Source organism: Microbacterium sp. Z12_35 (assembly GCF_058310475.1).
The window spans coordinates 112,555-168,570 of the sequence record NZ_JBZEGJ010000003.1 but is presented as its reverse complement, the minus strand read 5'-3'; the positions used below and the strand labels follow the sequence as shown (position 1 = coordinate 168,570).

At 69.4% G+C, this 56,016-nt stretch carries 52 protein-coding genes, 1 tRNA gene and 1 pseudogene (2 of these 54 cut by a window edge); 34 read left to right on the top strand and 20 right to left on the bottom strand.

The window, feature by feature from the left end; genetic code table 11:
• On the bottom strand, positions 1 to 1,265 hold the 5' portion of the coding sequence (locus AC4FS1_RS17225) for a glycoside hydrolase family 15 protein (RefSeq protein ID WP_491157030.1). Its footprint begins 547 nt before the window's first position; 1,265 of the gene's 1,812 nt are visible here — the first part of the coding sequence; it begins with the start codon at positions 1,263 to 1,265; its stop codon lies beyond the left edge, outside the window.
• A gap of 182 nt (positions 1,266 to 1,447) precedes the next feature.
• Between AC4FS1_RS17225 and AC4FS1_RS17220 the strand changes: the two genes are divergently transcribed.
• From AC4FS1_RS17220 to AC4FS1_RS17210, 3 genes are all read left to right on the top strand, one after another.
• Positions 1,448 to 2,017, top strand: coding sequence for a Dps family protein (locus tag AC4FS1_RS17220; protein ID WP_491157028.1), 570 nt, complete (start codon positions 1,448 to 1,450; stop codon positions 2,015 to 2,017).
• Between the two features lie 63 nt (positions 2,018 to 2,080).
• On the top strand, positions 2,081 to 2,971 hold the full coding sequence (locus AC4FS1_RS17215) for an SDR family oxidoreductase (protein WP_491157026.1): 891 nt from the start codon (positions 2,081 to 2,083) through the stop codon (positions 2,969 to 2,971).
• A gap of 10 nt (positions 2,972 to 2,981) precedes the next feature.
• Positions 2,982 to 5,348: a phosphoketolase family protein gene (locus AC4FS1_RS17210; RefSeq protein WP_491157024.1), complete on the top strand. Its 2,367-nt coding sequence runs from the start codon at positions 2,982 to 2,984 to the stop codon at positions 5,346 to 5,348.
• A 39-nt stretch (positions 5,349 to 5,387) separates the two neighbouring features.
• Here AC4FS1_RS17210 and AC4FS1_RS17205 read toward each other — a convergent pair whose 3' ends face one another.
• From AC4FS1_RS17205 to AC4FS1_RS17180, 6 genes are all read right to left on the bottom strand, one after another.
• Entirely contained in the window at positions 5,388 to 7,046 is a 1,659-nt protein-coding gene (locus AC4FS1_RS17205; RefSeq protein WP_491157022.1) for an MDR family MFS transporter, read from the bottom strand.
• Positions 7,043 to 7,690, bottom strand: coding sequence for a TetR/AcrR family transcriptional regulator (locus tag AC4FS1_RS17200; RefSeq protein ID WP_491157020.1), 648 nt, complete (start codon positions 7,688 to 7,690; stop codon positions 7,043 to 7,045). The genes AC4FS1_RS17205 and AC4FS1_RS17200 overlap by 4 nt, the downstream gene beginning before the upstream one ends.
• A 62-nt stretch (positions 7,691 to 7,752) precedes the next feature.
• Entirely contained in the window at positions 7,753 to 8,913 is a 1,161-nt protein-coding gene (locus AC4FS1_RS17195) for a cystathionine gamma-synthase (RefSeq protein WP_491157019.1), read from the bottom strand.
• Complete coding sequence (locus tag AC4FS1_RS17190) at positions 8,910 to 10,265, bottom strand: cystathionine beta-synthase (RefSeq protein WP_491157017.1); 1,356 nt, start codon at positions 10,263 to 10,265, stop codon at positions 8,910 to 8,912. The genes AC4FS1_RS17195 and AC4FS1_RS17190 overlap by 4 nt, the downstream gene beginning before the upstream one ends.
• 257 nt (positions 10,266 to 10,522) lie before the next feature.
• Positions 10,523 to 10,957, bottom strand: coding sequence for a Fe-S cluster assembly sulfur transfer protein SufU (gene sufU / locus AC4FS1_RS17185; RefSeq protein WP_491157015.1), 435 nt, complete (start codon positions 10,955 to 10,957; stop codon positions 10,523 to 10,525).
• Complete coding sequence (locus tag AC4FS1_RS17180; protein ID WP_491157013.1) at positions 10,954 to 12,240, bottom strand: aminotransferase class V-fold PLP-dependent enzyme; 1,287 nt, start codon at positions 12,238 to 12,240, stop codon at positions 10,954 to 10,956. The genes sufU and AC4FS1_RS17180 overlap by 4 nt, the downstream gene beginning before the upstream one ends.
• A gap of 370 nt (positions 12,241 to 12,610) precedes the next feature.
• Here AC4FS1_RS17180 and AC4FS1_RS17175 point away from each other — a divergent pair, with 370 nt between their 5' ends.
• The 5 genes from AC4FS1_RS17175 to AC4FS1_RS17155 are packed head-to-tail and all read left to right on the top strand — an operon-like array spanning position 12,611 to position 16,269.
• On the top strand, positions 12,611 to 13,459 hold the full coding sequence (locus tag AC4FS1_RS17175) for a DUF2510 domain-containing protein (protein WP_491157011.1): 849 nt from the start codon (positions 12,611 to 12,613) through the stop codon (positions 13,457 to 13,459).
• A complete protein-coding gene (locus AC4FS1_RS17170) occupies positions 13,456 to 14,250 on the top strand; it encodes a sulfite exporter TauE/SafE family protein (RefSeq protein ID WP_491157009.1) in 795 nt (264 codons plus the stop codon). The genes AC4FS1_RS17175 and AC4FS1_RS17170 overlap by 4 nt, the downstream gene beginning before the upstream one ends.
• Before the next feature lie 37 nt (positions 14,251 to 14,287).
• Positions 14,288 to 14,737, top strand: a complete 450-nt coding sequence (locus tag AC4FS1_RS17165) for an FAS1-like dehydratase domain-containing protein (RefSeq protein ID WP_491157008.1) — start codon at positions 14,288 to 14,290, stop codon at positions 14,735 to 14,737.
• On the top strand, positions 14,734 to 15,129 hold the full coding sequence (locus tag AC4FS1_RS17160; RefSeq protein WP_491157006.1) for a MaoC/PaaZ C-terminal domain-containing protein: 396 nt from the start codon (positions 14,734 to 14,736) through the stop codon (positions 15,127 to 15,129). The genes AC4FS1_RS17165 and AC4FS1_RS17160 overlap by 4 nt, the downstream gene beginning before the upstream one ends.
• A gap of 3 nt (positions 15,130 to 15,132) precedes the next feature.
• Positions 15,133 to 16,269: a UDP-N-acetylmuramate dehydrogenase gene (locus AC4FS1_RS17155; RefSeq protein WP_491157005.1), complete on the top strand. Its 1,137-nt coding sequence runs from the start codon at positions 15,133 to 15,135 to the stop codon at positions 16,267 to 16,269.
• A 9-nt stretch (positions 16,270 to 16,278) separates the two neighbouring features.
• Here the strand turns inward: AC4FS1_RS17155 and AC4FS1_RS17150 are convergent, their stop codons facing one another.
• Positions 16,279 to 17,478: a pyridoxal phosphate-dependent aminotransferase gene (locus AC4FS1_RS17150; protein WP_491157003.1), complete on the bottom strand. Its 1,200-nt coding sequence runs from the start codon at positions 17,476 to 17,478 to the stop codon at positions 16,279 to 16,281.
• Between the two features lie 90 nt (positions 17,479 to 17,568).
• On the opposite strand from AC4FS1_RS17150, the gene AC4FS1_RS17145 reads away from it, so the two are divergent.
• On the top strand, positions 17,569 to 18,609 hold the full coding sequence (locus tag AC4FS1_RS17145) for a hypothetical protein (RefSeq protein WP_491157002.1): 1,041 nt from the start codon (positions 17,569 to 17,571) through the stop codon (positions 18,607 to 18,609).
• 117 nt (positions 18,610 to 18,726) lie between these two features.
• Here the strand turns inward: AC4FS1_RS17145 and aceB are convergent, their stop codons facing one another.
• Positions 18,727 to 20,400, bottom strand: a complete 1,674-nt coding sequence (aceB, locus tag AC4FS1_RS17140) for a malate synthase A (RefSeq protein WP_491157000.1) — start codon at positions 20,398 to 20,400, stop codon at positions 18,727 to 18,729.
• 102 nt (positions 20,401 to 20,502) lie between these two features.
• Positions 20,503 to 21,819, bottom strand: coding sequence for an isocitrate lyase (gene aceA / locus AC4FS1_RS17135; RefSeq protein WP_491156999.1), 1,317 nt, complete (start codon positions 21,817 to 21,819; stop codon positions 20,503 to 20,505).
• 140 nt (positions 21,820 to 21,959) lie between these two features.
• Between aceA and AC4FS1_RS17130 the strand changes: the two genes are divergently transcribed.
• Positions 21,960 to 23,438: a helix-turn-helix domain-containing protein gene (locus AC4FS1_RS17130; protein WP_491156997.1), complete on the top strand. Its 1,479-nt coding sequence runs from the start codon at positions 21,960 to 21,962 to the stop codon at positions 23,436 to 23,438.
• 12 nt (positions 23,439 to 23,450) lie between these two features.
• Here AC4FS1_RS17130 and AC4FS1_RS17125 read toward each other — a convergent pair whose 3' ends face one another.
• Together AC4FS1_RS17125 and AC4FS1_RS17120 are read right to left on the bottom strand one after the other, a co-directional pair.
• Positions 23,451 to 24,023 carry a flavin reductase family protein gene (locus tag AC4FS1_RS17125; protein ID WP_491156995.1) on the bottom strand — a complete coding sequence of 191 codons (573 nt, stop codon included), beginning with the start codon at positions 24,021 to 24,023 and terminating at the stop codon, positions 23,451 to 23,453.
• A 135-nt stretch (positions 24,024 to 24,158) separates the two neighbouring features.
• Positions 24,159 to 25,688, bottom strand: a complete 1,530-nt coding sequence (locus AC4FS1_RS17120) for a PucR family transcriptional regulator (protein WP_491156993.1) — start codon at positions 25,686 to 25,688, stop codon at positions 24,159 to 24,161.
• 101 nt (positions 25,689 to 25,789) lie between these two features.
• Between AC4FS1_RS17120 and gabT the strand changes: the two genes are divergently transcribed.
• The 10 genes and pseudogenes from gabT (at position 25,790) to nusG (ending at position 35,616) form a co-directional block, all read left to right on the top strand.
• A complete protein-coding gene (gene gabT / locus AC4FS1_RS17115) occupies positions 25,790 to 27,142 on the top strand; it encodes a 4-aminobutyrate--2-oxoglutarate transaminase (RefSeq protein WP_491156991.1) in 1,353 nt (450 codons plus the stop codon).
• Between the two features lie 27 nt (positions 27,143 to 27,169).
• Entirely contained in the window at positions 27,170 to 28,546 is a 1,377-nt protein-coding gene (locus AC4FS1_RS17110) for a flavin monoamine oxidase family protein (protein WP_491156989.1), read from the top strand.
• On the top strand, positions 28,543 to 29,430 hold the full coding sequence (locus tag AC4FS1_RS17105; protein WP_491156987.1) for a universal stress protein: 888 nt from the start codon (positions 28,543 to 28,545) through the stop codon (positions 29,428 to 29,430). Before AC4FS1_RS17110 ends, AC4FS1_RS17105 begins: the two co-directional genes overlap by 4 nt.
• Positions 29,427 to 30,991 (top strand): annotated as a pseudogene (locus tag AC4FS1_RS17100) (APC family permease). Before AC4FS1_RS17105 ends, AC4FS1_RS17100 begins: the two are co-directional and overlap by 4 nt.
• Positions 30,992 to 31,007: 16 nt before the next feature.
• A complete protein-coding gene (locus tag AC4FS1_RS17095; RefSeq protein ID WP_491156985.1) occupies positions 31,008 to 32,369 on the top strand; it encodes an NAD-dependent succinate-semialdehyde dehydrogenase in 1,362 nt (453 codons plus the stop codon).
• Positions 32,369 to 33,286 carry a hypothetical protein gene (locus AC4FS1_RS17090; protein ID WP_491156983.1) on the top strand — a complete coding sequence of 306 codons (918 nt, stop codon included), beginning with the start codon at positions 32,369 to 32,371 and terminating at the stop codon, positions 33,284 to 33,286. The genes AC4FS1_RS17095 and AC4FS1_RS17090 overlap by 1 nt, the downstream gene beginning before the upstream one ends.
• Positions 33,283 to 33,750, top strand: a complete 468-nt coding sequence (locus tag AC4FS1_RS17085; RefSeq protein ID WP_491156982.1) for a hypothetical protein — start codon at positions 33,283 to 33,285, stop codon at positions 33,748 to 33,750. Before AC4FS1_RS17090 ends, AC4FS1_RS17085 begins: the two co-directional genes overlap by 4 nt.
• 145 nt (positions 33,751 to 33,895) lie before the next feature.
• Positions 33,896 to 33,968 (top strand) — tRNA-Trp (locus tag AC4FS1_RS17080).
• 46 nt (positions 33,969 to 34,014) lie between these two features.
• Entirely contained in the window at positions 34,015 to 34,290 is a 276-nt protein-coding gene (secE, locus tag AC4FS1_RS17075) for a preprotein translocase subunit SecE (RefSeq protein WP_491156981.1), read from the top strand.
• Between the two features lie 288 nt (positions 34,291 to 34,578).
• The gene (gene nusG / locus AC4FS1_RS17070) at positions 34,579 to 35,616 is read left to right on the top strand and encodes a transcription termination/antitermination protein NusG (RefSeq protein ID WP_491157086.1); all 1,038 of its coding nucleotides are present in this window, start codon (positions 34,579 to 34,581) and stop codon (positions 35,614 to 35,616) included.
• A 52-nt stretch (positions 35,617 to 35,668) separates the two neighbouring features.
• Here the strand turns inward: nusG and AC4FS1_RS17065 are convergent, their stop codons facing one another.
• Positions 35,669 to 36,085 (bottom strand): VOC family protein, encoded by a 417-nt coding sequence (locus AC4FS1_RS17065; RefSeq protein ID WP_491156979.1) that lies wholly within the window; start codon positions 36,083 to 36,085, stop codon positions 35,669 to 35,671.
• 61 nt (positions 36,086 to 36,146) lie between these two features.
• Between AC4FS1_RS17065 and AC4FS1_RS17060 the strand changes: the two genes are divergently transcribed.
• The 6 genes from AC4FS1_RS17060 to AC4FS1_RS17035 all read left to right on the top strand — a co-directional run bounded on the left by AC4FS1_RS17060 (position 36,147) and on the right by AC4FS1_RS17035 (position 40,887).
• Positions 36,147 to 37,106 carry a helix-turn-helix transcriptional regulator gene (locus tag AC4FS1_RS17060; RefSeq protein ID WP_491156977.1) on the top strand — a complete coding sequence of 320 codons (960 nt, stop codon included), beginning with the start codon at positions 36,147 to 36,149 and terminating at the stop codon, positions 37,104 to 37,106.
• 160 nt (positions 37,107 to 37,266) lie between these two features.
• Positions 37,267 to 37,698 (top strand): 50S ribosomal protein L11, encoded by a 432-nt coding sequence (rplK, locus tag AC4FS1_RS17055; RefSeq protein WP_491156975.1) that lies wholly within the window; start codon positions 37,267 to 37,269, stop codon positions 37,696 to 37,698.
• Between the two features lie 13 nt (positions 37,699 to 37,711).
• Positions 37,712 to 38,404, top strand: coding sequence for a 50S ribosomal protein L1 (gene rplA, locus AC4FS1_RS17050; protein WP_491156973.1), 693 nt, complete (start codon positions 37,712 to 37,714; stop codon positions 38,402 to 38,404).
• Positions 38,405 to 38,588: 184 nt separating this feature from the next.
• Positions 38,589 to 39,392, top strand: a complete 804-nt coding sequence (locus tag AC4FS1_RS17045; RefSeq protein WP_491156972.1) for an amino acid ABC transporter substrate-binding protein — start codon at positions 38,589 to 38,591, stop codon at positions 39,390 to 39,392.
• Between the two features lie 24 nt (positions 39,393 to 39,416).
• Positions 39,417 to 40,082: an amino acid ABC transporter permease gene (locus AC4FS1_RS17040; RefSeq protein ID WP_491156970.1), complete on the top strand. Its 666-nt coding sequence runs from the start codon at positions 39,417 to 39,419 to the stop codon at positions 40,080 to 40,082.
• Positions 40,069 to 40,887 carry an amino acid ABC transporter ATP-binding protein gene (locus tag AC4FS1_RS17035; protein ID WP_491156969.1) on the top strand — a complete coding sequence of 273 codons (819 nt, stop codon included), beginning with the start codon at positions 40,069 to 40,071 and terminating at the stop codon, positions 40,885 to 40,887. The genes AC4FS1_RS17040 and AC4FS1_RS17035 overlap by 14 nt, the downstream gene beginning before the upstream one ends.
• A gap of 12 nt (positions 40,888 to 40,899) precedes the next feature.
• Here AC4FS1_RS17035 and AC4FS1_RS17030 read toward each other — a convergent pair whose 3' ends face one another.
• Both AC4FS1_RS17030 and AC4FS1_RS17025 read right to left on the bottom strand, forming a co-directional pair.
• Positions 40,900 to 41,190: an acylphosphatase gene (locus AC4FS1_RS17030; protein ID WP_491156967.1), complete on the bottom strand. Its 291-nt coding sequence runs from the start codon at positions 41,188 to 41,190 to the stop codon at positions 40,900 to 40,902.
• A gap of 37 nt (positions 41,191 to 41,227) precedes the next feature.
• Positions 41,228 to 41,884, bottom strand: coding sequence for a LysE/ArgO family amino acid transporter (locus AC4FS1_RS17025; protein ID WP_491156965.1), 657 nt, complete (start codon positions 41,882 to 41,884; stop codon positions 41,228 to 41,230).
• A 69-nt stretch (positions 41,885 to 41,953) separates the two neighbouring features.
• On the opposite strand from AC4FS1_RS17025, the gene AC4FS1_RS17020 reads away from it, so the two are divergent.
• A complete protein-coding gene (locus tag AC4FS1_RS17020; protein WP_491156964.1) occupies positions 41,954 to 42,838 on the top strand; it encodes a LysR family transcriptional regulator ArgP in 885 nt (294 codons plus the stop codon).
• Here the strand turns inward: AC4FS1_RS17020 and AC4FS1_RS17015 are convergent.
• From AC4FS1_RS17015 to AC4FS1_RS17000, 4 genes are all read right to left on the bottom strand, one after another.
• Complete coding sequence (locus AC4FS1_RS17015) at positions 42,835 to 43,866, bottom strand: NADP-dependent oxidoreductase (protein ID WP_491156962.1); 1,032 nt, start codon at positions 43,864 to 43,866, stop codon at positions 42,835 to 42,837. The genes AC4FS1_RS17020 and AC4FS1_RS17015 overlap by 4 nt on opposite strands.
• 125 nt (positions 43,867 to 43,991) lie before the next feature.
• The gene (locus AC4FS1_RS17010) at positions 43,992 to 44,486 is read right to left on the bottom strand and encodes a MarR family winged helix-turn-helix transcriptional regulator (RefSeq protein WP_491156960.1); all 495 of its coding nucleotides are present in this window, start codon (positions 44,484 to 44,486) and stop codon (positions 43,992 to 43,994) included.
• A 1-nt stretch (position 44,487) separates the two neighbouring features.
• Complete coding sequence (locus AC4FS1_RS17005; RefSeq protein WP_491156958.1) at positions 44,488 to 46,188, bottom strand: MDR family MFS transporter; 1,701 nt, start codon at positions 46,186 to 46,188, stop codon at positions 44,488 to 44,490.
• 100 nt (positions 46,189 to 46,288) lie between these two features.
• The gene (locus AC4FS1_RS17000; RefSeq protein WP_491156956.1) at positions 46,289 to 46,963 is read right to left on the bottom strand and encodes a YqaJ viral recombinase family protein; all 675 of its coding nucleotides are present in this window, start codon (positions 46,961 to 46,963) and stop codon (positions 46,289 to 46,291) included.
• A 476-nt stretch (positions 46,964 to 47,439) separates the two neighbouring features.
• Between AC4FS1_RS17000 and AC4FS1_RS16995 the strand changes: the two genes are divergently transcribed.
• The 3 genes from AC4FS1_RS16995 to rplL all read left to right on the top strand — a co-directional run bounded on the left by AC4FS1_RS16995 (position 47,440) and on the right by rplL (position 49,578).
• A complete protein-coding gene (locus tag AC4FS1_RS16995; RefSeq protein ID WP_491156954.1) occupies positions 47,440 to 48,222 on the top strand; it encodes a hypothetical protein in 783 nt (260 codons plus the stop codon).
• Between the two features lie 408 nt (positions 48,223 to 48,630).
• Entirely contained in the window at positions 48,631 to 49,146 is a 516-nt protein-coding gene (rplJ, locus tag AC4FS1_RS16990) for a 50S ribosomal protein L10 (RefSeq protein ID WP_491156952.1), read from the top strand.
• Positions 49,147 to 49,191: 45 nt separating this feature from the next.
• Positions 49,192 to 49,578 carry a 50S ribosomal protein L7/L12 gene (rplL, locus tag AC4FS1_RS16985; protein ID WP_491156951.1) on the top strand — a complete coding sequence of 129 codons (387 nt, stop codon included), beginning with the start codon at positions 49,192 to 49,194 and terminating at the stop codon, positions 49,576 to 49,578.
• 58 nt (positions 49,579 to 49,636) lie between these two features.
• Here rplL and AC4FS1_RS16980 read toward each other — a convergent pair whose 3' ends face one another.
• Positions 49,637 to 50,683, bottom strand: coding sequence for a LacI family DNA-binding transcriptional regulator (locus AC4FS1_RS16980; RefSeq protein WP_491156950.1), 1,047 nt, complete (start codon positions 50,681 to 50,683; stop codon positions 49,637 to 49,639).
• 250 nt (positions 50,684 to 50,933) lie between these two features.
• Between AC4FS1_RS16980 and AC4FS1_RS16975 the strand changes: the two genes are divergently transcribed.
• The 4 genes from AC4FS1_RS16975 to AC4FS1_RS16960 form a co-directional block, all read left to right on the top strand.
• Complete coding sequence (locus tag AC4FS1_RS16975; RefSeq protein WP_491156948.1) at positions 50,934 to 52,262, top strand: ABC transporter substrate-binding protein; 1,329 nt, start codon at positions 50,934 to 50,936, stop codon at positions 52,260 to 52,262.
• 83 nt (positions 52,263 to 52,345) lie between these two features.
• Positions 52,346 to 53,479, top strand: a complete 1,134-nt coding sequence (locus AC4FS1_RS16970) for a carbohydrate ABC transporter permease (protein WP_491156946.1) — start codon at positions 52,346 to 52,348, stop codon at positions 53,477 to 53,479.
• On the top strand, positions 53,479 to 54,450 hold the full coding sequence (locus AC4FS1_RS16965) for a carbohydrate ABC transporter permease (RefSeq protein ID WP_491156944.1): 972 nt from the start codon (positions 53,479 to 53,481) through the stop codon (positions 54,448 to 54,450). The genes AC4FS1_RS16970 and AC4FS1_RS16965 overlap by 1 nt, the downstream gene beginning before the upstream one ends.
• Before the next feature lie 39 nt (positions 54,451 to 54,489).
• Positions 54,490 to 56,016: the 5' portion of an HAD-IC family P-type ATPase gene (locus AC4FS1_RS16960; RefSeq protein WP_491156942.1), read on the top strand. It continues 933 nt past the right edge of the window; the window shows 1,527 of its 2,460 coding nt (coding positions 1–1,527); its start codon is at positions 54,490 to 54,492; the stop codon falls past the right edge of the window.

The window sequence follows — 56,016 nt, the reverse complement described above, 5'->3', positions numbered from 1 at the left end:
TGCCAGCATCCCATCTTCGACGACGTGTAATGGCGGACGTCGGGCAGCTCCCACATCCCTGAATCCGGTGAACGCCACAGGTCGCACGTGCGATCGGCCATCGCGGCGAGAGAACGGCCGGTGGCGACGTCGAGGATGTTGCCGGCGTCGACGTACGTGCGGCAGATCGCGAACAGGTCGCCATAGACACCGAGCTGCAGCTGTCCGCGCGCCGGATTCCCGGTGACGACCGGGCCGATGCCCTGCCATCCGCCGACCCCGTACTCGCGGCTGCTGCCGGTGACTTCGCCGCGCAGGGAGTAGAACACGTGCAGCTCGGGGCCGTTGAGCCGGATGGTGCGCAGCAGCCAAGAGATCGCGGCGTGCGTCTCTTCGCGGAGGCCGAATCGCACGAGGGCGTGGGTCGTGTACGCCAGGTCGCGGACCCAGGCGAAGCGGTAGTCCCAGTTCTTCCCGCCCCGAGGGTTCTCCGGCAGCGAGGTCGTGGCGGCCGCGGCGATGGCGCCGGTCGGGGCGTAGACGAGGAGCTTGAGAGCCAGGGCGCTCCGCTGGACGGCGGGCCGCCAGGGTCCCTCATAGGAGAATTCCCGCGACCACGCGCGCCACGCGCGAACCGTGCGATCGATGCCGCGCTGGACGTTCCCCGGGTCGGGGAGGTGCAACGGCTCACCCTCGGTGGCGACGAGGATCAGGACCGACGCGGAACCCGGGGCCGTCGTGAATGAACCGTGCACGGCCGGACCCGCGCCGCCGTCGCGCTGCGTTTGTGCCGTGCCCGAACCCTCGCCGACGACGGCAAGCGACAGGTCACCCACGCGCAGGACCGCGACGCCATCACGCTCCTCGATCCAGGGCGCGGCGGTCTGCAGCCGCGTTCCCGGCTGGACCCGCCAGCGGAAGGGCACGCGGCCTTCGATGCCCTCGATGCGCCGGGCGAGTTCGGCCCAGGGCAGCCGCCCGGCCACACCGGTGACCATCGCATCGGTCACGCGGGCCTTTCCGCCGGCCGTGGTGAAGGTCGTCTCGAGCACATTCGTCCGCGGGATGTAACGGCGCCGGACCGTGTAGTCCTCCGTCGGCTCGAGCTCGATGCATCCACCGGTGTGCTCGTCGAGAAGTCCAGCGAACACCGGTACGGAGTCGAGGTGAGGAAGCGGGAGCCAGTCGATCTGGCCGCGGCGTCCGACCAGCGCCACCGTGCGTCCATCGCCGATCGGCGCGTACTCCCGCAGGTCGGCGTGACGGGGCTCGGTGTTCGAGGCCATACCGCCACGCTACGGAGCCCGGCGCACGGGAGGATGGGGTTGCGCGGTCGGTGCCACGTCACTAGGCGTGGCTCGCGGAAGCGCATAGCAACGGGCCGGACCACCGACAAGCCCCGGCAGGCGGAGGACGGGCGCGGATAACCTCGCACTTGTCTCGTTTCCCGAGTGCAAGGAGATCGCCCATGCCCACCACGAACGCCAAGGACGCCCCCACCCGCAATCGCCGCCGCCCCGCGCGCGGCGGGTCCGGTGCGGGCCTGACCGAGGAGGAGAACGCCGAGAAGGGCTTCGCCGCCTCCGCTGAACTCAGCGAGAACATGCAGAAGGTGCTCGTCGACCTCATCGAGCTGTCGATCCAGGGCAAGCAGGCGCACTGGAACGTCGTCGGCAAGAACTTCCGCGACACCCACCTGCAGCTCGACGAGGTGATCGAGTCGGCGCGGGAGTTCAGCGACACCGTCGCCGAGCGGATGCGCGCGCTGCACGCCCTTCCCGACGGGCGCAGCGACACGATCGCCGAGACGACGACCCTGCCGGAGTTCCCGCAGGGCGAGATCGACACGGCGGAGGTCATCGACCTCATCACCGAGCGACTCGACGCCGTCACGGCGACCTGCCGCGAGGTGCACGACGACGTGGATGAGGAAGACCCCACCAGCGCCGACATTCTGCACGCGGTCCTCGAGCGACTCGAGCAGCTGTCGTGGATGGTCAGCGCCGAAAACCGCACGCCCTCGCGCCGCAAGGCATAGCGTCCGTGGTGGCCCGCCGCAACCCCCGTGGGCGGGCCACCCCCGGCTCCTAGCGTGGCCGGCATGGCTGACATGTACACCGCCCAGGACCCCACCACGCAGTACCCCCGGCCGCCGTTCCCGCCTCAGCAGCAGGACGGCCCCGGCGACATCCACAAGATGGATCCCGCCCCCGACCACGGCGAGACGACCTACATCGGCTTCGGTCGCCTCCCCGGACGCAAGGCGCTCATCACCGGCGCGGACTCGGGCATCGGGCGCGCCGTAGCGATCGCGTACGCCCGCGAGGGAGCCGATGTCGCCCTCAGCTATCTCCCCGAGGAGCAGGCGCAGGCAGAAGAGGTGGCCGCCCTCATCGAGAAGGAGGGGCGCACCGCCGTCCTCCTCCCGGGTGACCTGCAGGTCGAGGAGACGAACATCGAGGTCGTGGAGCGCGCGGTGGAGGGGCTCGGCGGGCTCGACATCCTCGTGATCAACGCCGGGACGATGCCCACGGTCGACAGCATCGACGACTTCGAGACGAAGACGCTCGATCACGTCATGAAGGCCAACATCTATCCGCTGTTCTGGCTCACCAAGGCCGCCTCCCCGCACCTGAAGCCGGGCGCCGCCATCGTGACCACCTCGAGCGTGCAGGGCTTCCAGCCGTCGCCGTCGCTGGCCGAGTACGCGGTGTCCAAGGCGGGCATCGCCAACTGGACCCGGGCGCTGTCGCAGCAGCTCATCGAGCGTGGCATCCGCGTCAACGGGGTCGCACCGGGACCCATCTGGACTCCGCTGCAGCCGGCCTTCGTGCCCAACGAGAAGATCGAGGAGTTCGGTTCCCAGACCCCGATCGGTCGTGCCGGGCAGCCCGTCGAACTCGCGCCGGCGTTCGTGTTCCTCGCGTCGCAGGAGGCGAGCTATGTCATCGGGGAGACGATTGCCGTGACGGGAGGCATGCCGGTGCACTAGCGTTCGGGCCATGGATGACGCGACGCTGGGTCACCTGCATGCATGGTGGCGGGCGGCGAACTACCTCAGCGTCGGGCAGATCTATCTGCTCGACAATCCGCTGCTGCGCGAGCCGCTGACCCGCGACCACGTCAAACCCCGCCTGCTCGGTCACTTCGGCACGGTCCCGGGACTCACCCTCGTGTACGCCCATGCCAACCGCGCGATCCGCGATCGTGACCTCGACGCGCTGTACATCGCGGGGCCCGGCCACGGCGGCCCCGGCATGGTTGCCAGCGCGTGGCTCGACGGCACCTACAGCGAGATCTATCCCCGCATCACGCGCGACGAGGAGGGGATGCGGCGGCTGTTCCGCCAGTTCTCCTTCCCCGGCGGCATCCCCAGTCACGCGGCACCGGAGACGCCGGGATCGATCCACGAGGGCGGCGAACTCGGGTACTCGCTCAGCCACGCCTATGGAGCGGCCTTCGACAACCCCGATCTGACCGTCTTCTGCGTCGTGGGCGACGGGGAGGCCGAGACCGGGCCGCTGGCGACGGGGTGGCACGGCAACAAGTTCGTCGACCCCGCCACCGACGGGGCGGTACTGCCGATCCTGCACCTGAACGGGTGGAAGATCGCGAACCCGACGCTTCTGGCACGCATCCCCGATGACGAGTTGCTGAGCCTGATGCGCGGCTACGGGCACGAGCCCATCCTCGTGTCGTTCGAGGCCGACGACCCGCCCGAGCACGTGCACCGAGCCTTCGCCGAGGCGATGGACGCCGCGCTGGACCGCATCCGCGACATCCAGCGCGCCGCACGCGAAGAGGGATCCTCCGAACGCGCCATCTGGCCGATGCTGATCCTCCGATCCCCGAAGGGATGGACCGGGCCGAAAGAGGTCGACGGGCTTCCCGTGGAAGGAACCTGGCGCGCTCACCAGGTGCCGTTGCCCTCGGCTCGGGATACCGAGGAGCACCTGCACCAGCTCGAACAGTGGCTGCGTTCGTACCGGCCGGAGGACCTGTTCGACGACGCCGGAGCGCCGCTGCCCGACACCGTCGCGCTCGCTCCGGACGGGGAGCGGCGGATGTCGGCGACCCCGTACGCGAACGGCGGCCGCGTGCGGAAAGACCTCGACCTGCCCGACTTCCGGGACTTCGCCGTGGGCGTCACCGCTCCCGGAGCAGGGGACGCGCAGGCCACGGCGATACTCGGGCGCTACTTCGCCGAGGTCATCCGGCGGAACCCGCGTACCTTCCGGTTGTTCGGCCCCGACGAGACAGCATCCAACCGGCTCGCCCCGGCGGTGTACGAGGTGACCGACAAACAGTGGAACGCCGAGATCACGCCCCTCGACGAGCATCTGGCGCGCGCCGGCCGCGTGATGGAGGTGTTGAGCGAGCATCAGTGCCAGGGATGGCTGGAGGGGTATCTCCTCACCGGGAGGCACGGCGTCTTCAACAGTTACGAGGCGTTCGTCCACATCGTCGATTCCATGTTCAACCAGCACGCGAAGTGGCTCGAGGCGTCGCGGCCGCTCGCCTGGCGCCCCCCGGTCGCGAGCTTCAACTATCTGCTGTCCAGTCACGTGTGGCGTCAGGATCACAACGGGTTCACCCACCAGGATCCCGGGTTCCTCGACGTGGCGATGAACAAGAGCCCCGAGATCGTGCGTGTCTACCTGCCGTGCGACGCCAACACCCTGCTGAGTACGTACGACCACTGCCTGCGCTCGGTCGACTACATCAACGTGGTGGTGGCGGGGAAGCAGCCCTCACCCCAGTGGCTCGACATGGACGACGCCATCGCGCACTGCCGTCGCGGCCTCGGCACGTTCGGATGGGCGGGTACGGAAGAGGAGGGCGCCACGCCCGATGTCGTGCTCGCCGCTGCCGGAGACGTCCCCACGCAGGAGACCGTGGCCGCTGCCGCGCTCCTGGCGGAGTACGCCCCCGACCTGTCGACGCGGGTGGTGAACGTCGTCGACCTGATGCGCCTGCAGTCCGAGGACCAGCATCCCCACGGCCTGAACGACGCCGACTACGACGGATACTTCCCCCCGGACACCCCGACGATCTTCGCCTTCCACGGGTATCCCTGGCTCATTCACCGCCTGACCTACCGGCGACACGGACACGGCAACCTGCACGTGCGGGGCTACAAGGAACGCGGTACCACCACGACGCCGTTCGACATGGTCATGCTCAACGACCTGGACCGGTTCCAGCTGGCGATCGACACCCTGGACCGCGTGCCGGGCGCGGCCACGCGGTATGCCGCGCTGCGGCAGGACCTCGTCGACCGTCGAGCGGGAGCGCGCTCCTACACGCGCGAGCATGGCGAGGATGAACCCGCCGTCAGCGACTGGCGGTGGGGTCGGCCCGTGGGCTGAGTCTTCCCGGCGTCGTTCCCGCTCAGGACATTTCCGTCTTCAGCGGCGCACGCGCCGGGGCTTGCGGGGGTCGGATGCGGTGACCTCGGCCGTGGCGCGCCGCTCCGCCTCCAGGCGCTCGGCCTCCTCGCCACCGATGGCCTCGCCGCGGGCAACAAGCCCCGCGACATCGGAGAGCGGGATCTGCTTGAGGAAGATGGCGAGGATCAGGGCGATGACGATGAAGGGGATGAGGTACCAGAACACCGGCGCGAGCGCGTCCGCGTACGCGGTGACCACGCCCTCGCGGACAGAGTCGGGCAGAGCGTTCAAGGTCGCGGGGTCGATCGTGGCGGTCGCCTCGCCGGCCTGCGCGGGGGAGGCCCCCGCGTCCGTGAAGACGGTCGTCAGGTTCTCGGTGAGGCGCGTGGTGAACAGCGTGCCGAAGACGGCGGTGCCCAGGGCGGCACCCACCTCGCGGAAGTAGTTGTTCGTGCTCGTCGCGGTCCCGATGTCCGCGGCCGGAACGGCGTTCTGCACCACCAGGACGACGACCTGCATGATGAGGCCGAGGCCGGCGCCGAAGACGAACAGGTACACGCAGATGAGCCAGATGGGCGTGGAGGCGGCGAGTGTCGTCATCGCGGCCATCGCCGCGCCGGTGATGATCGTGCCGAGGATGGGGAACAGCCTGTAGCGCCCTGTGCGCGTGATGAGGAGACCGGACGCGATCGAGGTTCCCAGCAGACCGACCATCATCGGCAGCATGAGGAGACCGGATTCTGCCGCCGACGTGCGCGAGGACATCTGCAGGAAGGTCGGGATGAACCCGATGGCGGCGAACATGCTGATACCGAGCGCCAGCCCGATGGCCGTGGCGTTGACGAAGACCGGGTTGCGGAACATCGACAGCGGCATGATCGGGTCGACCGCGCGCGACTCGGTGAAGACGAACAGCGCCGCGGAGGCCAGAAGCCCCAGCCCCCACGCCCATGTCGCCATCGAGTCCCAGCCGAACTCGGAGTCGCCACCGAAGTCGGTGAAGAAGATGAGGCACGTCGTGGCGATCGACAGGAACGCCACGCCGAGCCAGTCGATCGGCTTGTCCGCCTTCTTGTCGGGAAGGCGCAGAGCGAAGACCGCGATGAGGAAAGCGATGATGCCGACGGGGATGTTGATGTAGAACGCCCACTGCCACGTCATGTGGTCGACGAAGAACCCGCCCAGCAGGGGGCCGGCGACTGCGGAGAGCCCGAAGATCCCGCCGAGGGGGCCGAGGTACTTGCCGCGCTCGGAGGCGGGGACGATGTCGGCGATGATCGCCTGCGACAGGATGATCAGACCACCTCCGCCGAGGCCCTGGATCGCACGGAAGGTGACGAACATCCAGAAGTCGGTCGCCAGCGCGCACCCGATGGAGGCGAGCGTGAAGATCGCGATCGCGATCATGAAGAGACGCCGGCGGCCGAGGATGTCACCGAACTTGCCGTATACGGGCATCACGATCGTTGTCGCGAGGATGTACGCGGTGGTGATCCACACCTGGTGCGAGACACCGCCGAGCTCGCCGACGATGGTCGGCATGGCGGTGGACACGATGGTCTGGTCGAGGCTGGCCAGCAGCATCCCGGCGATGAGCGCGGAGAAGATGATCCAGATGCGTCGCTTCGTCAGCAGCAGGGGAGCCGCGCCGGGTGGCGTGGTGGTGGAGGTGGTCATGAGCGTCCTGTCGGGGCGTGCTGGTCGATGAACAGCTGGTGGGCGGCGGTGAGCCGGCGCGAGAAGATCTGGGCGAAGGTGTCGGAGTTGCCGGCCGCGACGAATTCGTCGGCGGTCGCGCGTGAGAGCGCGGCGAAGATCTGGGCGGCGGCCACCGCCCGGAGGTCGCCCTCGGGCAGATGCTCGCGCAGGGCGATCAGCCGGGCGTCATCCTGCTCGCGCTCATGGACGAGTTCGACGAGGCGGGCGATCAGCCGCGGCTCCCGCTGCACGGCGGCGCCGAGGTCGGCGAGCGTTCCCGGGGCGGTGTCCATGGTGCGCCACCGCGCGTCGGCGAGATCGACGAGGTCGGTGAGGAGCGTGGATGACAGCGCGGCGCCGGGCGGACGCTGAGCTCCCGCATCCAGGAACCTCCTGACGGCTTCGACGTCTTCGCGCTCGAGCGGAACGCCCAAGACGGCGTCTTCTTTCGACGCGAAGTAGTTGAAGAAGGTGCGGCGCGACACTCCGACCTCGCCGCACAGCCGCTCGATCGTGAATCCCGCGAGGCCGATCTCGGCGGTGAGGCGCCGCGCGACCGTGATGAGATCGCGCGTCGTTTCTGCGCGATGACGTTCGCGCAGGCCGCTTGCACTATCAATCACAGAGTGCAGTCTTGCACTCTGAATTCTTTAGTGCAATTTCCCGCCCGTCCAGATGGCCGCGGTTAAAGGGCGGCGAGGGCCTGAGCGAGGTCGGCGCGCAGGTCGTCGAGCGACTCGATTCCCACCGAGAGGCGCACCACCTCGGGGGGCACGGCAAGTTCGGTGCCGCGCACGGAGGCGTGCGTCATCTCGTCGGGGTAGTTCACCAGCGACTCCACGCCCCCCAGTGACTCCGCGAGCTGGAACAGGCGCAGCGACTCCGCGAAACGACGGGCGGATGCGGAGTCCTGGAGTGCGACGGAGACGATCCCGCCGAAGGCAGACATCTGCCCCGCGGCGATCTCGTGGCCCGGGTGCCCGGGGAGTCCGGGATAGAAGACGCGAGCCACGCGCTCATGCCCCTCGAGGAACTCGGCCAGGGCGAGCGCGTTCTCGCTGTGCCGCTGCATCCGCAGCCCGAGCGTCTTGATGCCGCGGGAGGTCAGCCACGCATCCATCGGACCCGCGATCGCTCCGGCGGCGAACTGCAGGAAGCGCACCTTACCCGCGAGCTCGTCGTCGTCGAGGATGAGCGCCCCACCGACGACGTCCGAATGACCGCCGAGGTACTTCGTGGTGGAGTGTACGACCACGTCGGCGCCGTGTGCGAGCGGGCGCTGCAGCGCGGGGGAGGCGAACGTGTTGTCGACCACGACGAGAGCGCCGGCGTCGTGACCCACGCGCGCGAGTCCGGCGATATCGGTCACGCGCAGCAGGGGGTTGCTCGGCGTCTCGACCCAGAGGATCTGCGGCGCACGCTCCGCGACCGCGGCGGCCACGACGTCGAGGTCGCTCATGTCCACGACACGCAGCGAGACGCCCCACGGCCCGAGCACACGGGCCAGGAGCCGATACGTGCCGCCGTACACATCGTTGCCGAGCAGCACCTCGTCACCCGGCTGGAGAGCGGCGCGCAGCAGTGCATCTTCGGCGGCGAGGCCGGAGGCGAACGACAGCCCGTGCCGCCCCCCTTCGAGCGCCGCCAGCTGAAGTTCGAGAGCCGTGCGGGTGGGGTTCCCGCTGCGTCCGTACTCGTAGCCGCTGCGGAGGTTGCCGATGCCGTCCTGTACGTACGTCGTGGAGAAGTGCACGGGAGGGATGACCGCGCCGGTGCCGGGGTCGGCCGACTGCCCGGCATGGACGGCCAGGCTGTCGAAGGAGAGATTGGCGGAATCGGCGGTCACGAGGAAGCTCCTTCGGAGGGACGAGCGGGCAGGTCGGCCGAGGTGAGGATGGCCACGGGGCGGCCGGCTTCGGCCACCAGGACGGCGTCGGCTGTCTGGAGAAGCGTCCTCGCCTCGTGTTCGGGCGTTCCGACGCCCACCAGCGGCAACGGGTCGGCGAGCAGGTCGGCGACGGCTGTGCTCGGGGTCGCGGCCCGCAGCGCGCTCTCCGACACCGACCCGGACACTTCGCCCAGCACCGGCTGGGCGGCGGATGCCACGGGCGCGACGGGCGCGCCGCTCCGGTGCAGCACCTCCAGCGCCTCGGCGGCGGTGGCGGTGGGGAGAAGGACCGCGAGGGGGCGGGCGCCGCGCTCGGACAGGAGGTCGCCCACCGTGCGGCCGGGCGGGGCCTCCTCGATCGCGAACCCATGCGACAGCATCCACGCGTCGTTGAAGACCTTGCCGACGTACCCGCGACCGGAGTCGGGCAGCAGCACGACGACGACGGCATCGGCGGGGAGGTCGCGCGCGACGCGCAGGGCGGCGACGACGGCCATGCCGCTCGATCCGCCCACGAGCAGACCCTCCTCGCGGGCGAGGCGACGGGTCATGGCGAAGGCCTCGGCATCATCGACCGCCTCCACGGCGTCGACCACCGCCGGGTCGTAGGCGCCGGGCCAGAAGTCTTCGCCCACGCCCTCGACGAAGTAGGGCCGTCCGGTTCCGCCGGAGTACACCGACCCTTCCGGGTCAGCGCCGATGATGCGCACCGCCCCGGTCGAGACCTCTCGGAGGTATCGACCGGTGCCGCTGATCGTGCCCCCCGTGCCGACGCCGGCGACGAAATGCGTGATCCCGCCGTCCGTGTCGCGCCAGATCTCCGGCCCGGTGGTCTCGTAGTGGCTGCGCGGCCCGTTGGGGTTGTCGTACTGGTTCGGCATGAAGGCGCCGGGAGTCTCTTCGACGATGCGCCGGGAGACGCTGTAATACGACCGCGGGTCATCGGGGGCGACGGCGGTGGGGGCGACGACCACCTGGGCGCCGAACGCACGCAGAACCGAGCGCTTGTCCTCCGACACCTTGTCCGGCACGACGAACACGCAGCGGTACCCGCGCTGCTGGGCGAAGAGCGCGAGGCCCACGCCGGTGTTGCCGCTCGTGGGCTCGACGATGGTGCCGCCGGGCTTCAGGTCGCCGCTGCGCTCGGCCGCGTCGAGGATGTTCGCGGCGATCCGGTCTTTCGAGGAGCCGCCGGGGTTCACGAACTCGATCTTCGCGAGCACGGTGGCAGCGATGCCCTCGGTCACGCGGTTCAGCCGGACGAGGGGCGTGTTGCCGATGAGGTCGGTGACGCTCGAGGCGTAGCGCACGGGTGCATTCCTTCGGTGTGCCGCGCGTCGGCGCGGGCGCTGTCGGTGGTCGGAGAAAGCGCGAACGCGCTCAGCGACAACAACGACAGGTCTGCACGTCCCCAGCATAACGACCGGGCCCGCCCGCGCAAGCGGACGCCGGTCGTGCAACCCGCGGTCCCCGCATCCGCGCGCCGGAATCGAGGACATCCCGCGAATCGAGGAGCGGATCGGCCCGCGGGCTCCTCTGTTTCCGAGATCTCCTCGATTCCCCGGCGTCAGGGGGCGGTGCGCAGGCAGGCTTCCACAGCGACCCACGGGAGCATCGCGCATTTCACCCGGGTGACCAGGCGCGCGACGCCGGCGAAGGCCGCGGCATCCCCGAGGCTCTCGGCCGGCTCGACGTTCCCCCCGCCCCGCATGAGGGCGCGGAAATCCTCGATCAGGGCCGTCGCCTCCTCGCGCGAAGCTCCAGTCGTGAGGTCGGACATGATCGAGGCGGATGCGGTGGAGATGCTGCAGCCGTGCCCTGCCCACGCCAGGGCGTCGATGCGGCCGTCCGGGGAGAGCTCGATTCCCACGGTGATCTCGTCGCCGCAGGTGGGGTTGAGCTCGTGATGGGTGGTGGTGAACCCCGCGATGTCTCCGCGGCCGATCGGGCGCCGGCTGTGATCGAGGATGACCTCGCGGTAGAGGTCGCTGAGATCGCTCATCGGTCGGCTCCGAAGAAGTCGCGCACGTCCGCGAGCGCCTCGCCCAGCGCGGCGATCTCATCGTCCGTCGTGTACACGTATGCGCTCGCACGTGTCGTGGCGGCCACGCCCAGGCGGCGGTGCAACGGCTGGGCGCAGTGGTGGCCGGTGCGCACGGTGATCCCGCGGTCGTCGAGGAATTGACCGACGTCGTGCGGGTGTACGCCGTCCACGACGAAGCTGACGAGCGCTGCCCGTTCCAGGCCTGCCGCCGGGCCGACGAACGACACACCCGGAACGCGCGCGACGGTGTCGACGAGAAGCTGCGCCTGCTGGTGCTCCCGCTCGGCCACCGTCGCCATGCCGAGACCCTCGAGATAGTCGATGGCCGCGGCGAAACCGACGGCCTGCACCACCGGCTGCGTACCCGGCTCGAACCGGTGCGGCGCAGGGAGGAACTCCGCCGTCTCGAACGTCACCGTCGTGATCGCGGACCCGCCGGTGCGTCCGGGGGGCAGGGCGTTCAGCAGGTCGGCGCGGCCGTACAGTGCACCGATCCCGGTCGGACCCAGCATCTTGTGTGCCGAGAACGCGGCGAAATCGACGCCGAGCGCGTGCAGATCAAGGGACCGGTGCGGAGCGGACTGACAGGCGTCGAGGAACGTCAGCGCTCCGCGGCTCCGTGCCAGCGCGACGACGTCCTCGACCGGGGCGACGAACCCCGTCACGTTCGACACGTGTGCGAAAGCGATCAGCCGCGTGCGCTCGGACACCACCTCGCTCATCGCGTCGATCGTCCAGAGGCCGTCGTCGTCCACGGGGACGGGCCGCAGGACTGCGCCGGTCCGGGCGGCCAGGCGCTGCCACGGCAGCAGGTTGGCGTGGTGCTCGGCGATCGGGATCACGATCTCATCGCCGGGATGCAAGACCCATGGGGCATCGCCGCCCGGCGACGCCGCATCTGAGAGCGACGCCGCATCCGACAAGGACCATGCGACGAGATTGATGGCGTCGGTGGCGTTCTCGGTCCAGACGATCTCGTCCTCATCCGCCCCCACGAAGCGGGCCACCCGCGCGCGAGCCGACTCGAACGCCTGCGTGGCCGATCCCGTCGCAGCGCTGGAGCCGCGGTGGACGGCGGCATAGGCCGTCTCGGCGAACTCGCGCTGCGCGTCGAGTACCGCTGCGGGCTGCTGCGAGGTCGCGGCGGAGTCGAGGTAGATCGAACCGCCGCGGCGTTGCACGAACGGAAAATCTGCGCGGACGTGCGGAAAGGTCGGCGCGGGAGCGCGGAGCGTCGTCATGGTTCCTCCTGAGCCCGCCGAAGGCGGCATCTTCCAGTCTGCTCTGATCTGACGGCAACCGGGGCCATAGCAGTGCATCGAGCCGGCGTCAACGGGCAATACGTAGCCCGCGTTTCCGGTTAGTTTCAGTGTGTTCCACCCCCCGCGAAATTCCCCCAGTTCTGGTGTTCGGGTCACCGGTCCTGCGGAGGTTCCCGGGGAAGACGACCCCCGGTTGGCTCTGGCTTCTGCCGCCCGGGGGTCGTGATCTTTTTCGGGACGATCCGCCAGGACCTCGCGTGTTCGGCCCGCGTTCGCGCGCCCGGAAGGGCAGGCGCGGCGGCGATAGGGTGAAGGCGCGGCATTCCGCCCCGAGCGAAACGAGACGGTCATGAGCACGACACCCCCGGGTTGGTACGACGACGGGCACGGCGCCCTGCGCTGGTGGGACGGAGCATCCTGGACCGAGCACGTCCACGCACCGGAAGCCGAAGCGGCCGCCGTCTCCGACGCCGCTGCTGCGCCGGAGGGGAACACTGCGGAGGTGCCGGTCACGTCGGCGGCCGCCGCACCCGGACCGGCCGTGCCCGCTGCGCCGGTATACCCGGCGCACTACCCCGGTGCCCCCGCCGCCGGGGGACCCGCCGGGGCGACGCCCACACCGGGTTACCCCGCCGGCCCGCCCGCGCCGGATGCCCCGCGCCCGAAATCCAAGCTCTGGATCCTGTGGGTGGTCCTCGGCGGCGTCGTGCTGCTGATGATCGTTCTCGCCGCCATCCTCATCCCGCTCGCGGTGAACTGGTTCAGTCCGAGTTCGAGTTCGAGTTCGAGCTCGACTCCGAGCCCGGGCTCGAGCTCGGCAGGCGGAGCCGATGAAACCCGCGCGGTGGAAGCCGTCGAACTCTACGACGACGCCTGGGATGAGGCCGACTGCGACGCCTACGAGCTCTCCACCACGGAGGCGTACCGCGAGAGCATCAGCCTGACCGACTGCGCAGCCTTCGAGACGGACGCCCGGTCTTTCGGCGAGTCGACAGATGAGTACGAGCTCGAGGTGACCGGGGTCGAGGTGCTGGGAGAGGACCGCATCGAGGTCGTGACGCTCGAGACGTACCAGCTGCTCTACGACGACGCCGGTGAGCTTCTCGACGAGCCGCAGCCTGTAGAGGACACCCTGCGGTACGTGGTGGTCCTCGACGGCGACCGTTGGGCCATCGACGCCCTCGACTACGACGAATGAGCGCGGCACCTGAGGCGCGCCGAGGGGCGCGCTTCTTTCTCACGTGCGTCAGCGTCGGGCTGCTCGCCGGTCTTCTGTCCGGATTGTTCGGGGTCGGCGGCGGCACGGTCATCGTGCCGCTGCTCGTGTTGCTGCTCGGGTTCGACCAGCGCCGCGCGGCGGGCACATCGCTGGCGGCCATCGTCCCGACGGCCACGGTCGGAGTCATCTCCTACGCGGTCTCGGGATCGGTCGCCTGGATTCCCGCGCTCATCCTCGCCGCCGCGGCGGTCATCGGTGCGCAGGTCGGAACATGGCTCCTGCCGCGCGTGTCGCAGACCGCGCTGCGGTGGGGCTTCATCGGGTTCCTCCTCGCGGTCATCGTGAGCCTCTTCTTCGTCATCCCCTCGCGAGAGGCCGTCCTCGAACTGAACTGGGTGACCATCCCCGGCCTCGCCGTGCTCGGGCTCATCACCGGAGTTCTGGCAGGTCTTCTCGGGGTGGGTGGCGGGATCATCGTGGTTCCCGCCCTGCTGCTGATCTTCGGGACGAGTGACCTGATCGCCAAGGGCACGTCCTTGCTGATGATGATCCCCACCGCGATCTCGGGCACGATCGGCAACCTGCGGCGGTCCAACGTCGACCTGGTCGCGGCCGCCTCCGTGGGACTCGCCGCCTGCACCACGACGGCGGTCGGCGCATGGATCGCCACGATCGTCGACCCGTTCGTCGGCAACATCCTGTTCGCCGCGTTCCTCGTGTTCATCTCGGTGCAGATGGCGCTGAAAGCGATCCGGTCGCGCGGGCGCTGACCCGGAAGCGCGCGCGGGGGCTCGGTAGGATGGCACCGTGCCCGTCAATCCCGAGCTCGTCGGCCGGACGTTCCCCCCGACAGCCCCGTACCTCGTCGGCCGGGAGAAGGTACGCGAGTTCGCTCGTGCCGTCTTCGCCGACGCGCCGCCGCACACCGATCCCGAAGCCGCGCGCGCTCTCGGCTACCCCGATGTCGTCGCGCCGCCCACCTTCGCGATGGTGATCCAAGACCTCACCCTCCAGCGGCTGCTGGCCGAGCCCGACTCCGGAATCGAGCTGGCACGCACCATCCACGCCGAGCAGCGGTTCCGTTACACCCGGCCCATCGTCGCCGGGGATGAACTCACCGCATCCCTGACGGTCCGCGGAATCCGCACCATGGGAGGAAACGCGATGGTCACCAGCGAAGCCGAGATCCGGGATGCGGCGGGAGAGCACGTCGTCACGGCGACCTCGGTGCTGCTGGTCGGGGAGTCGGCGTCGTGACCGCGGTCGGAGACATCGTTGCCGAGCGTTCGGTGCACCTGACCCGCGAATCGCTCGTGCGGTATGCCGGGGCTTCGGGTGACTTCAATCCCATCCACTACCGCGATGACGTGGCGTCCGAAGTCGGACTTCCCGGCGTCTTGGCTCACGGGATGCTGACGATGGGCATCGCGGTGGGTGCCCTGGGGGAGTGGCTGGGCGACCCCGGCCGCATCCTGGAGTACGGGGTGCGGTTCACCCGGCCTGTCGTCGTCCACCCCGACACCGGCGCCGACCTGCAGATCGTCGCGAAGGTCGGAGCGGTCGACGAGGGCTCCCTGCGCATCGACCTCACCGTCACGCACGCCGACACCACGGTCCTGGGTAAAGCCCAGGTGCGCGTGCGCGCCTGAGTCATGCCCGCACTCGACCCTGTTCCCCTCGCAGAACTGACCACGCTGCGCACCGGCGGTGTGCCGGAGCGGCTCGTCGAGGCGAGGACGGCGACCGAACTCGTCGATACGCTGCGGGAGCTGTGGTCGGCCGGTGAGCCCTGGCTCGTCGTCGGAGGCGGCTCCAACCTCTTCGCCGGAGACGAGCCTTTCGAGGGCACCGTCGTGCTGGTGCGTACCCGTGGGGTGCAACGTCTCCCCGGCTCGCGGCCCGGCACGGCGCGGCTGCGCGTGCAGGCCGGACACGACTGGGACGAACTGGTCGCGTTCGCCGTGGGGGAAGGGCTCGCCGGTATCGAGGCGATGTCGGGCATCCCCGGAACCGTCGGCGCGGCGCCCGTGCAGAACATCGGTGCGTACGGGCAGGAGATCGTGCAGACCCTCGTCGAGGTGGAGTTGCTGGATGAGGCGACCGGCGATGTGTCGACGGTGCCGGCCGGCGACCTCGGGCTGGGTTTTCGCACCTCCGTGCTCAAGCAGCACTACGGCTCCGCACCCCTCCGGTCGGCGGTCATCCTCACCGTCACGCTCGAACTCGAGGAGGTCGGGGACGACACGCGGCCGGTGACCGGCGATCAGCTGCGTACCGCGCTCGGCCTCGCGCCCGGCTCATCCGCTTCGCTCCGGCAGGTGCGCGACGAGGTGCTCGCCACCCGCCGGCGGAAGGGCATGGTGCTCGACGCGGACGACCCCGACACGGCCAGCGCGGGGTCGTTCTTCCAGAACGCGGTCGTCTCCGCGGCGTTCGCCCGCACGCTGCCACCGGAGTGCCCGCGGTGGCCGATGGCTCCCGACCTCGATCCGGTCGTCGTCATCCCGCTGGAAGAGTTCACGGGGGTCGTGCCGGAGCCGGCGACCGGCGCGCCCGACGTGAAGGTCAGCGCGGCGTGGCTCATCGAGCACGCCGGTGTGGGAAAGGGCTTCTCTCTGCCCCGCTCACGCGCGGGGTTGTCGACGAAGCACACCCTCGCGCTCACGAACCGGGGCGGCGCCACGGCCGCCGAGCTCGCGGAACTCGCCCGGTTCGTGCAGCAGCGCGTGCAGGCCGAGTTCGGCCTCATCCTGCAGCCCGAGCCGGTGCTCGTGAACGTCGAGCTCTAACCCCTCGACCTACGAGAAGAGGCGCTGCAGGCGCTGGACGCCCTCCAGGAGCTGGTCGTCGCCGAGGGCGTACGACAGGCGCAGGTAACCGCTCGGGCCGAAGGCCTCGCCCGGGACGACGGCCACTTCGGCCTCCTCGAGGATGAGGTCGGCCAGCTCGAGCGACGTCGTCGGGGTCGTGCCGTGCCACTCGCGCCCGAGGAGCCCTGTGACGTCGGGGTACGCGTAGAACGCGCCGAGCGGGTTCGGAACCGTCACGCCGGGGATCTTCCCGAGCTCGGAAACGATGAGACGGCGGCGCCGGTCGAACGCGAGGCGGAAGTCTTCGGCCTCGTCCTGGGGGCCGGTGAGAGCGGCGAGGGCGGCGCGCTGGGCGATGTTGTTCACGTTGCTCGACAGGTGCGACTGCAGGTTCGCGGCCAACTTGATGGCGTCAGCCGGCCCCACCATCCAGCCCACGCGCCATCCCGTCATCGCGTAGGTCTTGGCGACACCGTTGACGAGGATGCTGTGCCCTGCCAGCTCGGGAACGGCCTCGACGATCGACACCGCGCGCACACCTTCGTAGACGAGGTTCTGGTAGATCTCGTCGGTGATGACCCAGAGCCCGTGGGCGAGCGCCCACTCGCCGATCGCCTTGGTCTCCTCAGGCGTGTAGACGGCGCCGGTCGGGTTGGATGGCGAGACGAACACGAGGGTCGTGGTGCGGTCGGTGCGCGCGGCCTCGAGCTGCTCGACGGTGACCTTGTAGTTCTGGTCGGCGCCGGCGAAGACCTCGACGGGCACGCCGTCGGCCAGCGCGATCGCCTCGGGATAGGTGGTCCAGTACGGCCCGGGCAGCAGCACCTCGTCGCCCGGGTTCACCACGGTCTGGAAGGCCTGGTACACGGCCTGCTTCCCGCCGTTGGTCACGACGATCTGCGAGGGCTGCACCTCGAGCCCTGAGTCGCGCAGCGTCTTGGCCGCGATGGCCTCGCGCAGCACGGGAAGACCGGCCGCGGGCGTGTAACGGAAGTTCGCCGGGTCGCGCAGAGACTCCGCCGCGGCATCCACGATGAACTGCGGAGTCGAGAAGTCCGGCTCGCCGGCGGCGTACGAGATGACGGGCCGCCCGGCGGCTTGCAGGGCCTTGGCCTTCGCATCCACTTTGAGGGTGGCCGATTCGGCGATGGCGGACAGCTTGCGGGAGAGCGGGGCGGGGGATGTCACCCTCCCCAGCGTACTCGCGCGGGTCGATCGTTACGGGGTCGTTGCGGCACGGGCTGCGAGGGTCGCTTACGGTGACGGGAGGGGGTGCGGATGCGGCGCATGCGGGTGCTCGGAGCTCTGGCCGTCGTGTTGCTCGCGCTCGCCGGATGCGCGGGCATGCCGGGCGTTCCGGCTCCCCGCCCCGACGCGACCCCCGTTGCCGCCATCACGTGCACGGGAATGTTCGAGGAGGCCGCTGAACCGGGACCGATGGCCGGCGCGGTTCCGGACGACTTCGACCCGGTGGCGCTGTACCGGTGCGACCCGAACGCGACGGACGAGGACGACGCCGGCGTGTGGGCGGGAGCCCGGGTGGAGCGGTTCGAGGGCGACCTCGCGCGCGTGCTCGACGCGCTCGCCACGCCGAACGACCCGCGGTGGGGCGGCGCCTGCTCGGCCGTCGGGTACGCCGGTCCGGAGTACTGGGTCGCTGACGCCGGGGGACAGTACGTGCGGGTGAGTCTGCCGGCGGATGGCTGCAGCCTGCCCAAGGCCGACGCGCTGGCCGCGGTGCAGGCGGGCATCTCGCGGCTGCGGCTCGTGGAGGAGACCTTCACCCCTTCGACGCTCGTGGAGTCGCGGGCCGCGACGTCGGCGGGATGCAGCACCCAGGCGGGGGTTCTCGTGCTCGCCGACCTCAGCGACTCCGCCCTCGTCGACTCCGGCCTCGTGGACTCCGGCCTCGTGGACTCCGGCCTCGTGACGGAGGACGAAGTCGTGCAGCCGGAGGAGGGGAACGTCATCCCGTGGGAGCCGCCGGAGCTTCCCGACCCCGCCGACGTCGACGGCATGCTCGTCTGCGTGTACGAGACGACGGATGCCTCGGCTGAGGCCCTCTTCGTCCGGTCGGCTCAGCTCGCCGCCGACGACGCGCGCGCCGCCGTGACCGATGCCGCAGCGGCACGGCCGAGTGGGCCGTGCCGCGACACCGCGACGCGGATCGTGGTCGCCCACCCTCTGGCGGACGGTGCCTCCGACGCGACATCGTTCACGGTCGAGCTCGACGGCTGCCGCCGCCTCATGGACCCCGCCTTGCGCGCCATGGCGGCGTCGCCCGCTCTCCTCGCGCTTCTGTCGGCCGCCGCATCCTGACCCGTCCCCGTCCCCGTCCCCGACGCCGAACCGCGAGACTGCATGCTGCCCACGAGACAGCGACCCTCGGACGCAGTCTCGTGGGCAGCATGCAGTTTCGCGGGGCTGAGGGCCTGATCAGTCGAGGTAGCGGGCGTACGCGGGGATCGTCAGGAACGCGGGGAACTCGTCGCGCAGGGCCACCTCGCGGAAGATCTCGGCCGCATCGTCGAACCGGTCGCCGTCGAAGCGGGTCGCCTCCCCGAGCACTCGCGCCACCCAGCCCTCGACGTAGTCGCGGGTGATGGCGTCGCCCTCCGCGGTGACCCGGTCCTGGTGGATCCACTGCCAGATCTGCGACCGGCTGATCTCGGCGGTCGCCGCATCCTCCATCAGATTGTCGATCGCCACCGCACCCTGCCCGCGCAACCACGCCTCGAGGTAGCGGAGAGCCACCGACACGTTGCCGTGGACGCCCGCCGCGGTCACCGGCAGGCCGATGTGCACGTCGAGGAGCTGGGACGCGGTCACCTCGACGTCGTCGCGCTGACGGTCGACCTGGTTCGGCCGGTCGCCGAGCACGGCGTCGAACTCGGCGCGAGCCACCGGGATGAGGTCGGGATGCGCCACCCAGGTGCCGTCGAACCCGTCGCCGGCTTCGCGCTTCTTGTCGGCGGCGACCTTCTCGAAGGCGCGCTCGGTCACCTCGGGATCGCGCCGGTTCGGGATGAAGGCGCTCATCCCGCCGATCGCGAAGGCCCCGCGGCGGTGGCACGTCTTCACGAGCAGCTCGGTGTAGGCCCGCATGAACGGCACCGTCATCGTCACGTCACTGCGGTCGGGGAGCACGAAGCGGGCGCCGCGGCCGCGGTAGTTCTTGATGATGGAGAAGATGTAATCCCAGCGGCCGGCGTTCAGCCCTGCGCAGTGGTCGCGCAGCTCGTAGAGGATCTCGTCCATCTCGAACGCCGCGGGGAGGGTCTCGATGAGCACCGTCGCGCGTACCGTCCCGTGGGGGAGACGCAGGTACCGCTCACTGAACGTGAACACGTCATCCCACAGCTTGGCCTCTTCGCTGGACTCGATCTTCGCGAGGTAGAAGTACGGGCCGCGCCCGTTCGCGATGAGTTGCTCGGCGTTGTGGAAGAAGTACAGCCCGAAGTCGACGAGAGAACCGGATGCCGCCATCCGGCGCCCCGCGCGGTCGGTGTAGTGGACGTGCTTTTCCGGGAGGTGCCACCCACGGGGGCGCATGACGATCGTGGGGGTCTCCCCGGCCGTCACGGAGTAGTTCTTGCCCTCCGCGCTGGTGAAGCTCAGCCGGGCGCGGATGGCATCGAACAGCGAGAGCTGACCGCCCATCACGTTCTGCCACGTCGGCGACGTCGCGTCCTCTTGATCGGCCAGCCACACCTTCGCGCCGGAGTTGAGCGCGTTGATGGTCATCTTCGGGTCGGTCGGACCGGTGATCTCCACCCGCCGGTCCTCCAGCCCGGGGCCGGCGCCGGCGACGCGCCAGGAGGCGTCCTCGCGGATGTGGGCGGTGTCGTGACGGAACCCCGGGTCGTGCCCGTTTCCGATCTCGAAGCGCCGCCGCATCCGATCGGCCAGCCGGTCGTGCCGGCGACCGGCGAAACGCGAGTGCAGCTCCGTGAGGAAGGCGAGGGCGCCAGGGGTGAGGATCTCGTCGAAGCGCTCGCCGAGGCGGCCGGTGACGTCGATCCACGGGCCCGCCGCGGTGGGCGGTGGTGGCCCGCTCGTCGGGGGTGGGGGCGTGAAGTCGCGCGCGATGGTCCTGTCGGTGATGGTCATGTCATGTCCTGTTCGACGTCAGTGGAGGGTGTGGGGCGGAGAATGTGCGGTGGGGCGAGGGATGCTGCGCCCCAAAGCACGGGACGCGCCCCGAACCCGGGCTCAGTGGAACTGGGCGCGCTCGGTGGAGCCGGCCAGGGCGAGGGTGGCGCTGTCGGGGTTGAGCGCCGTGGACACGACGTCGAAGTAGCCGGTGCCCGCCTCGCGCTGGTGCTTGGTGGCGGTGTAGCCGTCCTTCTCGGCCGCGAATTCGGCCTCCTGCAGTTCCACGTACGCGCTCATGGCGCGTTCGGCGTATCCGCGGGCGAGGTCGAACATCGAGTAGTTGAGGGCGTGGAAGCCGGCCAGGGTGATGAACTGGAACTTGTAGCCGAGATCGGCGAGTTCCTCCTGGAACGTCGCGATCTGCGCGTCGTCGAGGTGCCGTTTCCAGTTGAAGCTCGGCGAGCAGTTGTAGGCCAGCAGTTTGCCGGGGAACCGCTCGTGGATGGCCGCGGCGAAAGCCCGCGCGAGCTCGATGTCGGGCTCACCGGTCTCCACCCACAGCAGGTCGGCATACGGCGCGAACGCCAGACCGCGGCTGATCACCGCATCCAATCCCGGTCGCACGCGGTAGAAGCCCTCGGGGGTGCGCTCGCCGGTGAGGAACTCCTGGTCCCGCTCGTCGACGTCGCTGGTGAGGAGGTCCGCGGCGAGGGCGTCGGTGCGCGCGATGATCACGGTGGGCACGCCCGCGACGTCGGCAGCGAGCCGCGCGGCGTTGAGCGTGCGGATGTGCTGCTGCGTGGGAACGAGCACTTTGCCGCCGAGGTGGCCGCATTTCTTCTCGCTGGCCAGCTGGTCTTCCCAGTGGATGCCGGCGGCCCCCGACTGGACGAGGGAGGCGGCGAGTTCGAAGGCGTTGAGCGGTCCACCGAATCCCGCCTCGGCGTCCGCGACGATGGGAGCGAGCCAGTCCTGCGTCGCCTGGCCCTCGGCGTGCTCGATCTGGTTCTGCCGCAGCAGCGCGTTGTTGATCCGGCGAACGACGGAGGGAACGGAGTTGGCCGGGTACAGGCTCTGGTCGGGGTAGGTCTGTCCGGCCAGGTTTCCATCGGCGGCGACCTGCCATCCGGAGAGGTAGATGGCTTTGAGGCCCGCGCGCACCTGCTGCACGGCCTGGCCGCCGGTGTAGGCGCCCAGGGCCCGCACGTAGTCCTCGGTGTGGAGGAGGTTCCACAGGTTCTCCGCCCCGCGCTGAGCGAGCGTCGCGTCCTCGCGCACCGATCCGCGCAGGCGGACCACATCCGCTGCGGTGTAGGTGCGTTCGACGCCGTCCCACCGCGGGTCGGTCGCCCAGATTTCTTCGAGCTCGGTGGCGGTCTGCGTCTGGTCTCCGGCGCGGAGGGGTGCCGAGCCCGGGGTGGCGTGGATCGTCATGTCGGTTCTCCTGTTCGGATGCCGGGGCGGAGGCCTCGGCGGCTGGTCGTGAGTCCACCATCCGTGACCTTCCCCGCACCGAGCAGACGATGTCGGTGTGAACTTTCCAGAAACTTCTGCATACGTGACAGACTGCGCGCATGAGCACCGCTGCTGCCCTGTCGGATCCCGCCGATCTTCCCGACGATGAGGGAGTGGACCCCCTGACGATCGGACGGCGCATCCGGCAACTGCGCAGCGCGCGCGGCCTCACCCTCGAAGAACTCGCCGGCGCCGTCGGGCGAGCCCCCAGCCAGCTGTCGATGATCGAGAACGGCCGGCGCGAGGCCAAGCTCACGATGCTGCAGGCCATTTCACGCGCCCTGGGGACGACGCTCGACGCTCTTCTCGCCTCCGAGCCGCTGAATGAGCGCGCAACCATGGAGATCGCGCTGGAGAAGGCGATGCGCGGCCAGACCTTCCAGGCACTCGGGATCGCGCCCTTCCGGGTGGGCAAGTCTGTGCCCGACGACGTGCTGAAAACGATGCTCGCGCTGCAGGGGGAGATCGACCGGCTGCGGGACGAGCGGGCGGCCACCCCCGAGGAGGCCCGCCGTGCCAACGTCGCGCTCCGGCGCCTCATGCGCAAGCAAGACAACTACTTCCCCGAGCTGGAAGACAGCGCCCGCAGCATCCTCGCCGCCGTCGGTCACCCGGGCGGCCCGCTCACCCAGCGCAGCGCGAGCGACATCGCCGGCCATCTCGGCTTCACGCTGCACTACGTTCCCGATCTGCCCCAGACCACCCGCAGCGTCGCGGACATCAAGAACGGCCGCCTGTACCTCTCCAGCCGCCTGACGGCGAAAGGCGACCCGCGCACGGCGGTGCTGCAGGCGCTGTCCAGCCGCATCCTCGGCCACAGCGAACCCACGAGCTATGCGCAGTTCCTCCGTCAGCGGGTGGAGACGAACTACCTCACCGGTGCGCTGCTGGTTCCGGAGGAGTCGGCCGTGACCTTCCTCTCCGACGCCAAGGCGTCCCGGGCGATCAGCATCGAGGATCTCCGCGACGCGTACTCCGTGTCGTACGAGACGGCGGCGCACCGGTTCACCAACCTCGCGACGGTGCACCTGGGCATCCCGGTGCACTTCCTCAAGGTGCACGAGTCGGGCACGATCACGAAGGCCTACGAGAACGACGACGTGAACTTCCCGACCGACCGGCTGGGGTCGATCGAGGGACAGATGTGCTGCCGACGGTGGACGAGCCGTGTGGTCTTCGACGAAGACGATCGCTTCAACCCGTACTACCAGTACACCGACACCGGCAACGGCACGTACTGGTGCACGGCGCGGGTGGAGGCCTCCAGCGAAGGCGCGCACTCGGTGAGCGTGGGCGTCCGCTTCGACGACACGAAGTGGTTCCTCGGCCGCGACACCCCGAACCGCGGCGTGTCGAAGCATTCGGTCGAAACGTGCTGCCGCCGGGCCCCGGCCGGGCTGGAATCGTCGTGGCGCGCATTCGCGTGGCCGAACGTCCGCACGCCGCGCACCCTGCTGGCGACGCTCCCCACGGGCGCCTTTCCCGGCGTCGACACCACCGAGGTCTACGAGTTCCTCGAGGCGCACGCCCCGCGCTGACGCGGGGCGACCTCAGTCGATGCGCGAGTGATCTCCGAGCCGGTGCCATGTGCGGTTGTGGTAGACCAGCGGATGCGTGGTGCCCGCGGCATCCGGATCCTGCGTGTGCGCCTCGAGCGCCTGAACGAGGATGACCGTGGCGACTCCGGCTGACACCGTGCCGACGACACGGCCGCGGATCCAGGAGGAGGCGGCGGGGAAGTAGGGCTCGCCGGTGGGGAGCCGGGTCCACAGCGACGTGTCGGCGAACCGGTCGATGCCGCTCGTCGCGCCGAGCTTCGCGATCTGCAGCTGTTCGGCCTCGAGGAGATGCACGACCACCGTCTCGGCCTGCCGGATCGTCGGGGCGCTCGACGACAGCTCCGAGACCGAGAAGACCAGGAGAGGCGGGGTCACGCTCGCCGACGACACGGACGTGGCCGTCAGGGCGACCGGTCCGTCGGTGCCCTCGGCGGTGATGACGGCGACGCCGGCGGGGTGGTTGCGGAAGGCGGCCTTGAAATCCTCGGCGTCGAGCATCGGCTCTGCGTCGGGTCCGCCCTCGGCGTCGATGATGTCGCGACTGGTTTCGTTGGACACGGTCATCTCGTCCTCCTCAGGCGCCATGTGGCGGCTGAATATCGAATACGGCGAGCTGGGTCGCCACCATCCTGTAGTACCCGACCAGCGTCACGAGTTGGAACAACCGCTCGGCGCCGAAGAATTCCGCCGCGGCGCAGGTCAGAGCCGCGCGACCTGCAGGGCCGCCCACAGCTCGGCGCGGGCGGGGAAGGACGACAGATCGGAGCCGAGCACCGACTCGGCCTGGGCGATCCGGGTGCGCACCGTATGGCGGTGCACCCCGAGCGCGGCGGCCGTCGCATCGATGCGCGCGTCGTTCTCCAGCCACGCGCGGAGGGTCGAGACCAGTTCCGTGCCGCGCGTCCGGTCGTGATCGACCAGGGGGGCGAGGGATGCTGCCGCCAGCACCCGGGCGAGGTCGCTGTCCAACGCGCCGAGCACTCCGGAGGCGGCGGTTTCCCCGAACCGTGCGACTCGCCCACGTTGTCGGCGGAGCGCGGCCAGCGCCTCGTCGTGCGCGCGGGCGAATTCGGGCCACCCCGCCGGAGCGGACACGCCCACACGCACGGGGAAGCGCTCCACGAGCGCCTCGGGCAGGGCGGAGCCCGGCGCGACGGCGACGACAAGACCCTCGGGCCCGCGGCCGAAAAAGATCGGCTCCATGGTCGACGCGGCGAGCCACTCGGCGACGTTCTCCAGCTGCGCGGCGTTCCCCTCCGCCACGATGACCGTCATCGACCCGGCGGGCAGGCTGCCACCGAGTTCCCGGACGAAGCGCCGGGCGAGCGCGACCTCGCCGGCCAGCAGGGCCTGGACGACGCCGGCCCGCAGCATCCCCTGAGCGCGCTGCACGCCCTCGTTCTGTTCGAGCGCGAGACCGGCCATCGCGATCACCGACGTGACGACGGCGCGACTCTCGGCGTCCAGATCACCCGCGGCGATCGCCAGGACGCCCCGGAGATGCCCCCCGCGGCCGAGCGTCTGGAGGGAGAAGGGCACATCGCCGATGCGCATCGCCGAGCCCGCCCGCGCGCCGCGGCGGAGCACGGCGGCGACTTCGGCGGCGAGGTCGTCCCGGATGCTCGCATCCAGAGCCCCCACCGGATGCTCGCGCCGCAGCGCGCCGGCGGTGTCGTAGAGCCCCACCCACGCCCCGAGTTGGCGCGCGAGCTCGGCGAGGGTGGCGTGGAGTCCGTCGGGGCGGAGCGCGGCGAGCGAAACCGCTCGCTGCGCCGCCAGCGCCCAGGTCCGTCGCGCGTAGGACTCTGCGGCGACCGCCTCGCCGTTCGCGCGTGCCACCGCGATGAAGGGCGTGCGATAGGGCACCTCGAACAGCGGCATCCCGACCGCCACGCAGGCCGCTTCCAGCAACGGCGGGATCCCGGGCCGCACCACCTCGGTGCCGAATCCGAGCGCTGCGACCCCGCGGTCGCGCAGGCGCCGGACATAGGCGCGGAAGGTCTCCTCGTCGTCCGCCCCGTCCGCGAACTGCGTGCCGGTCGTCAACAGCACGAGCCCCTCGGAGAGGAAGGGCGTCGGGTCGGCGAGGTCGCTGCTGTGCACCCACCGCACCGGCCGCTCCCACGCCCCGGGTTCGAGGGCCTCCTCCGGTGTGGCCAGGCGCAGGTGCAGATCCGGACGCATGACCAGTGTGCGGACGGTCGCGGAGGAGGCGGAGGGGTCGACCACGCACTCTCCTTCCGTCCGGATGTCCGCGACGTACACGGACTCGGGTCGAATGTACATGACGGCGAGTGCGGGCCCCGTGGCGCCTGCCTAGCATCGCCGCCATGAGCCAATCCGCCGTTCTCTCGTCCGTCGGCGGGCCGTCGTTGCCTCAGGTGCGCCGGCTCGTCACCGATCTCCCCGGTCCCCGCTCGCGCGAGATCCTCGAGCGGAAGGCCGCGGCTGTGGCGTCCGGAGTCGGACACACCGCCCCGATCGCGGCGGTCGCCGCCGGCGGGGGTGTCGTCGTGGATGCCGATGGCAATTCGCTGATCGACCTCGGTTCGGGCATCGCGGTCACGACCATCGGGAACGCCCACCCGGCGGTCGTCGCAGCTGTGCAGGAGCAGGTGGCACGCTTCACCCACACGTGCTTCATGATCTCGCCGTACGAGTCGTACGTCGCCGTCGCCGAGGCGCTCAACCGGCTCACCCCGGGGGACCACACCAAGAAGAGCGCGCTGTTCAACAGCGGCGCCGAGGCGGTGGAGAACGCCATCAAGATCGCACGGAAGGCCACCGGGCGCCAAGCGGTCGTCGCCTTCGACCACGCCTACCACGGGCGGACGAACCTCACGATGGCGCTGACGGCCAAGAGCATGCCGTACAAGAGCGGCTTCGGTCCCTTCGCGTCGGAGATCTACCGCGCCCCGATGTCGTATCCGTACCGCGATGGGCTGAGCGGGCCGGATGCGGCGGCGAAAGCCATCTCGGTGATCGAGAAGCAGATCGGCGCCGACAACCTCGCGGCCCTGCTCATCGAACCGATCCAGGGCGAGGGCGGATTCATCGTCCCCGCCGAGGGGTTCCTTCCCGCCCTCGCGGATTGGTGTCGGGCGAACGGCGTGGTGTTCATCGCCGACGAGGTGCAGAGCGGCTTCGCCCGGACGGGTGCGATGTTCGCGAGCGAGCTGTTCGGGATCATCCCGGATCTGATCACCACCGCCAAGGGCATCGCCGGCGGCCTGCCGCTGGCCGCCGTCACCGGTCGGGCCGAGATCATGGATGCCGCGCACGCCGGCGGGCTCGGCGGCACCTACGGGGGCAACCCGATCGCGTGCGCCGCGGCGCTGGCGGCGTTCGAGGTGTACGAGACCGAGAACCTCGTCGAGCGCGCACGCGAGCTCGGCGAGATCCTGCAGCGGCGCCTGCGCTCCATGCAGGACGAGGACCCCCGGATCGGGGATGTCCGCGGCTTCGGCGCGATGGTCGCCGCCGAGTTCGTCGACCCGGCCTCGGGTGCCCCCGATGCGGCTCTCACCTCCGCCGTGGCGAAGGCGTGCCTGGCCGAGGGCGTGATCGTGCTGACCTGCGGCACGTACGGCAACGTCATCCGCTTCCTCCCGCCGTTGTCGATCGGCGATGATCTGTTGGTCGAGGGCCTCGACGTCCTCTCCGGCGTCCTCCAGCAGGCCTGAGCGCCGCAACGGTCGAGGGGGGCGAGCATGAGAGAGCTGACGAGGGACGTCGTGGTCGTCGGAGCCGGGGCGGCGGGGCTCACCGCCGCGAACGCCCTGCGCACGGCCGGCCTGTCGGTGGCGGTGCTGGAAGCGCGTGACCGCGTCGGCGGCCGACTGTGGACCGACGTCATCGACGGCGCGATGCTGGAGATCGGGGGCCAGTGGGTCTCGCCCGACCAGGACGCGCTCATCCAGACCCTCGATGAGTTGGGGCTGGAAACGTACCCCCGCTACCGTCAGGGCGACAGCGTGTACATCGGCCGCGACGGCACGCCCACCCGGTTCACCGGAGACATCTTCCCGGTGGCTCCCGAAACCGAACGCGCGATGGTCGAACTCATCGAGAAGCTCGACGCGCTCGTGGCCGAGATCGACCCGGACGCCCCCGAGCGACACCCCGCCGCGGCAGCGCTCGACCGCGTCTCGTTCGAGGAGTGGCTGGCGCGCGAGACCGACGACATCGAGGCGCGCGAGAATGTGGCGCTGTTCATCGCCGGAGCCATGCTGACCAAGCCCGCCCACGCGTTCTCGGCGCTCCAGGCGCTGCTGATGGCGGCGAGCGCGGGGAGCTTCTCGCACCTGGTCGACGCCGACTTCATCCTCGACAAGCGTGTCGTGGGAGGACTCCAGCAGGTGCCGCTGCTGCTGGCTGAGCGGCTCGGAGATGACGTCGTGCTCGGCCAGCCGGTGCGCGAACTCGCGTGGGAGTCTGCGACGGGGCCGGGAACCGGTGGCGTGACCGCGACGACCGACGAGGTCATCGTCCGCGCCCGCTACGCCGTGCTCGCGCTGGCACCGGTGCTGTACCCGCGCATCTCCTTCCACCCCCCGCTCCCGCGGTTGCAGCAGCAGATGCACCAGCACCTGTCGATGGGTTTCGTCATCAAGGTGCACGCCGTGTACGAGACGCCGTTCTGGCGCGAGCAGGGGTTGTCGGCGACGGCGTTCAGCCCGTACGAGATCTGCCACGAGGCCTACGACAACACCAACCATGGCGATCCCCGGGGCACCCTCGTCGGCTTCGTCTCCGACCGCCACGCCGACGACCTCTTCCGCCTTCCGGCCGCCCAGCGCAAGGAGCTCATCTTGGAGTCGCTGTCGCACTACTACGGGTCCGAGGCCAAGAACCCGGTCGTGTATTACGAAAGCGACTGGGGGGCTGAGGAATGGACGCGCGGCGCCTACGCCGCGAGCTTCGATCTCGGCGGGCTGGCCCGCTACAACGCCGACGCCCGGACCCCGGTCGGCCCGATCCATTTCGCCTGCAGCGACCTCGCCGGGGCGGGCTACCAGCACGTCGACGGCGCCATCCGGATGGGGCGGCGCGTGGCCGACGCGATCGTGACCGAGGCTCGCGCATGAGCCGCCCGATCGCCGTGGGGTACACCGCGACCGACGCCGGAGCCGACGCCCTCGCGGTGGCCGCACGCCTCGCGGCCGCCATCGACGCGCCACTGGAAATCGTGATCGTCCTGCCCGACGCGGCCCGCAGCGTCATCACGCCCCCGGACGCCGGATATGGGCGGCTCGTCCGTGCGCGCGCGGAGGAATGGCTCGCCGACGCACAGCAGCAACTCGGCCAAGCAGTGCGCCACCGGGGCAGCGTCCGGTACGGCGAATCGTTCGCGGAGGGGCTCTGGCACACCGCGCGGGAGGTGGATGCGGCGTACCTCGTCGTGGGCGCGGCGAACGGCGGAATCCGCGGCCGGCACTTCCTCGGGTCGGTCGCGAGCGAGCTGCTGCACACCTCCGACGTCCCCGTGGTCCTCGCCCCCGAGGGGTCGCGACGCATCGACCCCTCGGCGGGCCTGTCCCGGGTCACCGCCGCCGTGGGCACACGCGCGGGGGCCGACGTGCTGTTGGAGGAGTCGGTCGCCCTCGCCGCCGCAGCATCCGTCCCGCTTCGCCTGGTCTCGCTCGAGACGATCGACCTGCCCGCGGGACTGGACACCGCCGCGATCCGGGTCGCCGGCGCCGCGCACGCCCAGCGTGTGCTCGAACAGGCACGAGCATCGCTCCCCGAGGCGATCAGCGCCGACGTGGTCCTCGCCCGCGGCGACAGCGTCGAAGAGGCCGTCGGGGCGTTGACGTGGGATCAGAGCGAGATCGCGATCGTCGGCTCGAGCCGACTCGCGCAGCCGCGCCGGCTCTTCCTCGGTTCCACCGCGGCCAAGATGCTCCGCGAACTTCCCGTTCCCCTCATCGTCGTGCCCCGCACGCGCCCGGAAGAAGGAGGGCGCCCATGACCGCTCCGAGAAGCGGGTCGCCCGCGGCCACGACCGGCGACGGCGCCGGCGGACTCTCGAAGAAGGGGCTGTCTGCGGGGACGGTGGGTCTGCTCGGGGCCATCGTCATCGGCATCTCGTGCATCGCACCCGCCTACACGCTGACGGCCGCCCTCGGTCCCACGGTGTCGGAGGTCGGCTTCCAGGTGCCCGCCATCATCCTCGTCGGTTTCATCCCGATGCTGCTCGTCGCTTTCGGGTACCGCGAACTGAACAAGCAGATGCCCGACTCCGGCACGTCGTTCACGTGGGCGGCTCGGGCCTTCGGACCGTGGGTGGGGTGGATGGCGGGGTGGGGCCTCATCGCCGCCACGATTCTCGTGCTCTCCAATCTGGCCGGGATCGCGGTGGAGTTCCTCTTCCTGCTCATCGACCAGATCGCGGGCAGCCCGGGCACGATCGCCGAGCTGGCCTTCAACCCGTTCATCAACGTCGCCGTGTGCCTCCTGTTCATGCTGGGCGCCACGTTGGTCTCCTACCGCGACATGCAGACCACCCAGAAACTGCAGTACGTCCTCGTGACATTCCAGGTGCTGGTACTCGTGGTCTTCTCGATCGCCGCCTTCGTCCACGTCGCCCAGGGGAATGCGTTCGACGCGAGCCCACCGGAGCTGAGCTGGTTCAACCCCTTCGCCGTGGGATCGTTCACCGCCGTCGTGGCGGGGCTCTCGCTGTCGATCTTCATCTTCTGGGATGGGACGTCACCCTCACGATGAATGAGGAGACGAAGGATCCCGAGAAGACTCCGGGTCGGGCGGCCACCCTCACCGTTGTCACGATCGTGGTGCTGTACCTGCTCATCTCGCTCGCGCTCCTCGCGTTCGCGGGTACGGGGGAGGGGGAGCTGGGCCTGGGCAACCCCGACATCCAGGACAACGTCTTCTTCTATCTGAGCGGACCGGTTCTCGGCCCGCTCGCCTTCCTCGTGTCGCTCGCCGTACTGACCAGCTCGGCATCCTCTTTGCAGTCGACGTTCGTCTCGCCCGCGCGCACGCTCCTGGCGATGGGCCACTACGGCGCCCTTCCGCCCAAATTCGCGCAGGTCACCCCGCGGTTCTTCACGCCGGGCTACGCCACCATCGTGTCGGCGGTCGTCGCCTCGGTCTTCTACGCCATCATGCGGTTCGTCAACGAGAACGTGCTGTGGGACACCATCACCACCCTCGGGCTGATGATCTGCTTCTACTACGGGCTCACGGCCTTCGCGTGCGTGTGGTATTTCCGCCGGCAGTGGTTCGATTCGGTGCGCGACGTCTTCTTCACGCTCCTCTTCCCGCTTGTGGGCGGCATCATCCTCGCGGGCCTGTTCGCCGTCACCCTCGTGGAGAGCCTCGACCCCGACTACGGCAGCGGGACGGAATGGTTCGGCGTGGGCAGCGTCTTCGTGCTGGGTGTCACGATCATCGGCCTCGGGATCGTGGTCATGATCTGGCAGGCCGTCCGCCGTCCTGCGTTCTTCCGTGGGGAGACACTGTCGAAGGACGCCCCCGCGAGCGCGCGCCGCCGGCGGCAGACTGTATGAGAGCGAAAGGAACGTCATGAGCGAATACGCCGTCGTCAACCCCGCCACAGGGGAAAGGCTGGCCGAATACGACACGTTGACCGACCGTGGCGTCGAGGGGGCGATCGCCGCGGCCTCCGACGCCTACCGGACGTGGTCGCGCACCTCCGTCGCCGACCGGGCCGCGCTCCTGCGCCGCGCGGCCGAACTGCACCGCGAGCGTCGTGACCTGCTCGCAGCGATCATCGTGCGGGAGATGGGAAAGCCCCTGGAGGCGGCACTCGGCGAGGTCGACTTCGCCGCTGACATCACCGAGTTCTACGCCGACCACATCGAGGAGTTCACCGGCGACCAGCCGCTCGACATCTCCGGCGACGGGAGCGCGGTGATCCGCCGGTCGCCGCTGGGCGTGCTGCTGGGCATCATGCCGTGGAACTTCCCGTACTACCAGGTGGCGCGGTTCGCCGCGCCCAACCTCGCTGTGGGCAACACCATCCTGCTCAAGCATGCTCCGCAGTGCCCGGAGTCGGCCGAGGCGCTGCAGCTCCTCTACCGCGACGCCGGCTTCCCGGAGGGCGCGTACGTCAACGTCCGCATCACCAACGACCAGGCCGCCGCGATCATCGCCGATCCGCGCGTGCAGGGTGTCTCGGTGACGGGATCGGAGCGCGCCGGAGCGGCCGTCGCCGAGATCGCCGGACGGAACCTGAAGAAGGTGGCGCTCGAATTGGGTGGTTCCGACCCGTTCCTGCTGCTGTCCACCGACGACCTCGACGGCACCGTGCAGTCCGCCGTCGACGCGCGCCTGGACAACACCGGACAGTCGTGCAACGCCGCGAAGCGCTTCATCGTCGTCGATGAGCTGTACGAGGCGTTTCTCGACAAGTTCACCGCCGCCATGAGCGCGGCGAAGGTCGGCGACCCGCTTGCCGAGGACACGGTCCTCGGCCCGCTCTCATCCGCTGCGGCCGCCGAACGCCTCGCGGAACAGGTCGAGCGGGCCGTCGCGCAGGGCGCGACACTCGTCGCGGGCGGTACGCGCGACGGCGCGTTCTTCGCGCCCACGGTGCTCACCGGCGTCACGAGCGACATGGATGCGTACCGCGAGGAGTTCTTCGGACCCGTGGGCGTCGTCTACCGGGCATCCGGCGAGCAGGAGGCGGTCGCCATCGCGAACGACACCGGATTCGGATTGGGGTCGTACGTGTTCACGACCGACCCGGAGCAGGCAGAACGGGTGGCCGACGGGATCGACGCGGGCATGGTCTACGTGAACGTGGTGCTCGCCGATTCGCCCGAGCTGCCTTTCGGCGGAGTCAAGCGCAGCGGCACCGGCCGTGAGCTGGGGCTCCTCGGTGCCGACGAGTTCGTCAATAAGAAGCTCATCCGCGTCGCCTGATGACCCTCCCCGCCGACGCTCCCGCTCCTGTCCCCGTGACCGACCAGGGCGACGTTTCGGGAGCCCTCGCCTCAGGGGTGCGGAGGTGGCGCCGGCGTCGTGTGATCTGGCTCGTCGCCGTGATCGCGGTGGTGGTGCTGGCAGCGGCCGGGGCAGGAATCTGGTGGGCAGTCCGAGACGCGCAGGAGCGCGCGCTGGCCGCACGCGCGGTCACCACAGGCCAGCAGACCGTCGTCACGGCGGCCTTCGAGGGAACCGCCGAAATCGCCGCCCAGATCCAGACGCAGCGCACCGCGTACCGGGATGCCGAGTCGCTGTGGAACGGTGCGGTCGCCTCGAACGAGGCCTTTCTGGCCGAGGATGCGGCACCCGCCGTGTCGGCGCCCAATCCGGGCGGCGACGGGATGCCCGGCGGGGATGGTGAGGCTCGCGCGCTGCTGGACGGCATCGGAGCATCGGCGGTGCAGATCGTCTACGACGGCGGCCCGCAGAACTGCGGCTTCGCGGCGGCCGACGAGACCTACCGGATCGCTCTCGGCGGATGCTACGACAGCAAATTCCGCAACCGGGTCTTCCTGGCCTGGGATCCGGGTGCCACCCGCGCGAACATCTGGCCGATCTTCGTCCACGAAGCCATGCACTGGTATCAATGGGACCGCTACTCGACGCAGTTCGCTGCCGCGGAGAGCGCCGGCGTGAGCCAGGACGCCTATCGTCCGCAGATCGAGGCTGACGCCAGCTGTCGTGCGGTGATCCAGCACGACGTGCCCGCCACGGCTTTCGAGGCGTCCTCCGCGCCGTGCAACGTCGCGGATTGGCACGACGGGTGGCTGGTCGAACAGCTCGCGGGCCTCGGCGTGCCCGTCGCCGCGCCCGATCCGGCGACGTTCGAAGTGCAGGAGGTGATCCGCCCATGACGCGGCAACCGCGCATCCGGCTCGCCGGAGCCGTCCTCGCCCTCGCTGTGTGCGCGACAGCGCTGACTGCGTGCACCTTCGGTCCCGACCCGGCGGAAGTGCGCAGCGAGACGCGGGAGGTCTTCGACGATCTGGTCGGGGTCCTCTCCGACGCCGACCCGGCGATCCTCCGCACGGTCGAGACGGCGCCGGAGTCCGAGCAGGCGTGCGGCGAGGATGGCGAGGGGACGCAGCACGCACTCGTGGCCACGGGCACACTCCCCGTCACCGCGCCGGTGGACGCCGTCGATGCTCAGGTGGGCGCCCTCGGGGCCGAGCTCGACCCGGAGACGTGGGACCGGATCCGTTCGGCGTCGGACGCGCCGGAACAGCAGGCGTGGGCGTCCGAAGACGGGATCGTGGTCACCGTGACATTCGACGACCCGGTCTTGGTCACCGCCGTCTTCACCCCGTGCACTCGCTGAGCGGGTTCGCGGGTGGGAAAGGGATGACGTAGACTTCCCCTGCAGGAAAGTCTGCATTCTTTCGCCGTGCCCGCCGGTCGGGCCGACCCCCTTTCGGACAGGTCACGGTGGCGGAGTGCGGGCATCCCGGGGCCTCACGGCCTCTAGGGCGGTAGCTCAATTGGCAGAGCAGCGGTCTCCAAAACCGCAGGTTGCAGGTTCGATTCCTGTCCGCCCTGCGCGCTGGCGCATGCTGGCACACGGTAGGCAACCCAGGTAGGTGCGATGGTCCAGGATGAGCCGAGAGGCGAGGTGGTCGCAGGACGCGACGCGCCACGCGAGAAGAGGCCCAACTTCTTCGCGCGCATCGCCATATTCGTCCGCCAGGTGTTCGCGGAGCTTCGGAAGGTGGTCACCCCGACCCGCTCCGAGCTGCTGAAGTTCACGGCCGTCGTGCTCGCCTTCGTCGTCATCATGATGGCGCTGGTCTACGGACTGGACGTGCTGTTCGTCTGGATTACCACGGCGGTCTTCGGCGTGCCAGGCGGCTCCGCCCCCTGACCTGCGCCGTGAGCGCTTGCGGAGCGGCTTCGACGCCCGCACCATCAACGGAAGAGATCACAATTGTCTGAGAGATACAACGACGACGCCGACTGGGCGACGGCCGCCGAGCAGTCCAGCGAGGACGACGAAGCGCAGGAGGGCAACCAGCTCGCCGCCGAGGAGCGATCCGTGGCACCGGCCGAGCAGAGTGCCATCCACGTCGTGGAAGACGGCGACGACACGGGTGACGTCGACACCTTCGCGGACGAGGACATCTTGATCGACGACCCCGAGGCCGACGCGATCGTGAACGACGCGCTGACCATCGACGAGGCAGCGGAGGTGGAAGCCGCCGCGGAGGCGCTCGCCGAATCGCTCGCCGACGAGGCGGCCGACCACAATGCGGAGGAGCCGGACGTGACCCCCTACGACGGACCGGATGTGAACGGCGAGCCCGACGAGCCGGTGCTGGATCCCGACTTCGTGGAGTCGGTCACCGAAGCCGCCGGCGTCGTGGACGAGGTGGAGGCTTCGGTCGATCCCGCCGACGCCGCGGAAGAACCCGAAGGCTTCGACCCCACGGTCAACCCCGATGACATCGTCACGGCGGGCGACCAGGACGACTCCGTCGCCATGGACGACGCCACCGCTGAGGACGCTGCCACCGCGGAGGAGGCTGCCGTCGCGGACGACGCGACCGACGCCGCTGAGGACGATGAGGACGCGGACCCCTACGAGGCGTTCCGGACCGAGCTTCGGATGCTGCCGGGCAAGTGGTACGTCATCCACTCCTACGCCGGCTTCGAGCGCAAGGTGAAAGCCAACATCGAGCAGCGGAAGTCCACCCTCGAGGTGGAGGACGACATCTACCAGGTCGAGGTCCCCATGGAGGACGTCGTCGAGATCAAGAACGGCCAGCGCAAGATGGTTACGCGCGTCCGGATCCCGGGCTACGTGCTCGTGCGCATGGAGCTCAACGAAGACACGTGGTCGGTCGTCCGTCACACCCCGGGTGTCACCGGCTTCGTGGGCAACGCCCACAACCCCACGCCGCTGCGCTTCGAGGAGGCCTTCACCATGCTGAAGAGCCTCGTGGAGGTCAAGGAGGTCGCGCCCACCAAGGCCGGTTCCGCCAAGGGCGGCCAGGCCGTGGCGCGCAGCATCCCCGCCGAGGTCGACTTCGAGATCGGCGAGACCATCACGATCAAGGAGGGCTCGTTCGCGGGTCTCCCCGGCTCGATCAGCGAGATCAAGCCGGAGAGCGGCAAGCTCACCGTGCTGGTCTCCCTCTTCGAGCGCGAGACGCCGGTCGAGCTCAGCTTCGACCAGGTCACCAAGCTGTAGGCGCGACGCCTCGAAACGCCCCGCTCGGCTCCGGCCGGCGGGGCGTTTCGCGTCACTCGTGCCGGGCCGCCCAGTGCGGGCTCTGGATGAGTCCGAGGAGGTTGCCGAACGGGTCGACGATCGACGCAGACCACCACCCCTCCCCGCGCGGGGTGATCGGGTCGAACACGTCGGCGCCCGACCCCACCAGGCGGTCGACGCTCGCGCGGATGTCATCGACGTGCATGCTCACCAGTGCGCCGCCCGGCGCCGGCAACGGGGGACGGTAAGCGCTGGACATGAGGGCGAGTTCGTCCTCGTCGTCGCCGAACCGCCACTCGGCGTATTCGACGGGTCCGCTCTCGGGGCGCACGAAGTACGGCGGAGCACCCAGCACCTCGGCGTACCAGGAGACGGCGGCCGCCATATCGGCGGCGACGAGGTTGAGGTTTGCCAGTCCACGGAACATGTCGTTCTCCTTCTTCGTCATGAGTCCACTCTTCCGCTCAAAGTGATCACCGCACGATCACTTTTCCTGGGATTCTGGGAGCATGCGAGCCGACCGGTTGATCCAAGCTCTTCTGGTGCTGCAGGCACGCGGCACCGTCACCGCGGCTCAGCTCGCTGCGGAACTCGAGGTCTCGGTGCCCACCGCCCGGCGCGACCTGCAGGCCCTGCTCGCGGCGGGAGTGCCCATCTACCCGCGCCCGGGCCGCGGGGGAGGGTGGCAGCTGATCGGCGGAGCCCGCACCGACCTGACGGGCCTGACGGGGCCGGAAGCCTTCGCCCTTGTTCTGCGGCTGGCGCGGACTGCGACCGAATCGGATGCGGCGGTCCGTGCCGAACGGAAGATGCTGCGAGCGCTGCCGCCTCCGTTCCGTGACGCGGCCGAACGGGTCGTCGCCGCAACGATCAGCGGTCGATCCTGGGGACGCAACGCCGCCCCCGAGCCGCCTGCCGCGGCGGGGATGCTGCAGGAGGCGATCGCCACCCAGCGGGCGGTGGACGTGGCGTATCGCGATGGGAACGCGCGTGCGCTGGTGCCGCTGGTCGTCGGGCGGCGCGGCGATGCCTGGTACCTGTTGGCAGCGCCGCCGGCACCGGAGACCGGAATCGCCGACACGTCGCGGATTCGGACGTATCGGCTGGACCGTATCCGTGAGCTGGGCGCGGCGCACGCGGTGGGGCGAGCGCCCGCGGACTTCTCGCCGGAGCAGGCGTGGGACGAGATGGTGGAAGCGGTCGAGGGGCATCGCAGCGCAGCATCCGCCCTCGTGCTCGCCGACGCCGCCGTCGCCGGACCGCTGTGCGCGCAGTTCGGGCGGTACGCCCGCGTCATGGGGGACGCCGGGAACGACCGCACGCGCGTGGAGGTGCGGGCACAGAATGCGGTGGCCCTCGCCGAGCAGCTCGCCGGCTGGAGCGGCGGGGTGGAAGTGGTGGAACCGGTGAGCGTGCGGCGGGAGCTCGCCGAGATCGGCCGGCGCCTGGTCGCGACCTACGGCGGGTGATCCGCAGCGGCGGGTCGTGCCTGGACGCGGAGTGCCCCCGGGCGGTCGCCCCGGCTATACTTGTGTGGTTGCCCCCATCGGGCAGCGAACCCCCACCACTGCCAGGATTCGCCTGGTTCGTGGCAGCGCGCCCGCCGGGCGCACGACAGTGAGGAAACACATGGCACCGAAGAAGCGGGTGACCGGCCTGATCAAGCTCCAGATCAATGCCGGCGCCGCCAACCCCGCGCCGCCGATCGGGCCCGCGCTCGGTCAGCACGGCGTGAACATCATGGAGTTCTGCAAGGCGTACAACGCCGCGACCGAGTCGCAGCGCGGCAACGTCATCCCCGTGGAGATCACCGTCTACGAGGACCGCAGCTTCACCTTCATCCTGAAGACCCCGCCCGCCGCCGAGCTGATCAAGAAGGCCGCCGGCGTCGCGAAGGGCTCGCAGACCCCGCACACGTCCAAGGTGGGCAAGCTCACCAAGGATCAGGTCCGTCAGATCGCCGAGACCAAGCAGCCCGACCTGAACGCGAACGACATCGAGGCCGCCTCGAAGATCATCGCGGGCACCGCCCGTTCCATGGGCATCACGGTCGAGGACTGAGGGGGATAAGAACATGGCTACCAAGTCCAAGGCATTCCGCGCCGCTGCTGAGAAGATCGCGGCCGACAAGTTCTACACTCCCGCCGAGGCTGTCGCCCTGGCGAAGGAGACCGGATCGAAGAAGTTCGACTCGACCGTCGAGGTCGCGCTCAAGCTCGCCGTCGACCCGCGTAAGGCAGACCAGATGGTGCGTGGCACCGTCATGCTTCCGCACGGCACGGGCAAGACCGCCCGCGTCATCGTGTTCGCGAACGGCCCCGCGGCCGAAGCGGCGATCGCGGCGGGTGCTGACGAGGTCGGCGGCACCGAGCTCATCGAGCGCGTGGCCGGTGGCTGGACCGATTTCGACGCGGCCGTCGCCACCCCCGAGCTGATGGGTCAGGTCGGTCGCCTGGGTAAGGTGCTGGGCCCCCGCGGCCTCATGCCCAACCCCAAGACCGGTACGGTCACCCCGAACCCGGCCAAGGCCGTCGAGGAGATCAAGGGCGGAAAGATCGAGTTCCGCGTCGACAAGCACGCCAACGTGCACTTCGTCGTGGGCAAGGCCTCGTTCTCCGCCGACCAGCTCGACGAGAACCTGAACGCCGCGCTCGAAGAGATCGTCCGCCTGAAGCCCTCCAGCGCCAAGGGCCGCTACATCCAGAAGGGTTCGGTGTCGACCACGTTCGGCCCCGGCATCCCGCTGGACGTCAACGTCTTCGCCTGATCCACGCTTCTCACGAAGGGCTCCGCCTCCGGGCGGGGCCCTTCGTTCTTGTGCGGGCGCGGAAAGCGTGCAACGCGGCGTAACGCGAATTCCGCCTCGGTTCATCCCGTGCTGTACTCCTCTGTCGGCGCAAAATGCCACCGATCGGCGCGGACCGCCTTCCTCCCGAGACGTCAGGATCCTCATGCTTTCTCGTCGCTTTCCCGCCGTCACTCTCGCCGTGGGCTTCGTCCTTGCCCTCACCGCGTGCAGCGGCGGCGCGACGGAGCCGGGCGCCACGGCCGCGGGCGAGGAGTACGGTCTCGTCTCACCCGGCACACTCACCGTCGCCACCGAGGGCACCTATCGGCCCTTCACCTTCCATGACGCGTCGGGCGATCTCGTCGGCTTCGATGTCGAGATCGCGGAAGCCGTCGCGGAAAAGCTCGACCTGGACGTGACGTTCCAGGAGACGCAGTGGGATGCGATCTTCGCCGGTCTTGACGCCGGCCGATTCGATGTCATCGCCAACCAGGTCTCGATCAACCCCGAGCGGGAAGAGAAGTATCTCTTCAGCGAGCCGTACACGGTCTCGCCCGGCGTCATCGTGGTCGCCGAGGACGACGCATCCATCTCGAGCTTCGACGACCTCGCCGGCAAGACGACCGCCCAGTCGCTGACGAGCAACTGGTATGAGCTGGCCACGGAGAGCGGTGCGACCGTGGAGCCGGTCGAGGGATGGGCGCAGGCCGTCGCCCTGCTGCAGCAGGGACGCGTGGATGCCACCGTCAACGACAATCTGACCTTCCTCGACTACGAGAAGAGCGAGGGGCCGACCGGTCTGAAGATCGCGGCCGAGACGGAGGACCCCGCGTACAACGCGTTCGCTTTCACCCAGGACCGGGAGGCGCTGGTCGACGCCGTCGACGCCGCCCTGGCCGAACTGCGCGAAGAAGGAGTGCTCGCCGAGATCAGCGAGAAGTACTTCGGCGCGGACGTCACCGAGTAAGCCCGACGTCGAGGAGGAGCGCCCGTGAACGAGACGTGGACGCTCGTCGTGGACTCCTTCTGGCCGCTGCTGCTGGCGGGGCTCACCGGCACCATCCCGCTGGCCCTCGCCTCCTTCGCCCTCGGCCTCGTCCTTGCCCTGGGGGTCGCGCTGCTCCGGCTATCGGGCAACGCCCTCCTGTCAGCGGTGGCCCGCTTCTACGTCTCCGTCATCCGCGGCACACCCCTCCTCGTGCAGCTGTTCGTGATCTTCTACGGCCTGCCCTCGATCGGCGTGGTGATGGATCCGTGGCCCGCGGCGATCATCGCGTTCTCTCTCAATGTGGGCGGGTACGCCGCCGAGGTCATCCGCGCCGCGATCCTCTCGGTGCCCAAGGGCCAGTGGGAGGCCGCGCACACGGTCGGATTCTCTCCCGCGCGAGCCCTCACCCGGATCGTGCTCCCGCAGGCGGCCCGCGTATCGGTTCCCCCGCTGTCCAACACCTTCATCTCCCTCGTGAAGGACACGTCGCTGGCGTCCCTCATCCTCGTCACCGAGCTCTTCCGCCGCGCGGAGAACATCGCAGCGTTCACCTACGAGTTCATGATCATCTACCTCGAAGCCGCGGCCATCTACTGGGCGTTCTGCCTGGTGCTCTCCACGGGGCAGAATCTCCTCGAGAGGAGGCTCGATCGCTATGTCGCGCGATGATCTCCGCGGGCCGGACCCGCTCGCCCCGCCGGCGGCGGGCGGCGACCGCCCTCTGCTGACGGTGACCGGGATGCAGAAGAGCTTCGGGTCGAACCATGTGCTCGACGGCGTGGACTTCGAGGTGCGCCGGGGCGAGGTCGTCGTCCTCATCGGGCCGAGCGGCTCGGGAAAGACGACCGTCCTGCGGTGCCTGAACGCACTGGAGACGCCCGATGCCGGCCTGGTCGCCTTCGACGGCGGACCGGTCGTCGACTTCGCGGAGCGCGTGGCGAAGTCGGACCGCTCGGCGCTCCGGGATCGATCGGCGATGGTGTTCCAGCACCACAACCTCTTTCCGCACCGCACCGTCCTCGAGAACGTGATCGAGGGCCCGGTGCATGCGCACGGGATGTCCCGCGCCGACGCGGTCGCGCGGGCGGACGCGCTGCTGGAGCGCGTCGGACTCCTCGAAAAACGCGACGTCTATCCCTTCCAGCTGTCCGGGGGGCAGCAGCAGCGGGTGGGGATCGTCCGGGCCCTGGCGTTGCGGCCGGACCTTCTCCTCTTCGACGAGCCCACCAGTTCGCTCGACCCCGAGCTGGTGGGGGAGGTGCTGACGGTGCTCCGCGAGTTGGCCGAAGAGGGCTGGACGATGATCATCGTGACCCACGAGCTCGAGTTCGCGCGGCGGGTCGCCGACGAGGTGCTCTTCTTCGACCGGGGGGCGATCCTCGAGCGCGGTGCTCCCGAAGAGCTCTTCACGCGACCGCGGGAGGAGCGCACGCGGCGTTTCGTCGACCGCATCCTCCGACCCCTCGACGAGTGAGTCGCAGCCGGATCACTCCGTCGGCAGCACCTGGAAACCGGCCGCCCGGGTTCCCGCGCCGTGTTCCGCGTCCACCGGGTCGGTCTGCACCTCTGCGACCTCCGCTCCCGGCGGGCCATGCCGCATCCACTCGACCATCGCCTCCACCGCCGCCGTGTCGCCTTCGAGCTCGGCTTCCACAGAGCCGTCCCGCCTGTTGCGCACCCACCCCCTGAGCCCGCCGGCCTGCGCCTCGGCTCGAGCGGTGTAGCGGTAGCCCACACCCTGAACGACGCCGCGGACGACGACATGGACCCGTTGCATCACCCCATCGTCGTGCATGTCGGGGCGGGACGCATCGTCACCGCGGCAGGACGAGGCTCACAGCGATGCCGATCATGACGACCGCGATGATCGCGTCGAGGATGCGCCATGCGCGGGCTGTCGACAGCCAACGCCCGAGATAGCGTGCGCCGAACGCCAGACCGAAGAACCATAGGATGCTGGCGATCATGGCTCCTGCGGCGAAGATCCAGCGGTCGTCGCCCTGGGCGGTGGCGACCGAGCCGAGGAGGAAGACGGTGTCGAGGTAGACGTGCGGGTTCAGCCACGTCAGGGCGAGGCAGGTGAGGAGGACGGGAGCAAGCCGGGGAGCCGTCCGCGTCGGGGATCCGCCGCGGGACGTGTGCGCGCCGGCCGCAGCATCCGCCTCGGCGGGTGTGAGCCCGCGGCCCGTCGGTCGCCACGCACGGCGGGCGGCGAGCAGGCCGTATCCGACGAGGAAGAGCGCACCGGCCCAGCGGATGACCCCGATGAGCCACGGCACCGCCTGCAGCACCAGGCCCACACCCGAGACGCCCAGGGCGATGAGCAGGGCGTCGGACACCGCGCAGACGGCGGCGACCGCGAACACGTGCTCACGGCGCACGCCCTGACGCAGCACGAAGAGGTTCTGCGCGCCGATCGCGACGATGAGGGAGAGGCCGAGACCGAGGCCGGCGAGGAAGGCGGGGAGCACACTGTGACGGTACGGACGCAATCGTGACAAGTCCAGTTCAGGATTCTTTTGAACCTTTAGCATGGCTTCATGTCGGTTCCGCTGGATCTCGCTCGAACATTGGCGGTCGTCCTCGACGAGGGCACGCTGGACGCCGCAGCTCGCCGGCTGCACATCACGCCCTCTGCGGTCAGCCAGCGCATCCGCGCGCTCGAAGACCGTCTCGGCCGCGTGGTGCTGTTGCGCACGAAACCGGTGCGCGCCACCGACGCCGGCCGCGCCATCGTGCGTCTGGCACGGCAGCTCGACCTCCTCGAGCACGACGCGCTCGCTGAGATCGGCGCCGATGACTCGGGAACGGCCGTGGTGCCGCTCGCCGTGAACGCGGATTCGCTGGCGACGTGGTTTCTGGCGCCCCTGGCGCGGCTGAGCGACCGGCGGCGTGTGGTGTTCGAACTGCACCGCGACGACCAGGACTTCACGGCCGCGCTGCTGGAATCGGGAACGGTGATGGCCGCGGTCACCTCTCGCGAGACGGCGGTGGCCGGCTGCCGGGTCAGGCCGCTCGGGATGCTCCGCTACGAGGCGGTGGCCAGTGCCGCGTTCGTCACCCGGTGGTTTCCCGCCGGTGTGGACGGTGACCGGCTCGCCGTCGCCCCGGTCGTCGACTTCGACCGCCGCGACGACCTGCAATCACAGTGGCTCGCGGCCCGCGGCGTCACCGGTACGCCGCCTCGGCATCTCGTCCCCGCCTCCCACGACTTCGCCACCGCGATCATTCTGGGACTGGGATGGGGTCTTCTTCCGCGTTTTCCGTCCGAAGACCACCTTGCCTCCGGCGCCCTGGTTCCCCTGGGCGGCCCGCCCATCGATGTGCCCCTGTTCTGGCAGCAGTGGAACCTCACCTCACCGCTGCTGGATGCGATCGCCGATGAGGTCGTGGCCGAGGGCCGGCGCGTGCTGACGGCGCCTTAGTCGTCGCTGATCCGCAGCACCAAGGTGCCGCGTGTCTGGCCCCGATCGAGTTCGGCATGGGCCGCCGCTGCGTCCGCGAGCTCGAACACGCGGTCGATATAGACCTGGACCGCCCCTGAATCCAGGAGCCGGGCGATGGTGGCCAGAACCCCACCGTCGGGAATCACCCTGTAGCCGGTCGCGCGGACGCCCGCTGCGGCCGCGGCATCGGCGTGCCCCGGCCACCCGCTCTCGGGCACCTCGATGAGGAGGCCGCCCGGGCGCAGCACGGCCACCGAACGGCGTGCGGTGTCGTCCGGGCCGTTGCCCACGAGGTCGATGACGACGTCGACCTCGCCGACGACGTCCTCGAACCGCTGCGTGGCGTGGTCCACGACGACGGCCGCCCCCAGACTGCGCAGCCAGTCGGCGTTGCCGGCGGGGCCGGTCGCGGTGACGTGGGCACCGAAGTAGGCGGCGAACTGCACGGCGAAATGGCCGATACCCCCCGTCCCGGGGTGGATCAGGATCCGTTGGCCTTCGTGTGCGAGAGCCGTCTCAACGATGACGCCCCACGCGGTCAGAGCATCCAACGGAACGCCGGCCGCCTCCACGTGGGACAGGGAGGCGGGTTTGCGGGCGATCGACTGGGCGGAGGCGACGACGTACTCGGCGTAGGTTCCACCCGTGCGGGGAAAAGCCGCCATCCCGAACACCTCGGTTCCCGCCGGGAACGGGAAGGCTTCGAAGGGCGCCTTCACGACCACCCCGCTGAAGTCGAAGCCGAGGGCGGCGGGGTATTGCGCGATCGCGTCGGCGACCCCCTCGCCGCGGCGCGTCTCGGCATCGATCGGGTTCACCCCGGCGGCGACGACGCGCACGAGCACTTCGCTCAGCACCGGTGCGGGCACGGCGAGTTCGGCGGTGCGCAGGGTGCCGGCGGCTGCGGAGTCGATCACGGCAGCCCGCATCGTGGCGGGCGGGTCGGAGGGAGAGACGAGGGCTGATCCCGTCGGGGCGGGTTTGGGACGCAGCGGCCGGAATCTCATCCGCGCTCCTTCCGTGCGGTCGGCACCGGCAGCACAGGTGGCTGGGGTGCGAACACAGTCAACCCGAGCAATGTCTCGCCGGTGTTACGCGGGGGTCACTGTGCGGAGAAGCTCCGGTGCATCCGCTATGCGCTGTCGGCCGGGGCTCTCCCGCTGGCCAGAGCCGACAGGAGCGAGGTGGCGTGACGGATGTCGTCGACCGACCATTCCTCGAGTGCCGCGGACAGGCGGCCGCCGTGGGGAGAGCGCGCCGCCTCCAGTCTCCGGGCGCCCAGGGGAGTGACCGCGATGAGGCGCGAACGCCGATCGTTCGGGTCGTCGGTGCGCTCGACGAACCCGAGCGCCTCCAGCTCGCTGACGCTGCGGCTGGCCAGCCCCTTGTCGGACGTCAGTCTCTCCGCGAGGGCCGAGAGGGTCACCGGGCCGTGGCGATGCACCGCGGAGAGCACCTTGAAGGTTCCCGGGAGCATCCCCGGGCTGGCCAGTTCCGCCGCCTCTGAGATGAGGCGACGGAACACGGTGATCAGTTCGGAGAACGAGTTCTCCAGATCGCGGATCGCCTCTGTGCGTTCGTCGATCGCCGGAGCGACGGCGGGCTCAGGGGAGGCGGCGGCTGTCATGTCAGCCATCCTCGCCGATCCCGGGGCGACCGCCGCGGGAGCGACGTGGTGTGTTCTCCGGGTCGGCGGTGGGGACAGGACCGGTGCCGGCGAGGACGGCCATTCCCTCCGTGGTGGATACCGTGGCGAGGTCCGCCTCGCTGGCAGCGATGCGCTCGGCCGTGGTCATCCGCGTCAAGGCGTGGTTCGGCAGGAACGCGATCGCGATGATGCTGAGAACGGCGAGCGGCACCGCGATGAGGAACGCGTGCGCGATCGAGGTGGCGTAGATCTCTTCGAAGATCACCCGCACGACATCTGGCAGCGCCGACACCTGCGGGAGGGCGCCGGAGCTGAGCTGGTCGGCGACGGCCGCGCCATCCGGTCCGAGGCTTGCGATCGCGGCGCCGATCTCCTCCTTGCGGTCGGCGCCCAGCGAGGTCACCGAGGCCGCGACAGCCGCGCCCATGAGAGACACCCCGATCGTGCCGCCGAGGCTCCGGAAGAAGGCGACGCCGGAGCTGGCCGCGCCGAGTGCCCTCGGGTCGGCGGTGTTCTGCACGATGAGAACAAGGTTCTGCATCGTCATGCCCACGCCCGCGCCGAGCAGGAACATGTAAAGGCCCACGAGGAAGAACGGCGTGTCGTAGTGGATGGTCGACAGCAGGAACGATCCAGCGGTCAGGAGCACGGCGCCGACGATGAGGTACGACTTCCACTTCCCGAAGCGGGTGATGAGCGCGCCGACGACGACCGAGGCGATCAGGAGACCCGCGATCATCGGGATCGTGAGCAGCCCGGCCTCGGTGGGAGTCGCGCCGCGAGCGAGCTGCATGTACTGGCTGAGGTACACCGACGTCCCGAACATCGCCAGGCCCGTGGCGATGGAGGCGATCACGGCGAGGGTGAAGGTGAGGTTGCGGAAGAGGTTCAGGGGAATGAGGGGCTCGGTCACCTTCAGCTCGGTGATGATGAACAGGATCGTCGCGAGAGCCGCGCCGCCCACCATCAGAGCGGTCTCCATGCTGGCCCACTCGAAGTTCTGCCCCGCGTTGGTGATCCAGATCAGCAGGAGCGAGACCGCCGCCGCGAGGAAGACGATGCCGAGGTAGTCGATGCGCACCTTGCGGGGCGGATGCTTCGGCAGGTGCAGCGTCCGCTGCTGGATGAGGAGTGCCGCGACGGCGAACGGAAGCGCGACGAAGAAGTTCCACCGCCACCCGAACGCGTCGGTGATCAGGCCGCCCAACAGAGGGCCGCCGACGGTCGCCAGCGCCATGACGGCGCCGAACAAGCCCATATAGCGGCCGCGCTCACGCGGGCTGATGATGTCCGCCATGATCACCTGGCTGAGCGCCGCGAGACCGCCGGCGCCCACGCCCTGGACCGCGCGGAAGGTGATGAGCGTCTCCGGGTTCTGCGAGAACCCGGCCGCCGCCGTCGCGAGCACGAACACCAGGATGGCGATCTGGATGAGCAGCTTGCGGTTGAACAGGTCGGCGAGCTTGCCCCAGATAGGGGTCGAGATGGCGGTGGTCAGCAGCGTCGCGGTGACGACCCACGTGTACACGGCCTGGTCGCCGTTGAGGTCGTGGACGATGACCGGAAGGGAGGTGGAGACGACGGTCGAGGCGAGCATGGACACGAACATGCCCAGCAGCAGACCCAGGAGGGCGGGGAGGACGCGGCGCTGTGCCGGTGCCTCGGTGGAATCGAGAGCCATGCGGGCCCTTTCACGACGGAGACGGATCGGCGACGACGATGGCGCGATAGTTGACTTAACTCAACGATACGCCTTTTCGTTGACTTTCGTCAACGACCGGTCACTGTGAGAGGGCGAGCGCTCGGAACGCTTCTCTCGGGTGCGGGGGAGGGGCCGCTGCATCCTGACGCGCCCGTGTCGTCCGGTGGTGGAGTTCGTCGATGAGCGCCGTGGCGAGGGAGACGAGCTTGGCGATCTCGCTCTCGTCCCGGTCCACCCACTCGCACCGGGGCTCGTCGTCCACCGGGACGAAGTCGTCGTGCACTTCCCAGGCGACCAGGGTGCGGTCGGCGCCGAGCACGTGCTGCTGCCACCACACCTGGCGAAGATAGGTGCGTGGGATGCTCCGCCACGACTTGTTGGTCGTCTTGATCTCGGCGAGCACGACGCGGCCCGCCGCATCCACGGTTACGCCGTCGGGGGTGGCCAGGTGGCGCTTCTCCACGACCGCGTGGAAGAGGGCCGACGACGGCTGAATGCCGTGGGTGGCCGCGACCCACGCGGCGATCTCCGGCTCCCGGCGGCGGCCGTGAGCGGTGTAGGCGTTTCCGGAGAAGCCCGAGCCCATGAGTTTCGCGTCGGCGGCACGGGGGATGGCGTTCGCGCTGGTGAGCGTCGCGACGTCCGTGGCCGTGATTCCGCGCGATCGCGCGCGGATCCATGCCACCCGGTCGCGCGAGTCCGCCACGATCCGCGCCGCGAGTTGCGGGCTCCGGGAGGCGAGATCGGGGGACATGTGTTCGACCCTAACCCGCGCTTCCGACCCGTCCCACCCGACCCGCCGCCCATCCGCGTGTCCCTCCGCCTGTCGCCCGCGTGTCGCTCCGCGTGCCCCTCCGCGAGCGCACGACTTGGTGCCCAGCGCACGACGTTCCTCCGCGATTTCGCCGTGCGTTCGACGCGAAGTCGTGCACTCGGCGGCGGGCCGCCCTTCCTCCACAGGGGCGCGGCGCGACGGGGTGTCCACAGAACGCACAGGAACGGATCGGCGGGGTGCCACGGGCGGTGAAGTGGAGGGATGCGACATCTCACCGCTGAAGAAGCAGACAGCATCCTGCGCAGTCGGGAGGATCTCAGGTTCCTCGGAATCAACGACCGAGCCGTGGCGGCGATGACGAACACCGCCGGAAGATCCGCCGAGGTTGGTGGGTGCAGGGGGAGGCGTGCAGCGGCCTCGCGCCCGAGTCTCGTCATCTCCTTCACGTGTGCGCTGTGGCCCGCGACATCCGAAGTGAGGACACGGTGGCCTCGTACGCGTCGGCGGCCGTGCTGCATGCACTGCCGCTCTATCGGACGCCCCTCCGCCAGGTTCATCTCACCACTCCACGGGAGGGGCGAATCTCCAGTGGCGACGATGTCTTCCGCCACGTGCAGAGCGTTCCGGACCAGGACATCGCCGAGGTGAACGGGATTCGCTGCACGACGGTGGAACGCACCGTGTTCGATCTCTGCCGGACGCTTTCGCCCGAGGCTGCGCTCTCGGTGGCCGACGCGGCGCTGCGTCAGATCGCCGTCCGCGACCATGCGTACGACGAATCCGCGGCCATGGCCTGGCGCGACGACCAGTTCCGTCGGCTTCGGGACGCGGCTGGAGCCCGCGGCATCCGGCAGGCGCGGCGAATCGTGGAGATCGCCGACGGTCGCGCGCAGCTCCCCGGCGAAAGCGTCAGCCGGCTTCAGCTCTTCCGCCTGGGATTTCGGCACCTGTGCCTGCAGGTGCCGGTCCGCGCGCCCGACGGTCGGTGGTACTGGGTCGACATCGGTATCGAGGAGGCCGACGCCTGGGGTGAATTCGACGGCGCGACGAAGTACCTGGACGAAGCCATGCGCTCGGGACGCAGTGTCGAGGAGGTGCTGCTCGCAGAGAAGCAGCGAGAGGACTGGATCCGCGGCACGACTCACCGCCGATTCGCCCGCTGGGGCACCGCGCACATCGAAACGCCTCTGCTTCTGGGTCGCCGCCTCGCGTCATTCGGCATTCTTCCGCCACGCTGACACCGACGGCCTTCCGCCGCCCTCACACCGACTGCACGGGTTCGTTCCCAATGCACGAGCTCATTGCGCTCATTACCCGTGCACTCGGCAAGAGACCGTGCACTCGCCGAGGGGAGCGGAGGCGGGGAGGCGGGGTGGGGAGGGGCGGGATTTGGACCGGAGGCGGCGGGCGCGTATGCTGGGGGCAAGCCAAAGACCGCCGGTCATCGGTGTGCGCGCGAGCGCATGACGATCGAAGCTCTGTGAAAACAGGGGCCTGCGCAGGTGTACGAAACGACATCCCGGACCGGGAATCGAGCTCCGTGCGCTTGCGCCGGAGCTCTTCTTGTTTTTCCAGGCGGAGAAGACCGGATGCTGCGGCCCGACGCCCCGTCATTGCGGAGCGTTTCGTACACACAAGGAGTGGCCATGGCGCAGAAGGATGCATCGGTCGCCGAGCTCACGAAGAACTTCGAGGACTCGACCGCCGTTCTGCTGACCGAGTACCGCGGTCTGACGGTTGCCCAGCTCAAGGAGCTGCGCAACAGCATTCGTCAGGACGCGGAATACGCCGTGGTGAAGAACACGCTGACCAAGATCGCCGCGAACAACGCGGGGTTCACCGGTCTGGACGACGAGCTCAAGGGCCCGTCTGCCATCGCTTTCGTGCACGGCGACCCGGTCGCCGTCGCGAAGGGGCTGCGTACCTTCGCCAAGGCTAACCCTCTTCTCGTGATCAAGGGCGGGTACTTCGACGGTGCCCCCCTGAGCGCGGACGAGGTCAACAAGCTCGCCGATCTCGAGAGCCGTGAAGTCCTGCTGGCGAAGCTCGCCGGTGCGATGAAGGCCTCGATGACCAAGGCGGCATACGTCTTCAACGCGCTCCCGTCGAAGGCCGTTCGCACGGTCGACGCGCTGCGCGAGAAGCAGGAGTCCGCGGCCTGACATCGGGCCCCGGCATAAGCGAAACCCCAATCAAGGAGAAACATCATGGCAAAGCTCAGCACTGAGGAGCTGCTCGACGCGTTCAAGGAGCTCACCCTCATTGAGCTCAGCGAGTTCGTGAAGGCGTTCGAGGAGACCTTCGACGTCACCGCCGCGGCCCCGGTCGCCGTTGCCGGCCCCGCTGCCGGTGGCGCCGCTCCCGTCGAAGAGGAAGAGGTCAAGGATTCCTTCGACGTCGTCCTCGAGACGGTCGGCGACAAGAAGATCCAGGTCATCAAGGTCGTCCGCGAGCTCACCTCGCTCGGCCTCGGTGAGGCGAAGGCTGTCGTCGACGGTGCTCCCAAGGCCGTCCTCGAAGGTGCCAACAAGGAGACCGCCGACAAGGCGAAGGCCGCTCTCGAAGAGGCCGGCGCGACGGTCACCCTGAAGTAACTCTCTTCACGAGAAAGCCCCGGATGCTGCGGCATCCGGGGCTTTCTCGTTGCCGATGTCAGCTGCGCCCGAGGCGCGTGTCGGAAACGGAGACCGAGAGCGCGGGGTCCGTCGGCGCGGTCGAGCTGCGGACGACCAGGCGTGCCTGCAGCCGGATGTCGGCCGGCTCGGCTGCAGGATCCTCGATGGCGCGCACCAGCATCCCCACGGCGGCGCGTCCCTGCTCGCGGGGGATCTGCTGCAGCGTGGTGAGGGAGAACATCTCAGCGAACTCGTGATCGTCGATTCCGATGACGCTCAATTCGCTGGGCACGGGGATCGCCAGCCGCCGCGCGGCGATGATGGCGCCGACCGCGACCTCGTCGCACGCCGCCACGAGCGCGGTCGGCCTTTGCCGCGCCTGGCTGAGCAGGTCGACCGCCGCCGCGTATCCGCCCGGCATGGTCACAGGGGAATGCGCGTGCCGCGCGCCTTCGCCGAGTCCGGCCGCGCTCATCGCCTCGCGGTACCCGCGCAGGCGGAGGCGGTCGACGTGGGCGAAGTGCTCGTCGGCGTCGCCGCCGAGGAACACGATGGCGCGATGTCCGAGTGCGATGAGATGCTCGGTCGCCCGGCGAGCGGCATGGACGTCGTCGACGGTGACCACGCCCCGTGCCTCGGGGGTGCCGACGACGCTCACCAGCGGTCGTCCCAGGCGCAGCAACTGCTCCAGCTCCCCGTCAGCGGGCTCCAGGCCCACAGCGATCAGTCCGTCGAAGCGGCGCCGCGGGAGAAAGTCCGACAGCACGCGTCGACGATCTCCCGTGCCCGGCGGCGCCTCATAGAGGGTGAGGTCGAGGTCGAGGTCGAGGAGGGCCGACTGGATTCCCTCGACGACCTCGGCGAAGAACCAGCGCGCCAGCGTGGGCACGAGCACTCCGATGGACTGCATCCGACCGGTGGCGAGACTCACGGCACTGGTGGACGCGACGTAGCCGAGGGATGCGGCGATCTCCGCGACCCTCCGGCGCGTCTCATCCGAGACGTACCCGCTGCCGGTGAGTGCACGGCTCGCGGTTGATTTCGAGACGCCGGCGAGGCGTGCGACCTCCGAGATGCCGCTCATGCAGGCCTCCTCATCGTCGTGTCGACCGCAGATCCCGTGAAAGCGTAGTCGCGGCCTCGGGGAAATGGAACCGGTTCCGCGCGCCCTCGAGGACACGGAACCGTTCCCAGGGCTGCTTGAGAGCGCTCCCAGGGTGTGGTTATCTACTCGTGATCAATCATTGTTGTGCGGTGCCATGAAGTCGCATACCGTGGCCTGGAATCGGTTCCTTACGGATCCGCACCGCAGATACTCAAGGAGGAGGAACCACATGGGCATGTCACAGCACCGTCGCCTACTGGCGCCGCTCGCACTCGTCGGCGTCGCCGGCATCGCGTTGGCAGGCTGTTCGGGAGGGCCGGGCGGGTCGTCCGGCGGCGGCGGAGGCGATGACGAGGGCAGCGTCGTCACGGTCTACGGCACGATCGCCGACACCGAAGCCGAGCTGCTCGAGGAGTCGTGGGCCGACTGGGAAGAAGAGAACGGCATCGACATCGAGTACGAAGCCTCGAAGGAGTTCGAGGCTCAGATCGCCGTTCGCGCCCAGGGCGGAAACGCACCCGACCTCGCGATCTTCCCGCAGCCCGGTCTCATGCGCGACATGGCCGAGCTCGGGTTCCTGAAGCCCGCCCCGGAGGCCGTCGTCTCCAACGTCGGAGAGTACTGGTCCGAGGACTGGGCCGAGTACGGGCAGTACGACGGCACCCAGTACGGTTCTCCGCTGATGGCCAGCGTCAAAGGCTGGGTCTGGTACTCCCCGGCGCAGTTCGCCGAGAACGGCTGGGAGGTTCCGGCCGACTGGCAGGGCCTGCTCGACCTGACCACTCAGGTCCAGTCGACCACCGGCGCCGCACCCTGGTGCATCGGCTTCGGCTCGGATGCTGCCACCGGATGGCCCGGAACCGACTGGATCGAGGACATCGTCCTCCGCCAGTCCGGCACCGAGGTCTACGACCAGTGGGTCGCCAATGAGATCCCCTTCACCGACCCGCAGATCGCCTCCGCCTTCGAGGAGTTCGGCAAGATCGCGCTCAACCCGAGCTACGTCAACGCCGGCTTCGGTGGCACCGACACCATCGTGGGAACGCCCTTCGGTGACGCGGCCAATGCGCTGGTCAGCGGCGACTGCGCGCTGCACCACCAGGCCTCGTTCTTCGACGGCTTCATCACGGATGCGGGCGGCACCGTCGCCGAGGACGGCGATCTCTGGGCCTTCCTGATGCCGGCGTTCGAGGCCGGCAGCGAGGGGAACGTCGTCACCGGTGGTGGCGAGATCGTCGGCGCCTTCAGCGACGACGAGGCCACCCAGGCGGTGCAGGAGTACCTCTCCAGCCCCGAGTGGGCGAACTCGCGCGTCGCCCTCGGCGGCGTGATCTCGGCCAACACCGGGCTTGACCCGGAGAACGCCTCCAGCGAGATCCTGACCGCCGCGATCGAGATCCTGCAGGACCCGAACACCACGTTCCGGTTCGATGCATCCGACCTCATGCCGTCGTCTGTGGGAACGCAGACCTTCTTCAAGGGCATGAACGACTGGGTCAACGGCACACCGACGACCGCCGTGCTCGAGCAGATCGAGTCGGGCTGGCCGTCCGAGTAATCCGCTGACGCGGGGTCGCTCCTTCCCGGGGCGGCCCCGCGGTCATCGGTGCAGAGTTCGACGACGCACTCGGAAGGACCCTCATGCGCGAATTCCTTCAGTGGCTGAGCACCCTCTCGCCGTGGCTGGAGATCCCGATCATCATCGGTGTCTTCATCGCGGTCGTCGGGCTCATCCTCTTCCTCGTAGAGCTGGCCCCGCGCAGGGGCCGGGGCTACACGCTCCTGCGGCTCGCCGTGTGCGTCGCCGTACCCGTCCTGATCCTGTGGATGCTCCAGTCGTACCAGTGGGCGATCATCGCCGCGGCCTTCGTCGGTCTGGGCTTCTTCTTCCTCGACATGTACGCCAAGAGGGGCGCCGGATCGCTGTTCCAGCTCCTCGGCTTCCTCGCCCCGGCGATCCTGCTTCTCGTCGTCGGGCTCATCGTGCCCGCCATCCAGACGACCGGCCAGGCGTTCTTCAACCGGAGCGGTCAGTCCTTCGTGGGGCTGGACAACTTCGTGTGGATCTTCACCCAGCCGCAGGGGATCCGCGTCGTCCTCAACACCATCGTGTGGGTCGTCGTCACGCCGATCGTCTCGACGATCGCGGGGCTCGCGTACGCGTACTTCATCGACAAGAGCCGCGGTGAGAAGTACTACAAGATCCTCGTGTTCCTGCCGATGGCGATCTCCTTCGTGGGGGCGTCGATCATCTGGCGTTTCGTGTACACGCCCCGGCCGGCCGACCAGGACCAGATCGGCTTCCTCAACCAGATCATCGTGTGGCTCGGCGGTCAGCCCGTCAACTTCCTCGCGGTGGAGCCCTGGAACACGCTCTTCCTCATCGTCGTGCTGATCTGGGTGCAGACCGGTTTCGCGATGGTGGTGCTCTCCGCGGCGATCAAGGGCGTTCCCACGGAACAGCTGGAAGCGGCGGAACTGGACGGTACCAACGCCTGGCAGCGGTTCATGAACGTCATCGTTCCGGGCATCCGTCCGACCCTCGTCGTCGTGCTCACCACGATCTCGATCGCCTCACTGAAGGTGTTCGACATCGTCCGCACCATGACCGCCGGCACGAACAACACATCCGTCATCGCGAATGAGATGTACACCCAGATGCGCAGCTTCGAGCAGGGACGGGCGGCGGCCTTCGCCGTCGTGCTGTTCGTGCTGGTGCTGCCGCTGGTCGTCTACAACGCGGTGCAGCTCAAGAAGCAGCAGGAGGTGCGCTGATGAGCGCGGTGATGCCGGTCGAACTGCCCCTGGACGAGGGCACCAAGGACGAACTGCGCCGTGGCGAGCGCCGGGCCGAGCGGGGGGTGACCGCGGGCGCCAAGCGAAAGCTCACATCCCGCTGGGCGACGCTTGCCGCGCTGGTCATCGCGGTGCTGTGGACCCTCCCGACCTTCGGGTTGTTCATCTCCTCGTTCCGTCCGCGCGAACTCATCCAGACCACCGGTTGGTGGACGGTCTTCAGTAACTGGGGATGGACCCTCGAGAACTACTCCGAGGCGCTGCAGTCCGGCAACAGCCAGCTGAACATGGCGGGCGCCTTCGTGAACTCCATCGCGATCACCCTGCCCGCGACGATCATCCCCATCTCGATCGCGCTGCTGGCGGCGTACGCCTTCGCCTGGATGCAGTTCCGCGGACGGAACATCCTGTTCATCCTGGTGTTCGCCCTGCAGATCGTGCCGATCCAGATGGCGCTGATCCCGCTGCTCCAGCTGTTCTCGGAGGGAACGCTGTTCAACGTTCCCGTGATCCAGGGGATCGGACAGGCCGGGTACGCGCAGGTGTGGATCGCGCACGCGATCTTCGGTCTGCCACTGATGATCTTCCTGCTGCACAACTTCGTCTCGGAGATTCCCGGGGATGTCATCGAAGCGGCTCGGGTGGACGGTGCGGGCCACGGACAGATCTTCTTCCGGATCATCCTGCCTCTGACGATGCCCGCGATCGCCTCGGTGGCGATCTTCCAGTTCCTGTGGGTGTGGAACGACCTCCTGGTGGCCTTGATCTTCGCCGACGGCAACGTGGCTCCGATCACCAAGCTGCTGGCAGAGATGACCGGTAGCCGAGGTCAGGACTGGCACCTGCTGACAGCCGGGGCGTTCATCGCGATCATCGTCCCGCTGATCGTCTTCATCGCTCTGCAGCGGTTCTTCGTCCGCGGGCTTCTGGCCGGCTCGACGAAGGGCTGAGCGGCCGAGGAGGCATCCGGGCGGTCGTACAGTGATCCCATGGGTGCCTCCTCCACCGCTTCCACGCGCGAGGACGGCGAGTCCGGGCTGACCTCGGCGGAGGTCGCGCAGCGCGTAGCGGCGGGCCGGACGAACGCGTTCGAGTCGCACACCAGCCGCAGCGCCTGGACGATCATCCGGGCCAACGTTCTGACCCTGTTCAACGGCATCGTCTTCGGATGCTTCTTCCTGCTCCTGATCCTCGGGCGGTGGCAGGACGCCCTCTTCGGTCTCGCCGCTTTCGGCAACTCGATCATCGGGTGCGTCCAGGAGTTCCGGGCGAAGGCCGCGCTGGACCGCCTCGCGCTCATGAACGCTCCCCGCGCGCGGGTGCGCCGAGACGGCCGCGACATCGACATCGCCCCGCCCGAGGTCGTGCTCGACGACGTGCTCGTCCTCCGCGCCGGTGACCAGGTCACCGCCGACGCCGCGGTGGTCGTCGGGCGCGGCCTGCAGGTCGACGAGTCGATGCTGACCGGAGAGGCGGAGGCCGTCGACAAGCGCCCTGGCAGCGAGACCCTCTCGGGGTCGGTGGTCGTCGCCGGGGAGGGGATCGCACGGGTGGTGCGCGTCGGGGAGGACGCCTACGCGAACACCTTCGCCCGCGAGGCGAAGCGGTTCTCGCTCGTGGCCAGCGAACTGCGCTCGTCGGTGGACCGGGTGCTCAAGTGGGTGGGGTGGGGCATCGGGCCCATCGGGCTCCTGGTACTCAACGCGCAGATGCTGGTGCTCGGCGGTTGGGCCCGCGCGTGGCGCACCGGCGCCTGGGTGCAGGCCGCCGTCAACGCCGTCGCCTCGCTCACGGCGATGATTCCGCTGGGGCTGGTGCTCATGACCTCCATCGCCTTCGCGGTGGGCGCCGCCAGATTGGCCGCCCGTCAGGTGCTCGTCAACGAGCTTCCCGCGGTGGAGGGACTCGCGCGCGTCGACATCATCTGCCTGGACAAGACCGGCACGCTGACGGCCGGGGACATCACCTTCGGCGAGACCTTCCCCCTGCAGGAGGTCGCGGGATGGGAGGAGGCCCTCGGCTGGTACGGCGCGGCAGAGGACGCCAACGCCACAGCCCGGTGCCTGCGCGAGCCCTACCCGGGGACGCCGGCCGTGCCTGCGACGGCCGAGATCCCGTTCTCCTCTGCCCGGAAGTGGAGCGCGGTGTCGTTCGGCGGGGGCACGTGGGTGCTCGGTGCGCCGGAGATGGTGTTCGGGGACGCCGCATCCGACCCCCGCACCCCCCTGGGGCGTACCGCCGCGCATTCCGCGGACCAGGGACGCAGGACCCTCGTCCTGGGGTACAGCCCCCGATCCCTCTCCCGTGACGAGGTACGGGCCGAACAGCTGCCGGGCGAACTTCTGGCGGTCGCGGTTCTCACCTTCCGGGAAGAAGTGCGCAGTGACGCACGGGAGACGCTGGAGTACTTCCGGGAGCAGGGAGTGGCCGTTCGGATCATCTCCGGCGACAACCCGCACACCGTGGCGGCGATCGCTCGCGAGGTGGGCGTCAACGTCGACGAGGGATTCGACGCG

Bases quoted from the DNA above. Each gene is read 5' to 3' on its own strand.
- AC4FS1_RS17155 (WP_491157005.1), top strand. From the start codon at position 15,133: ATGCCCGCACTCGACCCTGTTCCCCTCGCAGAACTGACCACGCTGCGC.
- rplJ (WP_491156952.1), top strand. From the start codon at position 48,631: ATGGCGCAGAAGGATGCATCGGTCGCCGAGCTCACGAAGAACTTCGAG.
- aceB (WP_491157000.1), bottom strand. From the start codon at position 20,400: ATGACCATCACCGACAGGACCATCGCGCGCGACTTCACGCCCCCACCC.
- AC4FS1_RS17175 (WP_491157011.1), top strand. From the start codon at position 12,611: ATGAGCACGACACCCCCGGGTTGGTACGACGACGGGCACGGCGCCCTG.
- AC4FS1_RS16965 (WP_491156944.1), top strand. From the start codon at position 53,479: ATGAGCGCGGTGATGCCGGTCGAACTGCCCCTGGACGAGGGCACCAAG.
- rplK (WP_491156975.1), top strand. From the start codon at position 37,267: ATGGCACCGAAGAAGCGGGTGACCGGCCTGATCAAGCTCCAGATCAAT.
- AC4FS1_RS17045 (WP_491156972.1), top strand. From the start codon at position 38,589: ATGCTTTCTCGTCGCTTTCCCGCCGTCACTCTCGCCGTGGGCTTCGTC.
- AC4FS1_RS17095 (WP_491156985.1), top strand. From the start codon at position 31,008: ATGAGCGAATACGCCGTCGTCAACCCCGCCACAGGGGAAAGGCTGGCC.
- AC4FS1_RS16980 (WP_491156950.1), bottom strand. From the start codon at position 50,683: ATGAGCGGCATCTCGGAGGTCGCACGCCTCGCCGGCGTCTCGAAATCA.
- AC4FS1_RS17170 (WP_491157009.1), top strand. From the start codon at position 13,456: ATGAGCGCGGCACCTGAGGCGCGCCGAGGGGCGCGCTTCTTTCTCACG.
- AC4FS1_RS17105 (WP_491156987.1), top strand. From the start codon at position 28,543: ATGAGCCGCCCGATCGCCGTGGGGTACACCGCGACCGACGCCGGAGCC.
- AC4FS1_RS17205 (WP_491157022.1), bottom strand. From the start codon at position 7,046: ATGACCACCTCCACCACCACGCCACCCGGCGCGGCTCCCCTGCTGCTG.
- AC4FS1_RS17210 (WP_491157024.1), top strand. From the start codon at position 2,982: ATGGATGACGCGACGCTGGGTCACCTGCATGCATGGTGGCGGGCGGCG.
- aceA (WP_491156999.1), bottom strand. From the start codon at position 21,819: ATGACGATCCACGCCACCCCGGGCTCGGCACCCCTCCGCGCCGGAGAC.
- sufU (WP_491157015.1), bottom strand. From the start codon at position 10,957: ATGAGCGATCTCAGCGACCTCTACCGCGAGGTCATCCTCGATCACAGC.
- AC4FS1_RS17180 (WP_491157013.1), bottom strand. From the start codon at position 12,240: ATGACGACGCTCCGCGCTCCCGCGCCGACCTTTCCGCACGTCCGCGCA.
- AC4FS1_RS17145 (WP_491157002.1), top strand. From the start codon at position 17,569: ATGCGGCGCATGCGGGTGCTCGGAGCTCTGGCCGTCGTGTTGCTCGCG.
- AC4FS1_RS17085 (WP_491156982.1), top strand. From the start codon at position 33,283: ATGACGCGGCAACCGCGCATCCGGCTCGCCGGAGCCGTCCTCGCCCTC.
- AC4FS1_RS17125 (WP_491156995.1), bottom strand. From the start codon at position 24,023: ATGACCGTGTCCAACGAAACCAGTCGCGACATCATCGACGCCGAGGGC.
- AC4FS1_RS17010 (WP_491156960.1), bottom strand. From the start codon at position 44,486: ATGACAGCCGCCGCCTCCCCTGAGCCCGCCGTCGCTCCGGCGATCGAC.
- AC4FS1_RS17220 (WP_491157028.1), top strand. From the start codon at position 1,448: ATGCCCACCACGAACGCCAAGGACGCCCCCACCCGCAATCGCCGCCGC.
- rplL (WP_491156951.1), top strand. From the start codon at position 49,192: ATGGCAAAGCTCAGCACTGAGGAGCTGCTCGACGCGTTCAAGGAGCTC.
- gabT (WP_491156991.1), top strand. From the start codon at position 25,790: ATGAGCCAATCCGCCGTTCTCTCGTCCGTCGGCGGGCCGTCGTTGCCT.
- secE (WP_491156981.1), top strand. From the start codon at position 34,015: ATGGTCCAGGATGAGCCGAGAGGCGAGGTGGTCGCAGGACGCGACGCG.
- AC4FS1_RS17065 (WP_491156979.1), bottom strand. From the start codon at position 36,085: ATGACGAAGAAGGAGAACGACATGTTCCGTGGACTGGCAAACCTCAAC.
- AC4FS1_RS17215 (WP_491157026.1), top strand. From the start codon at position 2,081: ATGGCTGACATGTACACCGCCCAGGACCCCACCACGCAGTACCCCCGG.
- AC4FS1_RS17000 (WP_491156956.1), bottom strand. From the start codon at position 46,963: ATGTCCCCCGATCTCGCCTCCCGGAGCCCGCAACTCGCGGCGCGGATC.
- rplA (WP_491156973.1), top strand. From the start codon at position 37,712: ATGGCTACCAAGTCCAAGGCATTCCGCGCCGCTGCTGAGAAGATCGCG.
- AC4FS1_RS17035 (WP_491156969.1), top strand. From the start codon at position 40,069: ATGTCGCGCGATGATCTCCGCGGGCCGGACCCGCTCGCCCCGCCGGCG.
- AC4FS1_RS16970 (WP_491156946.1), top strand. From the start codon at position 52,346: ATGCGCGAATTCCTTCAGTGGCTGAGCACCCTCTCGCCGTGGCTGGAG.
- AC4FS1_RS17060 (WP_491156977.1), top strand. From the start codon at position 36,147: ATGCGAGCCGACCGGTTGATCCAAGCTCTTCTGGTGCTGCAGGCACGC.
- AC4FS1_RS17020 (WP_491156964.1), top strand. From the start codon at position 41,954: ATGTCGGTTCCGCTGGATCTCGCTCGAACATTGGCGGTCGTCCTCGAC.
- AC4FS1_RS17015 (WP_491156962.1), bottom strand. From the start codon at position 43,866: ATGAGATTCCGGCCGCTGCGTCCCAAACCCGCCCCGACGGGATCAGCC.
- AC4FS1_RS17110 (WP_491156989.1), top strand. From the start codon at position 27,170: ATGAGAGAGCTGACGAGGGACGTCGTGGTCGTCGGAGCCGGGGCGGCG.
- AC4FS1_RS17005 (WP_491156958.1), bottom strand. From the start codon at position 46,188: ATGGCTCTCGATTCCACCGAGGCACCGGCACAGCGCCGCGTCCTCCCC.
- AC4FS1_RS17030 (WP_491156967.1), bottom strand. From the start codon at position 41,190: ATGCAACGGGTCCATGTCGTCGTCCGCGGCGTCGTTCAGGGTGTGGGC.
- AC4FS1_RS17130 (WP_491156997.1), top strand. From the start codon at position 21,960: ATGAGCACCGCTGCTGCCCTGTCGGATCCCGCCGATCTTCCCGACGAT.
- AC4FS1_RS17090 (WP_491156983.1), top strand. From the start codon at position 32,369: ATGACCCTCCCCGCCGACGCTCCCGCTCCTGTCCCCGTGACCGACCAG.
- AC4FS1_RS16975 (WP_491156948.1), top strand. From the start codon at position 50,934: ATGGGCATGTCACAGCACCGTCGCCTACTGGCGCCGCTCGCACTCGTC.